Origin of the sequence: uncultured Reyranella sp. (assembly GCF_945957355.1) — a bacterium.
Classification (GTDB): domain Bacteria; phylum Pseudomonadota; class Alphaproteobacteria; order Reyranellales; family Reyranellaceae; genus Reyranella.
Genome location: NZ_CAMFKM010000026.1, coordinates 1 through 43,733 on the forward strand (window position 1 = coordinate 1; position 43,733 = coordinate 43,733).

The window sequence follows — 43,733 nt, forward strand, 5'->3', positions numbered from 1 at the left end:
AGACCGGCTCGATCCGGCGCGCGGCGACGCGGCTCAACCTCTCGCCCTCGGCGGTGAACCGGCAGATCCTGAACCTCGAGGCCGAGTACGGCGCGGCACTGTTCGAGCGCCTGCCGCGCGGCATGCGGCTCACGCCCGCCGGCCAGATGGTGGTGGCGGAAGTCCAGCGCTGGCAGCACGACCATGCGCAGCTCGTGCAGCATATCGGCCAGCTGCGCAGCATGGTGCGCGGCCACGCCTCGCTCGGCCTCATGGAAAGCTTCTCGCGCACCGTCGTATCGCGATTGATGAGCCATATGCGCGAACGCCAGTCGCTGGTCTCGCTCGAGGTGCTGATGGGCGGCACGGCAGAGATCGTCGACCGGCTGGTCGCCGGGAAGCTCGACCTCGCCATCTGCTACGCCGTGCCGAAGCTCCCGGAGATCCGCGTGCTGGCGTCGATCCAGCCCAGCTCGGGAATCGTCGTGGCGCGGGACCACCCCTTGGCTGGCCGCAAGTCGATCCGGCTCGCGGAGTGCGCCAACTACAGTTTCGTCTTTCCCGATTCTTCGCTCACCTCGCGCCGCATCCTGGAAACCGCCCTGGAGCGCGCCAAGGTCCATTTCGCCGGCGTGGTCACGACCAATTCCGTCGAAGTGATGAAGATGCTGGTGCGCGAGCATCGCCAGATCGCGCTGCTCAGCCTGCCCGACATCGGAGCGGACTTCGCCGACCGCGACCTCGTGCACATCCCGCTGGCAGACCGCCATGTCCGCGGCTCGCACCTGTCGCTGATCGCACCGCGCCACGCCAAGCCCTCTCCGGTCGCTTCCATGCTGGCGGAATTCCTGCGCGAAGAATTGCAGGGCCTGCCGGCGCGCCGCGCCTGGACCGGCAGCCTGCGGGAAGTCGGCAGGACAAAGGCGGGGCGCGCTCGCGCCTGATGCGGGCCCGGCCCGACCGTACGAAAAAACCGCACACTCCGTCCCGAATCTAGCGCTTTTCAGCACCGCGGGGCGGCCTTCATGCTGATGGGCCGAAACGGGACCGCGTGCGTGGCATGACGCGTGCACCGCCGGCTTCCCAATCGAGGAACCTGTTGATGACCCAATTCCGCTTCTGGTCGCTGGCCGCGCTCGCCGCCTCCACCTTTCTCGCCGCCCTGCCCGCGCAGGCGCAGACACAGGCCCAGACACTGGCCACGACCCTCAAAGTGGCCCCCGAGACGCTGAGCCGCGTCCTCGACCCGCATTTCACGACGTCGTTCACGACGCGCGACCTCGGCTACCTGATCTACGACACGCTGTTCGCGGTCGACGACAAGTTCGAGCCCAAGCCGCAGATGGTCGAGCGCTACACGATCAGCCCCGACAAGCTCACCTACACCTTCGTGCTGCGGCCCGGCCTGAAGTGGCATGACGGCCAGCCGGTCACCGCGGCAGACTGCGTCGCCTCGATCCAGCGCTGGGGCTCGCGCGACAGCATGGGCCAGACCCTGGCGAAGTTCACGGCTGCGCTGGAGGCGGTCGACGCCAATACGATCAAGCTGGTGCTGAAGGAGCCCTACGGGCTGGTGCTCGACAGCCTGGCCAAGATTGGCGCGCCCGTGCCCTTCATGATGCCGGAGCGCATCGCCAAGACCCCCGGCAGCGAGCAGGTGAAGGAGATCGTCGGCTCCGGTCCCTACAAATTCCGCGCCGACCTGCATGAGCCCGGGGTCAAGATCGTCCTCGACAAGTTCACGGACTACAAGCCGCGCAGCGAGCCGCCCAACTGGGCCTCCGGCGCCAAGATCGCGAAGATGGACAGGGTCGAGATGCTGGGCATGCCGGATGCGCAGACCCAGGTGAGCGCCTTGATCCGCGGCGAGGTCGACTATCTCGAGAGGGTCCCCGCCGACCTGCTGCCGCTGTTCGACGCGAAATCCGGGGCGAAGGCGGAGGTCGTGAGCAAGTACGGCTTCCAGGCCATCATGCGCATGAACCACCTGCAGCCGCCGTTCGACAATCTCAAGGTAAGGCAGGCGATCGCCCGCGCCGTCGACCGGTCGATGTACGCCGCCGTCGTGGCCGGCGATCCCAAGTTTGCGACCGACTGCGCCGCGATCTTCGGCTGCGGCATGCCCTACGAGAGCAAGGCCGGTATACCCTCGTTCGACATCGCGGCCGCCAAGGCGATGCTGAAGGAAGCCAACGTCGACATGTCCAAGCCGCTGGTGATGCTGCATGTCGCCAACGCGCCGGGCATCGCGGCGCTGGGCAACGTCACGCGCCAGGTGCTGGTCGATCTCGGTTTCAAGGTCGACATGGTGTCGATGGACTTCCAGACCTTCGCCACCCGCCGGCTCAACACCGGCCCGGTCGACAAGGGCGGCTGGAACCTCGCCCACACGACGAACTCGGTGCCCGACCAGGGCAATCCGCTCAGCAACCCGTTCCTCGTCGCCTCGGGCCCGCCCGCGTCCGCCTGGGGCTGGCCGAAGGACGAGAAGACCGAGGAGCTGCGGCTCAAGTTCGCCACGGCCCCTGACGAGGCCGCGCGCAAGACGATCGCGACCGAGATCCAGGCCCGCGCCTACGAGCAGGTGCTCTATCTGCCGCTGGCGCAGTTCACGACCCCTTCGGCCTGGCGCAACAACCTCGAAGGCGTGCTGAAGTCGCCGGTCATGCTGCTCTACAACATCGAGAAGAAGTGAGGATCGCCCCGATGGCGAAAGCGGTAGCCGACGATTACCTGCGGCGCATTCCCAAAGCCGAGCTGCACTGCCATCTCGCCGGTACCCTGCGCGCGACGACCGTGGCGGAGCTGGCGAAGAAATACGGCCTGCCGCTGCCGCGGCCGGCCGAGCAGCTCTACCAATGGCCGAACTTCGACGGGTTCCTCGAGATCCTGCGCCTCTCCGCGCTGGTGCTGCGCACGCCGGAGGATTTCAGCCGCGCGGTCTACGAATACTGCGAGGATGCCGCGCGCGACGGCAACCTGCGGCACGTCGAGTTCTTCTTCAATCCCGACTACTTCTACCCGAACGGCATCGACTATCCGTCGATGGTGGGCGGCATGGCCGATGGAATCGAGCGCGTCGGACGCGACTTCGGCATCTCCGCCCGGCTCATCTGCTGCATCGACCGCTCGATCAACTCGCCCGCGCAGGCCGTCGAGATCGTGGAGACGGCGCTCGCCCATCGCCATGAGCTGGTGATCGGCATCGGGCTGGACGGCAATGAGAGCGTCGGCCCGCCCGCGATCTTCGCCGAAGCCTATGCATTGGCGCGCAAGGGCGGGCTGCGTTGCACCGCGCATTGCTGCGAGGATTATCTCACGCCGCTGGAAGCGCCGCCGACCAACTACCTGATCTGCCGCGACGTGCTGCGCTGCGACCGCATCGACCACGGCTACAACATGCTGGCGTCGAACTTCGTGATGAGCGAGGCGCGCAAGGACGGGCTCTACTTCACGCCCTGCGCCTGGACCAGCCTGCTGCACAACCGCCCGCACCGGCCGCAGCGCATCCGCCGCATGGTCGAGGCCGGATTGAACGTCACCATCAACACCGACGATCCGGCGATGTTCGGCACCAATCTCGGCCACGGCTTCACGACCCTGTTCGAGACGATCGGCTGGGGGCCCGACAAGGCCCGCCTGTTCAGCCTGAATTCGCTCGAAGGCTCGTGGCTGGACGAGAGCGACAAGGCGCGGATGCGCATCGACTTCCGCCGCCAGATCGCCGCCCTGGACAAGGAGTTCGGCTACGAGAACAAGGCGATGCCGGTTTAGCCGTCCCGCGTTGAAGGCCCTCTCCGCGCGCGCCAGCGTGGCGGAGAGGAGCTATGATGCCGCCGCGACGCCCAGCCCGATGGGGCACGACACGCCGGTGCCGCCCAGGCCGCAATAGCCGCCGGGGTTCTTGGCGAGATACTGCTGGTGATAGTCCTCGGCGTAGAAGAACGCCGGGGCCTCGACGATCTCGGTCGTGATCGCGCCGTAGCCCTTCCGCGCGAGTTCCTTCTGGAAGATCGCGCGCGACGCCTGGGCCTGCGTCTTCTGCGCCTCCGAAAAGGTGTAGAGGCCCGAGCGATACTGCGTGCCGACATCGTTGCCCTGGCGCATGCCCTGGGTCGGGTCGTGGCTCTCCCAGAACAGACGCAGCAGCGCCTCGTAGGATGTCTTCGCCGGGTCGAACCACACCATCACCACCTCGTTGTGGCCGGTATAGCCGGAGCAGACTTCCTCGTAGGTCGGGTGGGGCGTGAGGCCCGCGGCATAGCCGACGGCGGTCGCGTAGACGCCCGGCGCCTCCCAGAACACGCGCTCGGCGCCCCAGAAGCAGCCCAGGCCGAACATCGCCTGCTCGAGGCCTTCGGGAAAAGGTGGCTGGATGCGGTTGCCGTTGACGTAGTGCATGACGGGAATCTCGAAGTCCGGCGACGGGCGGCCCGGCAGGGCCCGGTCGGCGGTCGGGATCTCGGTCTTCCGGCGCAAAATCCGCCACATGGCGCGGCTCCTCTCGCTATCGGTCGCTGGCTTCGGGTCAATATGATCATAGAATGCCGCCAAATCGAGGGGAGGCCGCCAATGCCCGTCTTTTACGTCTGCGCCGGGCTGCTGGGCCTGCTGGCGGCTGCTCTGACCGTGCATGTCGGCCTGATGCGCGGCCGCAAGCGGATCAACCTGGGGGACGGCGGCGACGCCGAAATGCAGGCGGCGGTGCGGGCGCACGGCAACCTGATGGAGTTCGCGCCTCTCACTTTGCTGACGATCTATATGGCGAGCGACTTCTACGGCTTCCGCATGGTCGCGGCCCTGTCGGTGGCGCTGCTGGTCGCGCGCGTCCTGCATGCCGGCGGGATGCTGGGCCTGGTCCCGAAGGGCCGCCTGATGGGGACGGTGGCCTCCTGCATCGTCCTGGGCATCGCCTCGATCCTGCTGGCGATCGCCGGCCTCGGTCTCAAGCAGTACTGACGGGGATCCGCGGGAAGAAGGACATGGGCGAGCCCGTCACCCTCCCGCTCTGGCTGTTCGTCGCCATCGCAGCCTTCGCGCTGTGGTCGCTGCTCGACCGGCTGCTGATCCCGAGCGGCCGCTGGTTCCTGCGGCGACGACTCAACCGGCTGATCGACAGGGTCAACCGCCGCCTCGCCGTCGAGATCAAGCCGTTCCAGCTCACCAAGCGGCAGGTCCTGATCGACCGCCTGATCTACGACCCGCAGGTCGTGGCCGCCGCCAACGAACATGCGCGCACCCACGACGTGCCGCGCGAGGTGGCGATGACGGAAGTCCATCGCTACGCGCGCGAGATCGTGCCGACCTTCAACGCCTACGTCTATTTCCGGGTCGGCTATTCGATCGCCCGCACCGTCGCGCGGTTTCTCTATCGCGTGCGCCTGGGCTATGCCGACGAGCGCACCCTGGCCGGCGTGTCGCCCGACACGACCGTGGTGTTCGTGATGAACCACCGCAGCAACATGGACTACGTGCTGGTGGCGTTCCTCGCGGCCGAGCGCACCGCGCTGTCCTACGCCGTCGGCGAGTGGGCGCGGATCTGGCCGCTGCAGCAGCTCATCCGGTCGATGGGCGCCTACTTCGTGCGCCGCAATTCCGACAGCCCGATCTACCGGCGGGTGCTCGAGCGCTACGTCCACATGGCGACAGAAGCCGGTGTCGCCCAGGCGATGTATCCCGAAGGCGGCCTGTCACGCGACGGCCGCCTGCGTGAGCCCAAGCTCGGCCTGTTCGATTACATGCTGAAATCCTTCGATCCCAGGGGCACGCACGACATCGTCTTCGTGCCGGTGGCACTGAACTACGACCGCGTGCTGGAGGACCGGACCCTGCTGCGCTCGCTCGACCGCGAGGCGGGCCGGCGCAGCGCCTGGTTCGCCATGCGCACGGCGCTGATCTTCTGGGCGAGCCAGCTCGGGCTGATGCTGCGGGGGCAATGGCACCGCTTCGGCTATGCCTGCGTGAATTTCGGCGGGCCCATCTCGGCACGCGACTGGCTGGCCGCCCATGGGGGGCCGAATGGCGGCGACCTGCGCCCGCTCGGCAAGGAGCAGCGCTTCGAGGTGATCGGCCGGCTGGCAAACGACGTGATGGGCGAGATCGCCCGCCTCGTCCCCGTCCTGCCCGTGTCGCTGATGGCGACGATCCTGCTCGAAGCCGAGGGTCCGCTCGACGAACTGGAACTCAAGGTCCGGGCCTCCGACCTGATCGTGCATTTCGAGGCGCGCGGGGCGAAGCTCTACCTGCCGCGGGGCGACCGCGACTATGCCTTCCATGTCGGCCTGCGCATGCTGTCGCTGCGCCGTCTGGTAGAAGAGAGCGGCGCGGGACTGTTCTCGGTCGTGGCAACCGAACGGCCGGTCCTCGCGTATTATGCCAACGCCATCGCCCATCTGCGCTGACCCATGATCCAAACGCTCTGGCGTATCGCCTACGAGGCCGGCTACGGCTACTTCGCGAACCGGCTCTCCACCTCGGCCGCGGCGATGGCGTTCTATACGATGTTCGCGCTGGGCCCGATCATGATCTTCACGATCGCCATCGCCGAGCCGTTCGTCGGCAGGTTCATGGCGCAGGAGGCGATCTTCGATGCGCTCGGCACCGTCGTGGCGCAGGACCATTTGCGCACCATCCGCCGCTTCGCCTCGGAGGACCTGTTCCGCGGCGGCGGCATCGCCGCCCTCGCCGGTGCGGCCGTGCTACTCTACACCGGCACCCGCGTCTTCGTGGAACTGGACGACGGAATCGACGCGATCTGGCGCGACAGCAAGGGCCCGACGGTCCATCCGGTCCTGGCCAGCCTGAAGTCGCGACTGCTCGCCGTGCTGCTGATGATCGTGCTGGGCGTCCTGTTGATCGTCGTGATCCTGTCGAGCGTGCTGATTTCAGCCTATGCCGGCGTGCTCGAACGGTTTCCCATCCTGGGCGTCTGGATCGGCCCGGCGATCTCGACCTCGGTGCACTACGGCCTGCTCTCGGGCTTCTTCACGCTGATCTACAAGTGGCTGCCGACGGGCCGCGTGCCCTGGCGCTACGCGCTGATCGGCGGCCTGGTGAACGCCCTGCTCTTCGCGGCCGGCAACCGCGCCCTGGTCTTCTATTTCGAGGTGACCCAGCTCACCTCGGCGTTCGGCGCCACCGCGGGCTTCGCCGCCATCATGGTCTGGATGTACTGGACCTCGCTCACCATCCTGATCGGCGCCCAGGTCGGACGCGCGACGCGCGACGTGCTGATCGACAATCGCGCGCGCGAGATGGTGGAGGGGGATTTATAGCGCATTCATATGCGCTGGCGGGCGGCAGCGCGTGTGAACGCGCTAGAACATGGTGGCAAGCACCCGGTCCGGCGGCTTGTGGCCGTCGGCGAAGGTCTTGATGTTGATCAGGACCTTCTCGCCCATCTCGATGCGGCCCTCGAGCGTGGCCGAGCCCATGTGCGGCAGCAGGACCACGCGATCCATTTCGAGCAGCTTCGGGTTCACCTGCGGCTCGTTCTCGTAGACGTCGAGTCCGGCGCTGGCCATTTCGCCCGCCTTCAGCATGCGCACCATCGCGTTCTCGTCGATCACCTCGCCGCGCGCGGTGTTCACGAGGATCGATGTCGGCTTCATCAGCTTGAGACGGCGGGCCGAGAGAAGGTGGAACGTCGCGGGCGTGTGCGGGCAGTTCACCGACACGATATCCATGCGCGCCAGCATCTGGTCGAGGCTTTCCCAATAGGTCGCCTCGAGCTCGCGCTCGAGCTCGCCGTGGACGCGCTTGCGGTTGTGATAGTGGATGGCGAGGCCGAAGCCGCGCGCGCGGCGCGCCAGCGCCTGGCCGATGCGGCCCATGCCGACGATGCCCAGGCGCTTGCCCTGCAGGCGGGCGCCCAGCATCGAGGTCGGGCTCCAGCCGGACCACTTGCCGCTGCGCACCAGCCGCTCGCCTTCACCCACGCGACGCGCCGTGGCCAGGACCAGCGCCATGGCCATGTCGGCCGTATCTTCGGTCAGCACGCCCGGCGTGTTGGTGACGGTGATGCCGCGCTGGCGGGCAGTGTCGAGATCGATGTGGTCGACGCCGGTGCCGAACGAGGCGATCAGCTTCAGCCGGGGCCCCGCCTGCGACAGCACGCGGGCGTCGATGCGGTCGGTCACCGTGGGCACCAGCACGTCGGCCGTCTTCACGGCGTCGATGAGCTGCGGGCCGGTCATCGGCTTGTCGTCGGCGTTGAGGCGCGTATCGAACAGCTCCATCAGACGCGTCTCGATGGCGTCGGGAAGCTTTCGGGTGACGATCACCAGCGGCTTGTTCTTGGGAGTGGACGGCATGTGAAATTGGGACCGGCGCTGGCTCGAGACAGGGACTAAGCCCGATTAGCAAGTCCGCGCGCATTTTGTCCAGCAAACCGCCCCATCCGATCACATGCCGGAAAGTCGCGCCTTTTCAGCTACTTGTCGCTCCATTTGAAGAATTCAGGTATATAGGGGCCAATGGGAATTCGATCGTCGGCCCTGCTTTGCGCCTTCTCCGTAGCTCTGGCGGCGGTTTCCCTGCCCCAGGCCGGCGGCAATGCAGCCCTCGCCGCCCCCGACAAACCGACCAGCACCCAGCGCAAGGGCTCCGGCCTCCCCATTCCGCGCTTCGCTTCCCTGCGCTCCGACGAGGTCAACGTCCGCACCGGACCGGGCTCGCGCTATCCGATCGACTGGATGTTCAAGCGCAAGGCCATGCCGGTCGAGATCGTCGCCGAGTACGAAAACTGGCGCAAGATTCGCGACTGGCAGGGGGCGAGCGGTTGGGTCCACCAGAGCCTGCTGACCGGCAAGCGCAGCTTCATCGTCGCCGCGAAGACCGCCAGCCTCCACAAGACGCCGGCGGCGTCGGCCGAGGTCGTGGCGAAGCTCGAGCCCGAGGTGATGGGCGAGATCCGCTCCTGCGCCGGCGACTGGTGCCGGGTCAGGGTTTCGGGCGTCAGCGGCTGGATCGAGCGGAGCGGCATGTGGGGCGTCTACAAATCCGAGCCGATCAACTAGCGGCCCGCCCGGCCGCCCCGTAGAACGGGGTCACCGTGACCCACGACGTCAGTCTCACCTACTCCCGCTTCGAGCACATGCCACCGTCCGCCGTGGCGCTGGCAGTGCTTCTGCATGTCGGTGTCGGACTGGCCCTGTTCTGGATCTCGCCACTGCGGCCGGTCGACCGCTTCGAGGACGCCATCGAGATCACGATGGACGCGCCCGAGGCGCCGCCCGCGGTCGCCGAGCAGAAGACCGAGCCGACGCCGCAGCCCGCCGTCACGCCCGCTCCACCACCGCCACCGCCCGCACCCGTGGCCAGCGCGCCGACGCCCACCCCGCAGCCTGCACCGCCCATGCGTCTCGGTCTGCCGCCGCCTGCCGCCGAGCGCAGCACGAACCCGCGCGACGTCGCCGGTGCCGAAAAACCCTCCCCACGCGCGACGGACATGCCCACGCCCGACAAGGTGCAGGAGGCAGGGCCGAAGGAGGAATCCAAGCCCGCGGAGGCCAAGCCGCAGGAAGCAAAGGAGGAGCCCCGGCAGGAGCCACCCGAACCGCAGCAACAGCAGCAGCAGCAGGCACTCGCCCAGCCGGTCCCGCCGCCGCAACCGCAGCAACAGGCGCTGGCCAAACCCGAGCCGCCGCCACCTCCCCCTCCGCCGTCGCTCGAACAGGCCCTGCCCCCTCTCGATGCGCCGCCGCCGCCCGTGACCGAGCGGGACGTACCGAAGCCTCTGCCGGTTCCCCGCCCGGCACCGCCGGCGCCCCCGCAACAACAGGCGGCGCGGCCGGCGCCGCCGCCTCCGGCACCCGCCCCGGCCCATCGGCCCCCGCCCCCTGCGCCGCCCCAGCAGCAGCCCCGGCCGTCCCCCCTGACGGCTCAGCCGCAGAGACCAGCGCCTCGGGGTTCCGATTCGCAGGCAGCCGCCCAGCCCTCCGCCGTCTTTCGCAATCCCGCGGACGATTACGGGCAAAAGCGCGCGCAGGAGCAGTATCTCTGGCAGGTGATGCGCAGGATCGCGCAATTCCCCTACGTTCCGAAGAACACCAACACGATCCGCGAGGAAGGCACGGTGCTGACGCGCGTGACGATCGCGCGCGACGGACAGCTGCTCAACGTGGTCATCGAGAAATCGAGCGGTCTGCCCTCGCTCGATGCCGGCGTGATGGAGACGATCCGCCGCGCCAGCCCCTACCCGCCGCTGCCCGCCGACATCCGGGGCGACCGGCACACGTTCCAGCTTCCCGTCAGCTTCCGTTACAACGAGCAGCGCTGAGACTGCCGGCTCCGCCGCCGATCCGGCTGGCCGAGGGTGCCGGGCGGACGTAGAACGTGCAGTGCCGTGACACACGACAGCCTCATCCGGGCGCAATCGGGGCGCATGTCGCCGGCGGCGCTTGCCCTGGCGATCGGCCTGCACGGGGCCGTTGCGGCGGCCCTGTGGTGGGCCGTGCCGACACGCCGCTTCGATCATGCGGAAACGCCGATCATGGTCTCGATCGAGCCCCAGCCCGCGTCGGCCGGCACTGCGGCGGCACCCACGTCTCCCATGTCGGTCGCGTCGCCTGCGGCCGAAGCCATTCCGACCGAATCCGCGCAAACCGAGGCGAAGCGCGTCGAACCGGCTCCGCCCGAGGCCGAAACGACGCCCGAGCCGCCGCAGCAGGCCGCCCTCGCGCCTGTCGCTCCCGAACCTGCCGTTCCCAGGCCTGTCGAGCCCACACCGGCTCCGCCGCCGTCCCGCAGGGTCGAGCCTTCGCCGGCTCCCGCTCCCGTTCCAACTCCCGCGCCGCCCAGCGAACAGGTCGCGGAGCCGGCGCCCGCACCGGCCGAGACGGCCACCGCTGCTCCTGAACCTCCCACCGCAGCGGAGGCAGAGGCCGCCTGGCAGACCGATGCCTCGTCGTGGAAACCGCAGGTGACGCTGGAGCGATCGCCGGCGCCGCCGCCCCGTCCGGTCCGCCCGCCGACGCGCCCGCCGACCGCGCCGCGCACGGCCCAGGCGCCGGGCACGCGGCTTCAGGACTATCCGCCGCAGACCTCGAGTCTCGGAGGGCCCTCGACCAGTTCCTTCGACTCCGCGATGGGCGATGGCGGCGCCCGCAACGACTATCTGTCGCGCGTGTACCGCCACATCGATCCCTATCGCGACTATCCCGCCGCCGCCCGCGCCGCCCGGCAGCATGGCCGGGTCGTCACCCGGGTTACCATCAGCCGGGCCGGCGAACTGCTCGACATCAGGCTCGATCGTTCGAGCGGCTGGCCGCTGATCGACAATGCGGAGATGGCGGCGATCCGCCGGGCCATGCCCCTGCCGCCAGTGCCCGACGGCATGCGCGGCGACCCGATCGTCCTCGTCCTGCCGATGAATTACTGACGAAGGCTGCCGCCGCTCAGGCGAAATCCGCCGAAAGCGCCTGGCGCACGGGAGCCGGCATCACGGCCATGTGGCCGTAGTTGGCGTGATCGAAGCCGACGACGACATCGCCGCTGCCGCTCCTGAAGGCCTCGACCTGCGCCGGCGTGAAGGGAAAGCGGATGAACTGCACCGACGACGCCTTGCCGTCCTCGCGCGAACGCTCCTGGTCGTCCTCCGGCACGCCGCGGATCGTCTCGCCGCCGACCCGGATGAAGGCCTTGTGCTCGACGCCGCCCAAGGTGCCGAGCACGCGCGCGCGCCGCAGCGGATCGTCGATCTCGAACATCACGGTCGCGACCAGCTCGTTGCCGGTGGGAATCAGCGGATTGTAGGCTGCGAGCTCGTCGGGGAGCTGCTCGGCGCCGCCCTTCTCGATGAAGAGCATCTCGTGCACCTGGTGCAGCATCGTGTCGAAGGACTCGAAGTAGAACGTCGCGAACGGTCCGACTTCGAGCCGGCGGTTCTTCTTGATCTCGGAAACCTGCTTGCGGCGTTCGGCGCGCAGCTTGGCGTACTCCGCGATCGGGATGATGTCGGAGGCGTCGATCTTGCGCGGCATCACTTGTCCGTCCCGGCAAGCCCGTAGGCCTGCGCCAGAAGTTCGATCGGATGGCTGGCGCGCGAGGGCTTGGGCGCCGTGTCGCCCGCCGTCATCTCCATCACCTGCATCAGGTGATCGGCGGCCAGCGGGCACTCCGAGGCGACGAAGCTGGTGTCGTTCTTGAGCGCGGCCTGCGCGGCGGGCTTGCCGACCTTCACCGCCGTCTCGAAGTTCTCGGTCCGCGCGCCCCAGATGCCGCCATGGCCGCTGCAGCGCTCGATCACCGCGACACGCGTCTTCGGCACCAGGCGCAGCATCTCGGCCGCCTTGGCGCCCATGTTCTGTGCCCGCGCATGACAGGCGAGATGGACGCTGACCCCGCCTTCCAGGGGTTCCAGGCCCGGCGCAAGCCCGTGCTTCTTGGCGATGTCGACGACATATTCGGACAGGTCGAAGGTGGCGTTCGACAGCCGCTCGATCGCCGGATCCTTTGGACAGATCAGGGGCCATTCGAACTTGAGCATCAGGGCGCAGGACGGCGTCAGCGCGATGATGTCGTAGCCCTTGTCGACCCACGGCAGCAGGGCCGCCGAGACCTCCCTCGCCGCGTTGGCCACCGATTCGATGTCGCCGAGCTCGAGCTTGGGCATGCCGCAGCAGGCCGGATGCACGACCTCGGTCTCGACGCCGTTCTTGGCCAGCACGGCCCGCGCGGCGGAGCCGATGTCGGTGTTGTTGAAGTTCACGAAGCAGGTCGCGTAGAGGACGGCCTTGCGCTTGCCGAAGGCGGGCGCCGCCTCGTTCAGCACCACGCCTTCGCGACGGGCGCGGATCTCGAAGGTCTCGCCGGCGTAGCGCGGCAGCCGGGCGCCGTGATGAATGCCGGTCCAGCGCTCCATGCTGTGGCGCGTCACCGTATTGTGCTCGTCGGTCGCCCAGTTCACGGCCGAGGCGAGGAACGTGCCCAGGCGGCCGCTGCGATCGGTGTCGGCCAGCTGTTTATCGACGAAGTCGACGCCCTTCTTGCGCGCCTGCACCGCACGGTGGCGCAGCATCAGGTGCGGGAAATCCAGCGCCCATTCGTGCGGCGGCACGTAGGGACACTTGGTCATGAAGCACATGTCGCAGAGCGTGCAGGCTTCCTCGACCTGCGCGTAGTCTTCCTTCTTCACGCCATCGAGTTCGCCGGTCGGGCCGTTGTCGATCAGATCGAAGAGACGCGGAAAGGAGTCGCACAGGTTGAAGCAGCGGCGACAGCCGTGACAGATGTCGAAGACGCGCTCCATCTCCTTCTCGAGGGCCTTTTCGTCCCAGAACCAGGGATTCTGCCAGTCGAGATCGTGGCGGATCGGTGCTTCGAGGCTGCCTTCGCGCATGGTCGCTCGCTTCGTGACGGGGAGCGGGAAGAAAAAGGGGACCCGCGCGGGGTCCCCTTCGGAACGAGCCCGGGGGCTCAGCTCATCGAGTCGAGGGCCTTCTGGAAGCGGCCGGCGTGGCTCTTCTCGGCCTTGGCGAGGGTCTCGAACCAGTCGGCGACCTCGGCGAAGCCTTCTTCGCGCGCGGTGCGCGCCATGCCCGGGTACATGTCGGTGTACTCGTGCGTCTCGCCGGCGATCGCGGCCTTGAGGTTGCTGTCGGTCGGACCGATCGGCAGGCCGGTGGCCGGGTCGCCGCTCACCTCGAGGAACTCGAGATGGCCGTGGGCATGGCCGGTCTCGCCCTCGGCGGTCGAACGGAAGACGACGGCGACGTCGTTGTAGCCTTCCACGTCGGCCTTCTGGGCGAAATACAGGTAGCGGCGATTGGCCTGGCTTTCGCCAGCGAAAGCGGCCTTCAGATTGTCTTCGGTCTTGGATCCCTTGAGGTTCGCCATGGTCCTTCTCCCTTTGTGATCGGCCCATCCGCCAATCTCACGGGAGGGATTTAGGAGGCCCTGCCCGAAAGCGTCAAGCAGTTTAGAAACATTCTAAACAATTGCAAACGCTTCGCAGTCGCCGCTAGCGGCGGACTCGAACGATCACGTCGACGCGGGAGAGGCTGGTGCCCTTGGGCGGGGCCGGCAGGCCGTCGACGGTGACGCTGTCGGACGGGAAATCGTGCAGTTCGCCGTCGGTCTCGACGTAGAAGTGGTGATGGTGACCGGTATTGGTGTCGAAATAGGATCGCCCGGGCGCCACGACGACCTCGCGCAGCAGGCCGGCATCGCGAAACTGGTTCAAGGTATTGTAGACCGTGGCCAGCGAAACCGGCATGCGGCCGGCCTTCACTTCTGCATGCAGGCTCTCCGCCGTGACGTGACGGTGGCCGCCTTCGAACAGCACGCGCGCGAGCGCCACACGCTGGCGGGTTGGCCGCAGGCCTGCCGCGCGAAGGCTGACGGTGAAATCGGGGCTATTGCCAGACATGGTGACAGTCTTATGTAAGCAGGAGAAGAAGACAAGAAAAGGGCTACACCGGCCGGATGAGCCGGTTTGCGCCGGGCGTCCGGCATCCTTATTCTGGCCCTGAAGCCCTCCGGGCGGCCTGTGGGACGGTGAATGTGAGCGAGCACGAGCAGAAGAACAGTTACACTTTCGAAGACTTGATCGAATGCGCCAAGGGCAACCTTTTCGGTCCCGGGAACGCCCAGCTGCCGCTGCCGCCGATGCTGATGTTCGACCGTATCGTCAAGATCGACGCCGCCGGAGGCAAATACGGGAAGGGCGAGATCGTGGCCGAGCTCGACGTGAAGCCGGACCTCTGGTTCTTCGCCTGCCACTTCAAGGGCGACCCGGTGATGCCGGGCTGCCTGGGCCTCGATGCGCTCTGGCAGATGCTGGGGTTCTTCCTGGGCTGGATGAAGGCCCCCGGCCGCGGCCGGGCGATCGGCGTGGGCGAGGTCAAGCTGACCGGCATGATCGTGCCGACCGTGAAGAAGCTGACCTATCACGTGCATCCCAAGCGCCTGATCCTGCGTCGCCTGGTCATGGGCGTCGGCGACGGCTTCGTGACCGCCGATGGCAATCCGGTCTACGAGGCGATCGACATGAAGGTCGGCTTGGTCAAGGACGGCCCGGTGCCGGCCGGAGCGGCAGTCTGATGAAGCGTGTCGTCGTCACGGGCCTGGGCATCGTCTCGCCGATCGGCAACAACGCTGCCGAGGTCACGCAGTCCCTGAAGGAAGGCAAGTCCGGCATCGAGTTCATGCCGCAGTACAAGGAGCTCGGCTTCCGCAGCCAGGTCGCCGGCACGCTCAAGCTCAATGTCGAGGAGCTGGTCGACCGCCGCCTCATGCGCTTCATGGGCAACGGCAGCGCCTACGCCTATCTCGCAATGAAGGAAGCGATCGCCGACGCCGGTCTCGGCGAAGCCGAGATTTCCAACGAGCGCACCGGCCTGATCGCCGGCTCTGGCGGGCCGACGACCGGCGCCATCGTGCAGTCGGCGATCGTTGCCAAGGAGAAGGGCCCCAAGCGCGTCGGTCCCTTCCAGGTGCCGCGCGCCATGTGCAGCACCGTCTCGGCGAACCTCGCCACGGCCTTCAAGATCAAGGGGCTCAGCTATTCGATCAGCTCGGCCTGCTCGACCTCGGCGCACTGCATCGGCAACGCCGTCGAGACCATCCAGCTCGGCAAGGCCGACCGCATGTTCGCGGGCGGCGGCGAGGAGCTGGAATGGACGCTGTCGGTTCTGTTCGACGCCATGGGTGCCATGTCGTCCAAGTTCAACGACACGCCGCAGCGCGCGAGCCGTGCCTACGACAAGGATCGAGACGGCTTCGTGATCGCGGGCGGCGGCGGCATCGTGGTGCTCGAGGAGCTCGAGACCGCCAAAGCGCGCGGCGCCAGGATCTACGCCGAGGTGACCGGCTATGGCGCCACGTCCGACGGGGCCGACATGGTGGCACCGTCCGGCGAAGGCGCCCTCCGCTGCATGAGGCTCGCCCTTGCAGGCTTCCCCGGCACGCCGCTGCGCAACGCGCCCGTCGACTACATCAACACCCACGGCACGGCGACGCCGGTCGGCGACATCACCGAACTCGACGCGATCCGCGCGGTGTTCGGCGAGCGGCAGCCCGACAAACTGCCGACCGTGAGCTCGACCAAGTCGCTGACCGGCCACAGCCAGGGCGCGACCGGTGCGCACGAGGCGATCTACTCGCTTCTGATGATGAAGCACGACTTCATCGCGGCCTCGGCCAACATCGAGAACCTCGACCCCGGCGCCGAGGGCTATCCCATCGCCCGCGAGCGGATCGACAAGGCCGGCCTCCAGACCGTGATGTCGAACAGCTTCGGCTTCGGCGGCACCAACGCCTGCCTCCTGCTCTCCCGCTACGATCACTGAGGCGGATTCAAATGCCCAACGATCCTGTCGCCAGGTCTCTGCCTGACGTGCCCAAACTCATGGCCGGCAAACGCGGCCTGATCATGGGCGTAGCCAACAGTCACTCGATCGCCTGGGGCATCACCCAGGCGCTGCATGCCGCCGGCGCCGAGATGGCCTTCACCTACCAGGGAGCTGCCTTCGGCAAGCGCGTGCTGCCGATGGTGCAGAAGCTCGGCTCTAAAGTGGTGGTCGAGGCCGATGTCGAGGACGAGGCCAGCCTCGACCGGCTGTTCGAGACGCTGAAGAAAGAGTGGGGCCGCCTCGATTTCGTGGTCCATGCCATCGCCTTCTCCGACAAGGAGGAGCTGAAGGGGCGCTACGTCGACACGAGCAAGGCCAACTTCCAGCGCAGCCTCACCATCTCCTGCTACTCCTTCACCGAGATCGCGCGCCGCGCGCTGCCGCTGATGACCGAGGGCGGCAGCATGATCACGCTGACCTACGAAGGCTCGACGCGGGTGATGCCGTCCTACAACGTGATGGGCGTGGCCAAGGCCGCGCTCGAGGCCAGCGTACGCTACCTCGCGGCCGATCTCGGCCCGCAGGGCGTGAGGGTGAACGCGATCTCGCCCGGCCCGATGCGCACCCTGGCCGGCGCCGTGATCGGCGGCGCGCGCTACGTCTATCGCGTGTCGCGCGACGCGGCGCCGCTCCGCCGCAACGTCGAGCTGACGGATGTCGGCGGTGCCGCGCTCTACTACCTGTCGGATCTCAGCGCCGGCGTCACCGGCACCGTCCACTTCGTCGATTCCGGCTATCACGCGATCGGCCTGCCGCACGACGGCAGCGCCGCGCCGAGCGCCAGCGGCGAGCAGTAGGCCGCCGCCTCAGGCGATCACGATGTCCATCGTGGTCGCCACCGCCCCGGGCTCCAGGCCCGGTGCCGGCTCCAGCTTCATCTCGATCCGCTCGCGCTGGCCGGGGACACGAACGGCGTTCCTGAAGATTCCGTCGCGCTCGTTCTGCGGATCGCCCGCGACATAGAACTGGCTGGTCAGCATCCGACCGTCGGCGGTCGCCACCTTGAGATGGATGTGCGGCGTGCGGCCGGGATAGGCGACGGGCTTCAGGGTGCGGAAGCCGTAGCGGCCCCCGGCATCGACCAGCATCCGGCCGTAGCCCTGGAACGCCGCATCGCGCCGGTCGCGGCCGGGTTGGCGCGGATGGTCATAGAGGCCCTGCGCATCGCACTGCCAGATCTCGATCATCGCACCGCCGCGCGCGCCGCCGCCCAGGTCGATCACCTTTCCCTGCAGGTGGAGCACCTGCCCCATCGCCTGCGCCGCCTGGCCACGCACCTGCACGAGGTCGTTGTCGATGTCGGCCGGAAAGCCCGCCGGATAGAACGGCCCCTCGGTCTGCGCGGGCGTCGGCACGAGGCCGGCGGCGAGCGCCGGCAGGCCCGGCACCAGGCCGAGCCCAGCACCGGCCAGCAGGGTACGGCGGGAAAGAATCGGATGCTTCGTCATACCGGGAGATACGCAAACAAAAACGGCGGCCCGAAGGCCGCCGTTTCCGTTACCGATAGGGGGATGTTTACTCGCCGCCGGCGGGAGAGGCTTCGACCGGCTTGTTCGAGATGTCCTCGCCGGTCTCCTGGTCCACCACCTTCATCGAGAGGCGGACCTTGCCGCGGTCGTCGACGCCCAGGACCTTGACCTTGACCTGGTCGCCTTCCTTGATGACGTCCGTCACCTTGGCGACGCGGCGCGGCGCCAGTTCCGAGATGTGCACGAGGCCGTCGCGCGCACCGAGGAAGTTCACGAAGGCGCCGAACTCGACGGTCTTCACGACCTTGCCGGTGTAGATCACGCCGACTTCCGGCTCGGCCACGATGCCCTTGATCCAGTCGATGGCGCGCTGGCCGGCCTTGGCGTCGACCGCCGCGACCTTGATCGTGCCGTCGTCCTCGATGTCGATCTTGGTGCCGGTCTGCTCGGTGATCTCGCGGATCACCTTGCCGCCCGTGCCGATCACTTCGCGGATCTTGTCCTTGGGGATCGTGAACTGCGTGATGCGCGGCGCCGTCGAGGCGACGCCCTCACGCGCGCCGCCCAGACCCTTGGCCATCTCGCCCAGGATGTGGATGCGGCCGTCCTTCGCCTGACCCAGAGCGACCTTCATGATCTCCTCGGTGATCGAGGTGATCTTGATGTCCATCTGCAGCGAGGTGATGCCCTTCTCCGTGCCGGCAACCTTGAAGTCCATGTCGCCGAGGTGATCCTCGTCGCCCAGGATGTCCGACAGGACGGCGTAGCGGTCGCCTTCCTTGATCAGGCCCATGGCGATGCCCGCCACCGGACGCTCCATCGGCACGCCGGCATCCATCAGCGCCAGCGAACCGCCGCAGACCGAGGCCATCGAGGAGGAGCCGTTCGACTCGGTGATCTCAGAGACGATGCGGATCGTGTACGGGAACTTGTCCTTCGACGGCAGCATCGGACGCAGCGCGCGCCACGCGAGCTTGCCGTGGCCGATCTCGCGACGGCCGGGCGAGCCCATGCGGCGGACTTCACCCACCGAGTAGGGAGGGAAGTTGTAGTGCAGCATGAAGTGCTCGCGGTACTCGCCCTCGAGCGCGTCGATGATCTGCTCGTCCTGGCCGGTGCCGAGCGTGGTCACGACCAGCGCCTGGGTCTCGCCGCGGGTGAACAGCGAGGAGCCGTGGGCGCGCGGCAGGATGCCGACCTCGGCCACGATCGGACGAACGGTCTTGGTGTCGCGGCCGTCGATGCGCTTGCCGGTGTCGAGGATGGCGTTGCGCACGACGTCGGCCTCGAGGTTGCCGAACTGCTCGCCGAACGCGGCCAGCGCGGCCTCGTCACCCTCGAACAGCTTCTTGGCCTCGGCCTTCACTTCGCCGATCTTGGCCTGGCGGGCCTGCTTCTGGGTCTCGGCGAACGCCTCGACCAGCTTGGTCCGCATCTCGGCCTTGAGCTTCTCCGACACGGTCTTCGACGCTTCCGACGGATCGGTGAGCGGCAGCGGCTCCTTGGCGCAGTGTTCGGCCAGCTGGATGATCGCGTCGATCACCGGCTGGAACGAGCGATGGGCTTCCATGACGGCGCCCAGCATAACGTCCTCGGAAAGCTCCTTGGCTTCCGACTCGACCATCAGCACGCCTTCCTTGGTGCCGGCGACGACGAGGTCGAGCACGCTGCCTTCCATCTGCGCCCGGGTCGGGTTCACGATGTAGTTGCCGTCGGCATAGCCGACGCGCGCCGCGCCGATCGGGCCCATGAAGGGCACGCCCGAGATCGTGAGCGCGGCCGACGTGGCGACCATCGCCAGGATGTCGGGATCGTTCTCGAGATCGTGGGCCAGCGTCGTGACGACGACCAGCGTCTCGTTGCGATAGCTCTCGTGGAACAGCGGGCGGATCGGGCGATCGATCAGGCGCGAGGTCAGGATCTCCTTCTCGCTGGGACGGCCCTCACGCTTGAAGAAGCCGCCCGGGATCTTGCCTGCCGCGAAGGCCTTCTCCTGGTAGTTCACGGTCAGCGGGAAGAAGTCGAGGCCGGGCTTCGGCTTCTTCTCGAACACGACGGCGGCCAGCACCGTGGTGCCGCCGTAGGTCGCCATGACGGCGCCGTCGGCCTGGCGCGCGATCTTGCCGGTCTCCAGCACGAGCTTGCGCCCGGCCCACTCGACTTCCTTGCGAAAAACTTCAAACATCTCATTCATCCTTTCCGTCACGGTCGCCTGCCCCCGTTTGGCTGCGACCGCCCATCGGCGCCCTTGCGCCGACAGGACCGGGCCAGGCGTTTGCTCTCGCCCCTGCCTTCCCGGTTACTGCGATGTCGCGTCAGACGGCCGAACTCACGGGGACCGACGACGCGACGCGAAAAGGCCCCGTCCCTCAGTTTCGACTGGGAGGACGGGGCCGTTGGATCAGCGACGCAGACCCAGACGCTCGATCAAGGTCTCGTAACGCTTGCTGTCACGCGACTTGAGGTAGTCGAGCAGCCGGCGGCGCTGGCCGACGAGCTTCAGCAGACCACGACGCGAATGATGGTCCTTCGCGTGGCCCTTGAAGTGCTCGGTGAGGTTGGAAATACGCTCGCTGAGGATCGCGACCTGGACTTCCGGCGAACCCGTGTCGCCTTCGGCCTGGGCATACGACTTGATCAGCTCCGCCTTGCGGTCGGCTGTAATCGACATCGGTCATCTCCTGAAAACTAAAGGTTGAACACGCGCACCGGCTGGAGAGCGGCGCCGTCCGAACGGACCAGTGCCACGAGCCTGCTGCCGACTTCGGCGCGAACAAGGGCGCCGGACGGCGGTGCGTCCCGGGTCAAGAACACCGGCTGGCCGTGGCGCAACCGATCCGCTTGGGCTTCCGTCATGGCCAGCGCCGGGATGTCGTCCAGCGCGGTCGCAACGGGAGCCAGGGCCCCGAAGAGCGCGGGAATATGCCCGAGGGCCTCAAGTTTGGAAAGCGAAATGGACCCTTCTTCGCGGAAGGGTCCCACAACCGTCCGGCGCAGGGCCGACAGGTGTCCGACGGTCCCGAGAGCGATCGCCAGGTCGCGCCCGAGGGACCGGATATAGGTGCCCTTGCCGCACTGGACCACGAAATCCGCGTGGTCCCTGTCGGGCCGGCCGACCATCTCCAGCCGCTCGATCAGGACCCGGCGCGACTTCAGTTCGACTGATTCGCCAGCCCGGGCGAGATCATAGGCCCGCTGCCCGTCGATTTTCAGCGCCGAGAAGGCCGGCGGGATCTGCTCGATTTCGCCCAGGAAAGCTGGCAGCGCGGCGCCGATGGTCGAGTCGCCCGGCCGGACATCGCTGGTCGCGGTGACCTCGCCCTCGGCATCCTCGGTCGAGCGGGCTTCACCGAACCGCAGGGTGAACCGGTACTCCTTGCGGGCATCCATGATGAAGGGAACGGTCTTGGTCGCCTCGCCGAGCGCGATCGGCAGGATCCCGCTGGCCAGCGGATCGAGCGTGCCGCCATGCCCCGCCTTTTGCGCGCCGAACAGCCGGCGCACGCGGCTGACCGCCGGGGTCGAGCCCAGCCCGACCGGCTTGTCGAGCACGATCCACCCGTCGACCTTTTCGCCTTTTTTCCTGCGCGCCACCCGTTACCTCGGCCGGTAAACCCACGCATGACGGCGGACGGGCTTCTTTCCGCGCGACGAGCGCGATCTCAATCGTCGTCCTTGATGTCGCGCGCGACGTCGGGCCGGCGCAGCAGCGCGCCGATCTTGTCGGCCTCGTCGAAGGTGCGGTCGATCTCGAAACGGATCTCCGGGGCGCTGCGCAGTCCCGCCTTCTCGCTGACCCGGCCGCGGAACCACGGCGCCGCGCGCCGAAGGGCGGCGAGCAGCCGCTCCTGGTCCTCGCCGCCCAGCGGCATGACGAAGGCCGTGGCGTTGCGCAGGTCGGGACTGATGTCGACCGACGTCACGGTGATCGAGGCGTCGCGCAGATCGGGATCGCGCATGTTGCCGCGCTCCAGCAGCTCGGCCAGCAGATGACGAATCTCCTCGCCGACACGCAGCTGACGCTGGCCGGGAGCGCGATGTTCCTTGTCGGATGAGCGACGCCGCGACATGGCGTTACCTCTTATCTCTCTCCTCCCCGCTCAAACGGGGAGGTGACCATGCGTCCTCCCCCGAAAACGGGGGAGGCAATCACTACAACGTCGGCTGGACCTGCTCGACGTCGAAGCATTCGACGATGTCGCCGACCTTCATGTCTTCGTAGTTCTCGAAGGCCATGCCGCATTCGAAGCCATGCTGCACTTCCTTCACTTCGTCCTTGAAGCGGCGCAGGCTCTTCAGCGTGCCCTCGTGGATCACGATATTGTCGCGCAACAGGCGAACCTTGTTGCCACGCGTGACCTTGCCGTCGGTGACCATGCAACCGGCGACATTGCCGGACTTGGTGACCTTGAAGACTTCGCGGATCTGCGCATTGCCGACCAGCGTCTCCTTGTAGGTCGGGTCGAGAAGGCCGACCATCAGGGCCTGCATGTCCTCGGTCACCTTGTAGATGATCGAGTAGTAGCGGATGTCGACCTTGTCGCGCTTGGCGATCTCGCGCGCCTGCGGGTTCGCACGCACGTTGAAGCCGATGATCAGCGCACCCGATGCCTTGGCCAGCGTCATGTCGGCTTCACTGATGCCGCCGACGCCGCTGTAGACGACACGGGTGATGACCTTCTCCGTGCCGAGGCGCCCCAGCGCTCCGGCCAGCGCTTCGGCCGAGCCCTGCACGTCCGCCTTGATCAGCACCGGCAGTTCCTTGGCCGTGCCCTCGCGGATGCCCTTGATCATCTCCTCGAGGGTGCCGCGGCCGCCCGCGGCACGCGCCAGCTCGAGCTGGCGATCGCGACGGGCGCGGAAGTCGGAGATCTCGCGCGCACGGGCTTCGCTCTCGACGACGTGGAATTCGTCGCCCGCCTGCGGCGTGCCGGCAAGACCCAGCACTTCGACCGGGAAGGCCGGACCCGCATGCTCCACGGCCTGGCCGTGATCGTCGACGAGACGGCGCACGCGGCCCCAGACGGAGCCAGCCACCAGGATGTCGCCGACCTTCAGCGTGCCGCGCTGCACCAGCACCGTGGCAACCGAGCCGCGGCCCGGATCGAGCTTGGCTTCGATCACCACGCCGTCGGCGGCGCGGTCGGGATTGGCCCTCAGTTCGAGCACTTCGGCCTGCAGCAGGATGGCTTCCTCGAGCTTGTCGAGGTTCATCCGCTTGGTCGCCGAGACCTCGATCGACTGGACGTCGCCGCCCAGCGCCTCGACCTGGATCTCCTCGCGCAGCAGCTCGTTATGGACGCGGCTCGCATCCGCGCCCGGCTTGTCCATCTTGTTGACGGCCACGATGATCGGCACGCCCGCCGCCTTGGCGTGGGCGATCGCCTCCTTGGTCTGCGGCATGACGCCGTCGTCGCCGGCCACGACCAGCACGACGATGTCCGTCACCTTGGCGCCGCGGGCGCGCATGGCGGTGAACGCCTCGTGGCCCGGCGTGTCGAGGAAGGTGATCTTCTGACCCGAAGGCAGGGTCACCTGATAGGCGCCGATATGCTGCGTGATGCCGCCGGCTTCGTGTGCCGCCACGTCGGTGGCGCGCAGCGCGTCGAGCAGCGAGGTCTTGCCGTGATCGACATGGCCCATGATCGTGACGACCGGCGGACGCGGAGCCAGCGCCTCGTCGGCGTCGGGAACATCGGCCAGGCCGGTCTCGACGTCGCCTTCGGTGACGCGCTTGGAACGGTGGCCCATCTCCGTCACGACCAGCTCGGCCGTGTCGGCGTCGATCGCCTGGTTGATGGTCGCCATCACGCCCATGCGCATCAGCGTCTTGATGACGTCCGCGCCGCGCTCGGACATGCGCGAGGCGAGGTCCTGGACGGTGATCGTCTCGGGAATCGTGACTTCGCGATAGACCTTCTGCTGCGGCTCGCTGCCGAACTGCTGGCGACGCTCGCGCTCCAGGCGGCGGCGCTGCTGCGCCACCGACCGGCTGCGGAAATCGTTCTCGCCCGCAACCGCGCGGCCGACGTCGACCTTGTCGTTGCGGCGCTTGGGTGCCTCGCGACGAGCGCCCGTCGGCTGTGCCGGACGCTTGATGACCACTGGCATCCGCGGCGGCGGACGGCTTGCCGGGGACGGGGCCGGCCGGCGAATCGGCGTGGCCGGGGCCGCGGGTGCGGGAGCCATGGGCGGCGGTGCCGGACGGGCGGTGATCTCCTGCGCCTGACGGGCGATCGGCGTTTCCGGCGCCGCCGTCGAAGCCTGGTCGAGGCGCTTCTGCACGAGCGCGTCGGCCTTGCGCTTGGCGTCTTCCTCGGACTTCTTGCGCGCTTCTTCCTCGGCGAGGCGCTTGCGATGCTCCTCCTCGGCCTTCTGGCGCGCCTCTTCCTCGATCGCGCGACGGCTCGCCTCCTCGGCGGCGCGCTTGCGCGCGATCTCGGCGTCGCGGTTGGCGTCGACCAGGGCGCGGGCGCGCGCTTCCTTCTCTTCCTCGGTCAGGGTGCGCAGCACGATGCCGCGACCGCCGGGCCGCACGGGCCCCGGGGCACGGCCAGATCCGGATCCGCCGGGCGGGCTGCCGCCACCGCTTCGCAGGTTCAGGGTGCGGCCGGTCGGTGCGGCGGGAGCGGCCGCAGGCTTCGGCGGCGTGGGCGCCGGAGCGGGTGCCGGCGCGGGCGCAGCCGCGGCGGGCGCAGCCGGCGTGGCGGGCGTCGTCCCCGCGCGCTTCACCGGCTTCTTGACCTCGACCGTCACCGCGCGCGTACGCCCGTGCGAAAACTTCTGGCGCACCTGCGTCGCGTCTGCCTTCGACGCCGCGCCGGTGCGCGTGGTCGAGAGGGTCAGCGGCTTGGTCGTCTTGTTCTGTTCGTTCTGTTCCGTCATGTCGGCTGTTGTCCTTGGTCCGCTCCGGCCCGTCAACCGGCGCCGTTCAGCCGGAAGCCACGCCAGCGCGCCGCTCCGACAGAAATTCGTTCAATGAAGGCCCCGCCCGCATCATCGCGCGCGATCGCCACGTAGACCGCCTGTTCGCGGCCGAAGATTCCGCCCAGCGCGGCCGCATCGCCCAGCCGCTCGAGCGGCAGGCCAGTCGCCCGCAGCTTCTGCAGCCCATCACCTTCGGCCTCGTCTGCAACGACGATAAGCCCTGCCTGTCCGCGGCCGATCATCTGCTCGACCTTCACGAAGCCCGCAACCGCACGCCCGGCGCGGCGCGCCCGGCCGAGATCGGCCAAGGCTCTTTCGAGCAGCAGCCGCTCGACCCGGTCCACGAGCTCCGCCGACGCCTTGACCGGCGCCCGCGCAGCCCTCGAGAACAGCTTCTTCTCGACTGCTCGTTCGAGCGCCGCACGCTCGGCCCGCACCCACATGCCGCGTCCCGGAAGCTGCCGCGCCAGATCGGGCACGACCTCACCCTCCGGACCGACGACGAACCGGATCATCTTCTCCGGCGCACCCGCCTCGCCCGTCGCGATGCAGGTGCGCACCGGGGCGGGAGGGGGAGCCGGGAGATGGGGTTCCGTCATGTCGAAGGCAAGGTCCAAGGGCGTCTTCTCCGTCAGGCCTTCGCCGCTTCGTCGGCCGGAGCGGCCTCGTCGGCGAACCAGTGCTCGCGCGCCTTCATGATGATGGCGTTGGCAGCGTCGTTATCCATGGCGCTTTCGCCCACGATCTCGCGCAGCTCGTCGGAGGCCAGGTCGGCCAGGTCGTCGAGCGTCTTCACGCCCGCCTCGCCCAGCGCCACCACCATCGGCAGGGTCAGGCCCTCGGCATTGGCCACGTCCTCGGCGACGCCCAGCGACGCCAGGCGCTCGGCCAGCTCGGCGTCGCGCTTCTCGAGATATTCGCGGCCGCGCCGCTGCAGCTCGGTGGCGATCTCCTCGTCGAAGCCCTCGACCGTGGCCAGGTCCTCGACCGCGGCCTCGGAAACGTCCTCGACCGTTGCGTAGCCCTCGGCGACCAGCAGGTGGGCGATCACGTCGTCGACATCGAGCGTGGCCTTGAAGAGCTCGGTGCGCTCGCGCGTGTCCTTCTGGCGGCGCTCGCTCTCCTCGGTCTCGGTCATGATGTCGATTTCCCAGCCGGTGAGCTGGGACGCGAGCTTGACGTTCTGGCCGCGGCGGCCGATCGCCAGGCTGAGCTGGTCGTCGGGAACCACGACCTCGGTCTTGTTCTTCTCCTCGTCCATCAGCACCTTGCTGACCTCGGCGGGGGCCAGTGCGTTGACGATGAAGTTGGCCGTGTCGCTCGACCAGGGAATGATGTCGACCTTCTCGCCCTGCAGCTCCTGCACGACGGCCTGGACGCGGCTGCCGCGCATGCCGACGCAGGCGCCGATCGGGTCGATCGAGCTGTCGTGGCTCAGCACGGCGATCTTTGCGCGGCTGCCGGGATCGCGGGCGACCGCCTTGATCTCGATGATGTTGTCGTAGATCTCGGGCACTTCCTGCGTGAACAGCTTGGCCATGAACTGCGGATGGCTGCGCGACAGGAAGATCTGCGGGCCGCGCGGCTCCTCGCGAACGTCGAAGATGTAGGCGCGCACCCGGTCGTTCACGCGCAGGGATTCACGCGGGATCGTCTCGTCGCGGCGGATCACGCCTTCGGCGCGCTGCAGGTCGACGGTGATGTTGCCGTAGTCGACGCGCTTGACGACGCCCGACACGATCTCGCCGATGCGGTCCTTGAATTCCTCGTACTGGCGCTTGCGCTCGCTCTCGCGCATGCGCTGCGTGATGACCTGCTTGGCGGTCTGGGCGGCGACACGGCCGAAGTCGATCGGCGGCAGCTCGTCGGTCAGGAAGTCACCGACCTGCGCCTCCGGATTGCGACGCTGGGCGTCGGCCACCGACACCTGCGTGTTCTCGTTCTCGATCACGTCGGAGACCTGCATGTAGCGCAGCAGCTTGATCTCGCCGGTCTTGCGGTCGATCTCGGCGCGGATGTCGTGCTCCAGCCCGTACTTGGCACGGCCGGACTTCTGGATGGCCTGCTCCATCGCCTCGAGCACTTCCTCGCGCTCGATGCCCTTTTCGCGGGCGACCATGTCGGCCACCTGCAGCATTTCGAGGCGCGGGATATCGGCTGTCGTCGCCATGTCTCTTCCCTCTTCCTTAAGCTCTAGCCAGTCCGTTCAGTGGGTCTGCCCGGCCGCCCCCTCGGCGGCCAGGCGGTGTTCTTCGATCAGGCGGTCGGTCAGTTCGAGCTTGGCGCGCGTGACCGCCTCGAGCGGCACCGCGGCTTCCTTGCCGTCGTCGAGGCGCAGCCGCACCAGCCCGTCCTCGAGGCCGAGCAGCGTTCCCTTGAAGCGCCGCCGTCCCTCGACCGGCAGCGCGGTCTCGAGGCGGGCGACGTGACCCGCCCAGCGGGCATAATCCTTCGGCCGGGTGAGCGGACGGTCGATGCCGGGCGAGCTCACTTCCAGCGTGTAGGCTTCGGTGATCGGATCCTCGACGTCCAGCACGGCCGAAACCGCGCGCGACACGGTCGCGCAATCCTCGACATCCAGCGGCCTTCCGTCGGCGGGCTCGATCATGATCTGCAGGGTCCCGCCCTTGCTCATGGCGACACGAACCAGCTCGAAGCCCATGCCGACGATCGTCGGGGCAACGATGTCTTCGATTCGACGCAGCAGATCGGTCACGCGGGCGGCACTTCTCGACGATTGGGGGCGGCGGGAATGGGCCAAATGAAAAGAGCGGGTTTGCGGCCCACTCTTTTTCTTTGGTTCATCCCGTGAACCCGATGAGGATGCCGCGCATATAGGCTTCCTCCTGCCGACTGGCAAGGGATTCCAGCACCCTCTATGGGGGGACCTGACCTACCCTCTACATATAGTGGCAACGTTCCGTCAGCGACGCCGCAGCCGCAGGAAGACCGGCTTGTGGCCGGCCAGCATCTTCTGCTCGTAGCGCGTGCCGGGCCAGTCGGCGGGGCGCGCGCGCCAGTCGGCGGGACCTTCGGCCAGCCATTCGAAGTCGTCATGGCGGCAGGCGTGCTCGACCATCCAGGGCAGGTAGCTCGGATCGTCGGTGGCCAGGCGCAGCTCGGCGCCTTGCCTCATCAGGCGCGCCAGCACGTCGAGGTTGGAACGCTGCACGAAGCGGCGCTTGTGGTGGCGCGTCTTGGGCCACGGATCGGGAAACAGCACGAAGGCGCGCGACAGCGACCGCGGCGACAGCGCCTGCATCACGAAGCGGGCGTCGTCGGTGAACAGGCGGACGTTCGACACGCCCGTCCGCTCGATGTGCGCCAGGCACTTGGCCACGCCGTTGATGTAGGGCTCGCAGCCGATCAGGCCGACGTTCGGATGCTGTTCGGCCTGCCAGACGAGATGCTCGCCGGCGCCGAAGCCGACCTCCAGCCAGACGCCGTCCGGCGGCAGCGCCCCGCCGAAAAGGCGCGCGAGATCGAGCTTCGCGGCGCTTTCGGCGACCTCGTTGTCGGGTGTGACGATGGGTTCGGCCGGCAGGGCGACTTCGAGGCGAGGCAGCAGCGTGTCGAGCAGCGACTGCTGCCCGGCCCGCAGTTTCTTGCCCCGTCGACGGCCATGCAGCGTGCGTCGGCGGGCTTCTTCCATGATGCTTCCCGGGAGATCCCTACATGATCACGTCGATGAGGTACGGACCCTTGTGCGCCATGGCGTAGGTGAGCTGCTTGGTGAGCTCATCCAGGTTGGTCGCCTTGCCGCTGGCCACGCCCATGCCCTTCGCCAGGTCGGTGAACTGCAGGGTCGGACGGTCGAGGGTCAGCATGTCGATGGCGCGCGGGCCGGGGTTGGCGGCGCCGACATCGGCCAGCTGGCTGTACAGGATGTTGTAGGAGCGGTTCGAGAAGATCATCACGCAGACGTCGAGATTCTCGCGCGCCATCGTCCACAGCGACTGGATCGTGTACATCGCCGAGCCGTCGCCGATCATGCAGATGACCTTGCGGTCAGGGCATGCGACGGCCGCGCCGACCGCGACGGGACCGCCGAAGCCGATCGAGCCGCCCATGTTGTTCAGCCAGTCGTGCGGCGGGGCGCCGGCGCTGAACGGGAAGAAGCCGCGGCCCGTGGTGACCGACTCGTCGACCACGATGGCGCCTTCCGGCATCGTCGCGCCCAGCGCCTGGCCGAGGCCGTCGAGCGTGAACTTGCCGGTCGGACGCTCCGGGCGGCTCGGCTGGGCGATGCCCTCCGGCTTCACGTTCATCGCATCGAGTTCCATCGCCAGCGCCTCGAGCGAGCCGATCGGATCGCCCTCGACCGGGCAGAGCGTGGAGATCTCGCAATCGTCCGGCGACAGGACCGACGGCTTGCCGGGATAGGCGAAGAAGGCGAACGGGGCCTTGGCGCCGCACAGCACCATCTGCTTGGTGCCCTTGAGCTGGGCCAGCGCATTCTCGACCACGAAATGCAGGCGCAGCACCGGAATGCGGCCGGCGCCGCGCTCGATGCGCGCGGTGCCGCCGGCGCCCTGCACCTTGCAGCCGGTCTTGGCGGCGATCTTGCCGGCCAGTTCGAGGCCGCGGGCGCGCAGCGCCCGGCCGCCGATGAACAGCATGGCGCCCGGCATCTTCAGTGCCTTGGCCGCGGCCACGACCGTCTCCTGGGAGGGCTTGGCCGGCGCCGGCGCCGCCGGCGTCTCGGCCACGCCATCGGCTTCGCCCCAGGCGGTGTCGGCCGGCAGGATCAGGGTCGCGATCTGGCCCGGCGCGACATTCGCGGCCTGGATCGCCAGAGCGCCATCGGCCGCCACCGTCTTGGAGGTCGGCGAGGTCTTCACCCAGTGCGAGAACGGGCGCGCGATGCCTTCGATGTCGGCGGTGAGCGGCGTGTCGTACTTGATGTGGTAGAGCGCGTGCTCGCCCACGATGTTGACCACGCCCGAGCCCGCCTTCTTGGCGTTGTGCAGGTTGGCCGCCGCGTTGGCGAGGCCGGGTCCGAGATGCAGCAGGGTCGAGGCCGGCTTGTCCGTCATGCGGTAGTAGCCGTCGGCCGCACCGGAGCAGACGCCTTCGAACAGGCCGAGCACGCAGCGCATGCCCTCGACCCGGTCGAGCGCGCCGACGAAGTGCATTTCCGAGGTGCCAGGATTGGCGAAACAGACCTCGACGCCGCCCTTGACCAAGGTGCGGACCAGACTTTCAGCTCCGTTCATCGATTTCCCCAAACGCGAATGATTCAAAATCCGCGGCACCCTAGGCCACTCGCGCCGTTAACCCAAGGCTCTGCAATCGCCGCAGAATTCCGTGTTTCGATTGTTCTCTCTTTATTCTCAAGAGCTTGTTTGCTACATTTGAAGCATTATTTGAATTCTTAAGTACGAAAGACTTTTCCATGAGCCATTCGGATGCCTCCGACAGCTCGGCCGACCCGCTTTTCGTCGTCGGCGCCGACCTCGTCGAATTCGACCGCAGCGACCTGCCGATCTACGCCACCCCCGCCTCGCGCTGGGCGGACGCCGGCGTGGACGCCGTATCCTACGGGGCGCCCCTCGACCGGTTGTTTGGCGAGCCCGGCGAGATCTTCGTCGACGGTGTCCCGGGTGCTGCTGCCGGTTCGCTTCCCCTGATGAGCGAGGACACGCTGGTGGTCCTCAGCGATCTGTCCGACGGCGTGATGCTGCCTGCGGCGGACCAGTCCCCCGCGATGCACGAGAGTGCGGCGATCTACGATTTCGCCGCCGACGCCCATGTCGTCCTGCACGTCCAGAACGGCATGACCTGGGACCAGACCGATGCCGGGTGGTCTTTCGACCACCACGGCTGATCCGGACTAGGCAGCGTCGCCCAGCTCGAGCTGGACGAGGTTCATCCAGTAGGCCGCGCCGGTCGTCAGGATCTGGTCGTTGAAGTCGTACAGCGGCGAATGCACGTTCTGGCAGCCGCCTTCGCCGGCGCCGCCATTGCCGATCATGATGTAGGCGCCCGGCTTCTTCTCCAGCATGAAGGCGAAGTCCTCCGCGCCCGCGAGCGGTGACGTGTTCGCCTCGACATGATCGCGGCCGACCGTCAGCGCCGCGGCCTCGACGGCGACCGCGGTCTGCTCGGCGGCATTGACCAGCGCCGGATAGCGGCGGTGGTACTTGGAGATCGCCTCGCAGCCGCCCGCCTGGGCAATGCCCGCCGCGACCTCGGCCAGCCGCCGCTCCAGCAGGTTGCGTACGTCGGCCGAGAAGCTGCGGGCGGTGCCGCGGATCAGCACTTCAGACGGGATCACGTTGGGCGAACCGGGCGTGCCGGCCGCGATGTGGCCGACGCTCAGCACCGCGGCCTGGCTCGACGGCACGTTGCGGCCGACGATGCCCTGAACCGCGACGACGAATTGCGCCGCCACGAAAGTCGGGTCGGTGCCGCGATCGGGCATGGCGCCGTGGCCGCCGGTGCCCTTGAACACGACTTCCCAGCTGTCGGACGAGGCCAGCATCGCGCCGGTGCGGATGGCGAAGTGGCCGACCGGGAAGCCCGGCATGTTGTGCATGCCGTAGACCACGTCGCAGGGGAACTTCTCGAACAGCCCTTCCTCGATCATCACGCGCGCGCCGCCGAGACCTTCCTCGGCGGGCTGGAAGATGAAGTGAACCGTCCCGGCGAAGTCCGGTGCCGCCGCGAGCCGGCGGGCCGCGCCCAGCAGCATCGTCGTGTGCCCGTCATGGCCGCAGGCATGCATCTTGTTCGGAATCGACGACGCGTAGTCGAAGGCGTTCTTCTCCTGCAGGTGCAGCGCATCCATGTCGGCACGCAGCCCGATCGTCTTCTGGCCCGGGCGGTTGCCCTTCAGGGTGCCGACGACACCGGTCGTGGCCAGGCCACGATGGACCTTGAGGCCCCACGAGGTGAGCTTGTCGGCCACGATCTGCGCGGTCCGCTCCTCCTCGAACGCGGTTTCGGGATGGCGATGGATGTCGCGGCGGATGGCGGTGAGATCGGCCAGGTCGCCGGCGAGAAGATCGGGTGTGTAACGGGTCATGACCGGAGACTAGCGTCGGCGGTCGCAAAAGAAAATGCGACGCCGGTTGCGCCAAGCGGGCTTGCCGCGCGGTTGTGCGCGCGGCCGACGTCCTGCACAGTTCGCTCCTTCATCCCGGGTGAATGGTCATGACAGAGTCCGCCACGCTCTCCGGAGCAAGACCCCGCCTCTATCAGACGCCATCCTCCTACTATTCGATGATCGCGCGGCTGGCGCTCGCCGAAGGTGGCATCGCGTACGAACGGGTCTTCGTCGACATCCATTTCAGGATGAGCCAGCAGCAGCCGGACTACGTGCGACTCAATCCGGGCATGACCGTGCCGACGCTGGTGCTGGCCGACCGGGTCCTGGTCGAGAGCCGCGACATCGCAGAGTTTGCGCTCGGCGCCGCGACCGACGCCGAGACGAAGGCCTGGGTCGACCTCCACTATGGCTATCCGATCGAGGAACTGACGTTCGGCGGCATCCTCGCCCGCAATCCGCTGGCGCGGATCATGATCCCGAAACGGCTGGACGCGGCTCGCCGGCAGCTGCTCGCCCACGCCGCGCGAAATCCCGATCTCGCGTCCATCTACGAAGCGCGCGCCAAGGTGTTCGCTGGGCGGATCAAGGCGTTCGAACCGGACGCCGTCGTGGCGCTTTCGCAGCGGCGCCGCGCTGAAGCGATCGGGTTCATGGACCGGCTCGAGCAAACGCTGCGTGACGGCCGCCCGGTGCTGGCCCCGCCAGTCTATGGCGTCGCCGACGTCGTCTGGACGGTGTTCCTGGGACGCATGGAGTTTGCCGGTCTCGGTGACGAGATCCCACGGCGCCCGGCGCTCGCGCGCTACTGGACCGCCATGCAGTCGCGCCCCAGCTTTGCCGCGGCCGATATCTGGACGAAGTTCCACATTGGCCGCCTGATCGGCGGCATCCTGGGTATCGGCAGGGGCTGAGCACGCGGATCGCCCCGCGCGGGTCGATCGGGGGGTGGCGCCTGCGGGCGCAACGCGCTAAAGCCGCGCCGCCATGATCCTGTTCCCCGCGATCGACCTCAAGGACGGCAAGTGCGTGCGCCTTCTCCGCGGCGACATGCAGCGCGCCACGGTGTTCAACGACAGCCCGGCCGCCCAGGCCAAGGTTTTCGCCAATGCGGGCTGCGAGTGGCTGCACCTGGTCGACCTCAACGGTGCTGTCGAGGGCCATCCCGTCAACCGGGCGGCGGTCGAGAGCATCCTGAAGGACGTCGAGGTCCCGACCCAGCTGGGCGGCGGAATCCGCACCATCGAGAGCATCTCGCAGTGGTTCGATGCCGGCGTGCAGCGGATCATCCTGGGCACCATCGCCGTCAAGGAACCGGGCCTGGTGAAGGCCGCCTGCAAGCAGTGGCCGGGCCGCATCGCGGTCGGCATCGACGCCCGCGACGGAATGGTCGCCGTCGATGGCTGGACGAAGCAGAGCACGGTGCGCGCGCTCGACCTCGCGCTGCGCTTCGAGGATGCCGGCGTCTCGGCCATCATCTACACCGACATCGACCGCGACGGCGCCATGGGCGGCGTCAATGTCGACGCCACGGTCACCCTCGCCCAGCATCTCACGACACCGGTCATCGCCTCGGGCGGCGTCAGCTCGCTCGACGATCTGCGAGAGCTCAAGCCGACCGAGGAATTCGGCATCGTCGGGGCCATCGTCGGCCGCGCGCTTTATGACGGCCGCGTGACGGTGCCGGATGCGATCCGCATCCTGAAAGGCGAGTAGCGGCCCCATGCTGAAGATCCGCATCATCCCCTGCCTCGACGTGAAGGACGGGAGGGTCGTGAAAGGCGTGCAGTTCGTCGGCCTGCGCGACGCCGGCGACCCGGTCGAGCAGGCGCGCATCTACGATGCCGCCGGCGCCGACGAGCTCACCTTCCTCGACATCACGGCCAGCCACGAGAACCGCGACACCATCCTGGACGTCGTCGGCCGCACCGCCGAGCAGTGTTTCATGCCGCTCACCGTGGGCGGTGGCGTGCGCCAGGTCGAGGATATCCGCCGCCTGCTGCTGGCCGGCGCCGACAAGGTCTCGATCAACTCGGCCGCCGTGGCACGGCCCGAGTTCGTGCGCGAGGCCGCCGAAAAATACGGTGACCAGTGCATCGTCGTCGCGATCGACGCACGCAACACCGGCCCCGGCAAATGGGAAGTCTTCACCCATGGCGGCCGCAAGGGCACCGGCCTCGACGCCATCGAGTGGGCACGCCGCATGGCGGAGTCGGGGGCGGGCGAGATCCTGCTCACCTCGATGGACCGCGACGGTACGAAGTCGGGTTTCGATCTCGAGCTGACTCGCGCGGTTTCGGATGCCGTGCCGGTACCGGTCGTAGCCTCGGGTGGCGTCGGCACGCTCGATCACCTGGTCGATGGCGTCACGAAGGGCGGCGCCTCGGCGGTGCTCGCCGCCTCGATCTTCCACTTCGGCGAATTCACCATCGCGCAGGCGAAGGAACATCTCGCACGCGCCGGCGTTCCGGTACGACAAATCTCGCGCGCGGCATGATTTTGGCGTAAAATCATCACGGCGCCCGTCCAAGAGGCGTAGTGAAGTTTTCGATCGCCCGCCTGAAGGGCGGCGACGGAGTTCCCCTCGGATGGCGAAGAAGAAGAAAGCCAAGAAGGCACAGCGGCCAGGCATCGTCACGATCGACGAGCACGTGCTGGATCGCCTGTATCTCGTGATCGACAGCCGCAAGGGCGCCGACCCGGAGACCTCCTACACCGCCCGCCTGTTCAGCCGCGGCCGCCAGCAGATCGCCAAGAAGCTGGGCGAGGAAGCGGTCGAGGCGCTGATCGAGGGCATCCAGGGCGACAAGCCCAAGCTGATCGCCGAAAGCGCCGACATGCTCTACCACCTCCTCACCCTGTGGGCCGCCGTCGGCGTGAAGCCCAAGTCGGTGTGGGACGAACTCGCCCGCCGCGAAGGCCTGTCCGGCATCGCCGAGAAGGCCAGCCGCAAGCGGACCTGAGCCATCGCCTTCGGCCGCACCGCGTCAATGCGGCGGCATCGGGATGAAGAGCGGCGGCGTGCGCGTCGACTTGCTGCGCGCCTTGATCTCCTCGTCGTTGGCGCCGTGCGGCTTCAGGTACACGTAATAAGGCGTACGCCGCTCCACCACGTCGTTGCCCGGCTGGGCCTTCTCGCTGACCAGCAGGTCGGACTGGATGCGGACATGCATGTAGCCCGGGATCAGCTCCGCCCAGTTCTGGACGTCGGGCGTGAAGATGACGTCGAACGAGTAGCCGTCCACGACCTTCACGACACCCCAGCTCACGCCCTCGGCCGGGCGTGACGGCACCTGCTGCCAGGCCATGCCAGCCTGCACGTAGACCGCCACGGCATTCAGCATGACGTAGAGCGGACCCTTCGGGCTGACGTTCTGCAGAAAAAGGGTCATCCGGTAGGACTTGCCGTCGGGCTCGTAGGAAATCCCCTTGAGCTCGACATAGAGCGAGCGCGTCGCGGTGTTCTCGAGCAGCAGCCGCGCCTGACGCGCCTCCCGGAGCGCCCGCGCCTGGTACAGGCCCACGCCGGCATCGACCGCGAACCCCGTCAGCAGAAGCATGACGATCCCCACCAGCACCGGCGACCGCCAGAGATCGAACCGGCGCCCGAGCTTCACGGCGACGCTGGCCTGAACATCGCGCTTGCGCGGCGCGGCCTCGCGAAGCTCGTTGAGCAGGCCGCCCTGCGCCTGTGGCGCCTCGACCGGTGCTGCGGCTCCCAGGCGGCGGCGCAGCACGCGCACTTCGGACTGGGCGGCACCGAGCTGGCGGCGCAGATCGGCGATCAGCGCATCCTTGTCCTGCCCGGGCGCCCCGGGATCGGTGGGAGCACCGCTCATGCGACGATCGTGCCGTGGGCGATATGCACGATCTGCTGGGCCTGCTCCGCCAGCGCCAGATTGTGCGTGACCAGGATCAGCGTCGTGCCGCGCTCGCGGTTGACCGCCAGCAGCTCGTCCATGATCTCGATCTCGGTCTGCTCGTCGAGGTCCGAGGTCGGCTCGTCGGCCAGGATGAGCGCCGGCTCGTTGATCAGCGCGCGCGCGATCACCGCCCGTCGCTGCTCGCCGGCCGAAACCTCCGACGGATAGGCGTCGAGATGGTCGCCCAGTCCCATCTGGCCGAGCAGCGAAGCTGCCCGGGCATAGGTCGCGGACGATTTGCCGCCGCCGCCCAGCATCGCCGGCAGGGCGACGTTGTCGACCAGGCGCAGGGTCGGCAGCAGGCTCGCGAACTGGAAGACGTAGCCGATGCGCCTGTTGCGAAACGCCGCCAGCTGGTTCTCCGAAAGGTTCCAGATGTCGGTGCCGTCCACTGTCACCTGGCCCCGCGACGGCCGGCTGAGACCGCCGATCATCGCCATCAGCGACGACTTGCCGGACCCCGATCGCCCGATGATGGCGGCATACCGCCCGGCCGCGATCTCGAGGTCGATGCCAGCGACAGCCGCCACCTCGCCGCGTTCGGTGACATAGTCCTTGCGCAGGCCGCGGCAGCTGAGCATCGCTAGCCGTCCTCCCGCACGAGATCGTAGGGATCGCGACGGCTGGCGCGCCAGGCGGGATAGAGCGAGCCGAGGGCACCGATGATCGAGGCCATCACGACCGCCGCCACCGCGACGGCCACGATGCGCGGCCCGTCGAGCCAGACGAAGGGCACGCCGATATTCTCCAAGTAATAGACCAGCGAGCGCTCGTAGAGACGCATCACGAGCACGCCCAGCGCCACCCCCAGTACGCCACCGGCGCCGGTGGCGATGACGGCTTCGATGACCATCATGCCGACGAGCTGGCCGCGCCGCGCGCCGATCGCCTTGAGAAGACCGAGCTCGCCGCGCCGTTCGGTAACGATCGCCGAGAAGAGGACGCTCACCATCAGCGCGGTGCTGGCGAACATCAGCACCATCAGCGCGAGGATGCCGTTCAGCAGCGCGGCCAGCCCCTGGCGGATGCCGCTCATGGTCGAATCGCCGGTCACGACCTTGACGCCCTTGAGGGTCGAGAGGATGGCGAAGCGCGCCTGCAGTGGCGTGGCGCCCGGCGCCAGTTCGACGAGGAAGCCGCTTACCTTGCCCTTCTGCAGGACGGCGGGCGGGCCGCCGCCATGGCCGTGCCCATGACCATGAATTGAGCCGGCCAAGGCTTCGAGCGTGTCGAAGGTCATGAAGACGCCACGCTCGTGCGTGCCGACGCCCGTCTTGCCCAGCCGGCCGTAAACCGTGTGCGCCTTGCCGAAAATCAGCAGCTCCGAACCCAGCGCCGCATCGCGCGCGGCGCCCAGGATGACGTCGCCGGGCCTCATGTCCCGGTTGATCTTCTCGACGAGCCAGGGGCGCACCGTGAAGTCCAGCGCCGGATCGAAGCCGATGAGATCGACCGAATCGTGATGGCTGCCGATGCCCGAATGTTCGACGCGCGCGATCTTCTGGGGGGCGGCGCGGCCGACGCTGGCGATGCCGGCTTTGGCAAACAGGTCCTGGTCGAGCACCAGATCGGTCGGCTCGACGGTGAGCAGCGCCGCGGTGATGTTGGTGAGCGCGCCCTCGGGCACCACCATCATGTCGGCGCCCAGTCGCGTGAAACCCACCGCCATGCTGCTGTCGATGCTGCGCATCAGGGTCGCGCCGGTGAACACGACCCCGCTGGCCACGGCGACCGCCATGATCAGCAGGAGGCTGCGCGCCTTGCGGCGTCCGAGATTCTGCAGCGCCAGGCTGGCCAGCAGCCTCAAAGCGTGCCCACTCAGAGCGTACAGGAGCGCGTGTGCTTCATGTGCTCCAGCCTGGTCGGGATGATCACGCAGTCATGATGTCCGCCGTTGCTCGGCAGGATGCCGATCAGGGTGTCGGTGGAGGTGTCGATGACCGAGATGCCGCTCGACTGCCGCTGGAAGCCGCTGAACGGCGTCAGCACGTACTTGCCATCGTAGGTGATGGCCGGCGTCTGCAGGTCGGGTCCGATGCCCTGGATCTCCTTCTGGATGGTCCATGTCCTGGTGTCGATCACCATGATGCCGCTGTAGGCCGGCGAGGGATGCAGGATGGACAGGTAGAGCTTCGAACTGTCCATCGAGAAGACCATGTGGAACGGGTTCGGATACTTGCCGCGCCACAGCGGATCCTCGACATGCGCGATCTTGCGCCACTTGGTCGGATCGGGATCCTCGCAGGAAAAGATCGAGCAGTTGTTTTCCCGCAGGTTGTTCATCATGACGAGGAACCTGCCGTCGGGCGAGAAGCCGATCTCGTGTCCCGGCGAGTGGATCTTGTCGAACACGACCTGCCACGTATCCTTGTCGATCTGCTCGACCTTGTACTGGTCCTGCGAATCCTTGTTGAACTGCAGGAAGGCCGCCGGCTCGAAGTTCTTCTCAGGGTCCAGGATGCAGATGCCGCCGCACAGGCGCACGACCGTCGCGGCCCAGCGGCCCTCGGGATGCCAGACCGTGCCGTCGGCGCCGGTGAGCGTCAGCGGCGCCTCGCCGGGCAGCGAGCCCTCCTCGACGAACAGCTCGCCCATCGGCACCATTTCCCAGTCGATCTTGTTGCCCTTGGTGCCGCGGTAATTGTAGAGGCCCGTCTTCTCGTCGGGGTAGATTTTCTTGATCGTGAGCGTGCCGCCCTTGATCCAGGCCTCGCGCAACTCCGGCACGTTGGGCGTCCAGTCGAACTTGAGAGCGGCCTTGACGTTCGAGGTGGTGCGATCGAAGCAGGCGGCGATGTCCTTTTGCCCGTCGGTCACGAAATAGGACTGGGCGTCCTTGGGATTGACGGTGACATGCACGCCGAGGCCGAGCCCGGTCGTCTCCGACACGTTCTCGATCATCTGCATCTGCGTGCCGTCGTAGCGCACACGATAGATGTTGGTGCCGCCCGGCACGTTCTCCGCCGTCACGTTGGTGGGAATGCCGTAGATCAGCGAGTTCTGGCCGCCCTGCGTCGAGTTCACGAACTCGAAGCCATGCGTGGGATCCGAACTCGGGAAGGCGCAGAGGTGATGGCTGATCGGATTGTAGTCGCCGTAGTTCCAGTACCAGATCGAACCCAGCACGCGATTGGAGTTGAGGTCGATCGCATAGGTGCCGCCGCCCATCTTGGTCGGTAGCAGCGCCACCCAGTTGCCGAGGCTCTGGCCCCTGATGTCGGCGCGCGAGTCGACGACTTCGCGGGTGATCGGCGATTGCTGCGGGCCGTTGCCGGCCGCTCGGATGATGCCGCTGTCGGAGGAGGAGCCGCCGTTCATCGCGCTGTAGCCCAGCACGGCCACCTCGGCGGCAGCGGCAGTCCCGACGGCGACGTTCAACATCGCGCGCCGGCTCACCTTCGTCTTGACCTTGGGCAGGGCCGCCTGCTCGCGGGCCTTGCGCGTCGCCTGTTCGTGCTTGGCGACGAGATAGGCCTGGAACTCCTCACGGTCCTTCGCGAGGACTTCCTCGTTGCGCTTCAGGAATTCGTCGATCGGATTCCCGGCGACCGGAAGGTTCGCTTCCGTACCTTCTTCGAGCGGGGGGATGAGCGGCGGGACGCTTGCGTCAGGAGAAACCTTGACGGTCGGTATCTCTCGGGTGGGCTCAGTCATCGGCTGCACTCCCCTTTTTTGATGCGCGGAGTCTAAGCACGACTTTCTCGAAAACGCATTCGCAATTTGCAGTCGAGGTCGCTGATTTCGTCCCGCATTGCGAGTAGGCTTCTCCCGAAGGAGTTCGTTGATGGATTACGCCGTCATCATCAGCGCCATCGTGCTCGGCCTCTCCGTGCTCGCCACCGTGGCGAAGTTCCTCGACTGGTTCCTCCATTCCGATCCCAAGACCATGGTGCGGACGCTGCGATGGATGGCGCTGCTGCTCGTGATCGTGGCGATCCCGCTTCTCGTGATGATGATCGTGCGAGAGCAGTATGCCGGCGCGATGCTGCTGGGCGCGGCGATGATCCTCGTGCCGACCTTCCTGAAGTGGCGCGCGATTCTCATCCCGCTTCGCGCCGCCTTCGCACAGCTTCGACCGAAGCCCGCACCTTTTGAGATGCCGCCGGTCTGGCAGGAGCCGGCCCCTGCCGATCCGCGGGCGGTGGAGCATGCGGCTGCCCTTCTGGAAGCCTATTTGAAGCACGCCACGCCGATTCCTTCAGCGCAACGGCACATACCTGCCGCCATAGATGCAAACGACGAAGACGGCATGACGCTGAAGGAGGCGCTCGACGTTCTCGGTCTTCCCGAGGGCGCCAATCTCGGGACCATCCATGCCGCACATCGCCGTCTGATGCGCGGCGCCGACCCTGACGCCGGCGGCTCGCCCTACCTGGCGGCCAGGATCGACGAAGCGCGCGATGTACTCGTGTACGCCCTGCGCTCGCGAGCCCGGTCTGCAGATGCGCCCGCGCCAGGCCGGCCAAGGCTGCTCAAGGGTTGAACGCCGGCCCAAGGGCCTGCGTCCTTTGGGGTTCCGCCGCGGCGAGAAGCTTACCTATATACGAAGCGTCATTGCCCTTCCCGGAGCCCGCCATGTCCGTCGATGCCCCCATGACCGTCGCCTACGATCGCAGCAACGTCTTCGCCCGCATCCTGCGCGGCGAACTGCCCTGCAAGAAGGTCCATGAGGACGAATTCTCGCTGGCCTTCCACGACATCGCGCCGCTGGCGCCGGTGCATGTGCTGGTGATCCCGAAGGGCGAATACGTCAGCCAGGCCGATTTCGGCGCCAAGGCGCCGCCCGAGATGATCGTCGGCTTCTGGCGCGCCGTGTCGAAGGTGGCGCATGATCTCGGCCTCGATCCCGAAGGCTACCGCATCGTTGCCAACCATGGACCCAACGGCGGCCAGCTCGTGTTTCATTTCCATGTCCATATCTTCGGCGGGCGCACGATGAGCCATGCGATGGGCAGCATGCCCAAGCCGGACGACGCCGGTTGATCCGGCGCCGCGCCCTGCTGGCCGCCGGCCTTCTCACGCCCGGCGCGGCCTGGGCGCAAAAGCAGACGCCGCGGCCGCCGGCGGACGGCGGCTGGTACGCCAGGGGCAAGACCAAGGAACAGCCGGTGCGCTTCGCGGGCAAGGGCGGCGTCACGCTGGCCGGCACACTATTGATGCCGCTGTTCAGCGAGATCCAGTACGTGCCGGGCATCGTGCTGGTCGCAGGTAGCGGCCCCACCGACCGCAACGGCAACAATCCGCTGGCGCCCGATCGCATCGACCTGCTGAAGGACATCGCCGAGCTGCTGGCGCGCAACGGCATCGCCTCGCTGCGCTACGACAAGCGCGGCATCGGCCAGTCGACGCCGCGGCCGCGCGGCTCGCTCGAGGAGCAGGAAGCCTTCTTCGCCTGGGACAATTTTGTGGGCGACGTCGAGGCCGCGCATGCCGAGCTGCTGCGCCACGACGAGATCAAACCCTATGCGACCGCCTTGCTGGGTCACAGCGAGGGCGGATTGCTGGCGCTGGCGGCAAGCAAGGCCTTGGCGGCGAAGAAGCTGCATGCGCTGGTGCTGGCCGCCACGCCAGGCCGCCGGCTCGACGAGATCCTGCGGGCGCAGATCGCACGCGATGCGCCGCCGGCGTTGCGCCTGCCGACCGATCGCGCGATCGCCACCATTCTGGAAACCGGCCGCGTGCCCACCAACCTGCCGCCCGAACTGCAACTGCTGTTCCCGCTCTATGCCGGCCCGTTCCTGCAGAAGCTCCTGACCTTCGATCCGGCCGTCTTGCTCGCGGAAAGCCGCATGCCCTGCCTGCTCGTGCAGGGCGGCGCCGACCGGCAGGTCGTCCCGATGGAGGACGTCCAGCCGCTGATCGACGCGCTGCGGACCCGCGGCGTGTCGGGTGAGGCCGTGGTCATTCCCCAGGTCAGTCACAATCTGAAGGCCGTGACCGGTCCGCTCGATCCGGGATTCGCCGGGCCGCTCTCGCCGGCCGTTGCTGCGGCCCTGCTGAAGTGGCTGGTGCCGGCGCTCGGTGCTTGATCGCATTCCGCGGCCGGCCGATCATTGCGGCAAGGATGGAGAGCAACATGGCCGTTACAGTGCGCCCGGTGACCGATGCCGTCGGAGCGGAGATTCTTGGCGTCGACCTTCGCAAGTTCAGCGACGAGGAATTCGCCGCGATCGAGCGCGCCTGGTACGCGCATTCGATGATCCTGCTGCGCGGCCAGCAGCTCAGCGACGAGCATCTGCTGGCCTTCAGCCGCCGCTTCGGCGAACTCGACCCGCCGCCCAACCAGGAGCGCGGGCGCATCAGCCCGCCGGGCTATCCCGACATCTATGTCGTGTCGAACGTGCTCGACCCCAAGGGCGATCCGATCGGCGCGCTGGGCGACGGCGAGGCGGTCTGGCACACCGACATGAGCTATCTCGACGTGCCGCCCGACGCCTCGATGCTCTATTCGCTGGAGATCCCGCCGACCGGCGGCAACACCTGGTTCACCAGCATGCAGGCGGCCTGCGACGCCCTGCCCGCCGACCTGCGGGCGAAGATCGAAGGCCGCCGGGTGAAGCACGACGGCACCTACAATTCCGGCGGCTTCCTGAGGAAGGGCGTGACGCCGACCGACGATCCGATGGTCGCGCCCGGCGCCTGGCATCCGGCGATCCTGCGCCATCCGGTCAACGGCCGGGCCACGCTCTATCTCGGCCGCCGCCGCAACTCCTACGTCGAGGGCTACACGAAGGCCGAATCAGACGCGCTGCTGGAGGAGCTGTGGGCGCATGTCACGCAGCCGCGCTTCATCTACCAGCACGTCTGGAAGGTCGGTGACCTGGTGATGTGGGACAATCGCTCGACCATGCACCGCCGCGATCCGTTCGACAAAGCGGCGCGTCGCATCATGCATCGCACACAGATCAAAGGGACGACGAAGCCGATCGCCTTCGCCGCCTGAAAATGAAGAAACGATCGGAGGAAACATGCGGCGGCAGAAGAAGTTCTATGCCTGGGGTTACGCCGACGAGGACCTGACACCCGACGAAATCAGGCCGTGGGAGGCCGAGATCGCCCAGCGCTACGGCCTCTCCGGTTTCGAGGTGAAGCCGCCGCCCAGGGCCGACGAGATCACCCTGCGCAAGAGCCGGGTCGAGGTGCCGTCGGCGCTGCAGGCCATGGTGCGCACCGATCACCTGACGCGGCTCGAGCACAGCTACGGCAAGGCGGGCTTCGACACGCTGCGCATGTTCATGCGCTCGGTGCCCAACCCGCCCGACGCGGTGGCCTTCCCCGAAAACGAAGAAGATATCGTCAAGGTCCTCGACTGGTGCGACCGCATCGGCGCCAAGGCGATCCCCTATGGCGGCGGCTCGTCGGTGGTGAAGGGCATCGAGCCCTCGGCCGCCTTCGACAAGGTCGTGACGATCTCGACACGCCACATGGACAAGGTGCTGGAGGTCGATGCGGTGAGCCAGGCCGCGCGCATCCAGGGCGGCATCTACGGACCCGCGATCGAGGATGCGCTGCGCGACACGCCCTTCACCATGCGCCACTACATGCAGGCCTATCGCTGCTCGACCCTGGGCGGCTGGATCGCCACCCGCTCGGGCGGCCACTACGCCACGCTCTACACCCACATCGACGATTTCGTGGAAAGCACGCGGGTCGTGACGCCCGCCGGCACCCTGGAGACGCGCCGTCTGCCGGGCTCCGGCGCCGGCCCCAGCCCGGACCGGATGTTCATCGGCTCCGAAGGAATTCTCGGCATCATCACCGAGGCCTGGGTACGCCTGCGCAAGAAGCCGACCTTCCGCGCCTCCGCCAGCGTGCGTTTCCGTGACTTTTACGCCGGTGCCGATGCGGTGCGCGACATCACCCAGGCGGGTCTCTATCCCGCCAACTGCCGCCTGCTGGAGGCGCGCGAGGCGCTGCCCGGCATCCCATGGAGCAACGAGGAGGCCGTGCTGGTGCTGGCCTTCGAATCGCCCGATCATCCGCTCGACGCCTGGATGAAGCGCGCGCTGGAGATCTGCGCCGCCCATGGCGGCGT

General features: G+C 67.6%; 44 protein-coding genes. 22 read left to right on the top strand and 22 right to left on the bottom strand.

Annotated elements, in window-relative coordinates:
- The 3 genes from Q0Q48_RS26000 to add all read left to right on the top strand — a co-directional run.
- The coding region (locus tag Q0Q48_RS26000) for a LysR family transcriptional regulator (RefSeq protein ID WP_295144781.1) at positions 1-923 on the top strand (923 nt) is incomplete at its 5' end.
- Between the two features lie 158 nt (positions 924-1,081).
- Positions 1,082-2,674 (top strand): ABC transporter substrate-binding protein, encoded by a 1,593-nt coding sequence (locus tag Q0Q48_RS26005; protein WP_295144784.1) that lies wholly within the window; start codon positions 1,082-1,084, stop codon positions 2,672-2,674.
- 11 nt (positions 2,675-2,685) lie between these two features.
- Positions 2,686-3,753 carry an adenosine deaminase gene (gene add, locus Q0Q48_RS26010; protein ID WP_295144787.1) on the top strand — a complete coding sequence of 356 codons (1,068 nt, stop codon included), beginning with the start codon at positions 2,686-2,688 and terminating at the stop codon, positions 3,751-3,753.
- Between the two features lie 51 nt (positions 3,754-3,804).
- Here the strand turns inward: add and msrA are convergent, their stop codons facing one another.
- Positions 3,805-4,470: a peptide-methionine (S)-S-oxide reductase MsrA gene (msrA, locus tag Q0Q48_RS26015; RefSeq protein WP_295144789.1), complete on the bottom strand. Its 666-nt coding sequence runs from the start codon at positions 4,468-4,470 to the stop codon at positions 3,805-3,807.
- Positions 4,471-4,551: 81 nt separating this feature from the next.
- Between msrA and Q0Q48_RS26020 the strand changes: the two genes are divergently transcribed.
- The 3 genes from Q0Q48_RS26020 to Q0Q48_RS26030 are packed head-to-tail and all read left to right on the top strand — an operon-like array spanning position 4,552 to position 7,253.
- Entirely contained in the window at positions 4,552-4,938 is a 387-nt protein-coding gene (locus Q0Q48_RS26020; protein ID WP_295144792.1) for an MAPEG family protein, read from the top strand.
- Positions 4,939-4,961: 23 nt separating this feature from the next.
- Positions 4,962-6,380, top strand: coding sequence for a 1-acyl-sn-glycerol-3-phosphate acyltransferase (locus tag Q0Q48_RS26025; RefSeq protein ID WP_295144795.1), 1,419 nt, complete (start codon positions 4,962-4,964; stop codon positions 6,378-6,380).
- A gap of 3 nt (positions 6,381-6,383) precedes the next feature.
- On the top strand, positions 6,384-7,253 hold the full coding sequence (locus Q0Q48_RS26030) for a YihY/virulence factor BrkB family protein (RefSeq protein ID WP_295144798.1): 870 nt from the start codon (positions 6,384-6,386) through the stop codon (positions 7,251-7,253).
- Positions 7,254-7,295: 42 nt separating this feature from the next.
- On the opposite strand, the gene Q0Q48_RS26035 is transcribed toward Q0Q48_RS26030, so the two are convergent.
- Positions 7,296-8,291 (bottom strand): D-glycerate dehydrogenase, encoded by a 996-nt coding sequence (locus tag Q0Q48_RS26035; protein WP_295144802.1) that lies wholly within the window; start codon positions 8,289-8,291, stop codon positions 7,296-7,298.
- Positions 8,292-8,453: 162 nt separating this feature from the next.
- Between Q0Q48_RS26035 and Q0Q48_RS26040 the strand changes: the two genes are divergently transcribed.
- From Q0Q48_RS26040 to Q0Q48_RS26050, 3 genes are all read left to right on the top strand, one after another.
- Entirely contained in the window at positions 8,454-8,996 is a 543-nt protein-coding gene (locus Q0Q48_RS26040; RefSeq protein WP_295144806.1) for an SH3 domain-containing protein, read from the top strand.
- Between the two features lie 35 nt (positions 8,997-9,031).
- Positions 9,032-10,258, top strand: coding sequence for a cell envelope integrity protein TolA (locus Q0Q48_RS26045; protein WP_295144809.1), 1,227 nt, complete (start codon positions 9,032-9,034; stop codon positions 10,256-10,258).
- Between the two features lie 66 nt (positions 10,259-10,324).
- Positions 10,325-11,359, top strand: a complete 1,035-nt coding sequence (locus Q0Q48_RS26050; RefSeq protein ID WP_295144812.1) for an energy transducer TonB — start codon at positions 10,325-10,327, stop codon at positions 11,357-11,359.
- Positions 11,360-11,375: 16 nt separating this feature from the next.
- Here the strand turns inward: Q0Q48_RS26050 and Q0Q48_RS26055 are convergent, their stop codons facing one another.
- The 4 genes from Q0Q48_RS26055 to irrA all read right to left on the bottom strand — a co-directional run bounded on the left by Q0Q48_RS26055 (position 11,376) and on the right by irrA (position 14,347).
- Entirely contained in the window at positions 11,376-11,960 is a 585-nt protein-coding gene (locus Q0Q48_RS26055; RefSeq protein ID WP_295144815.1) for a DUF3501 family protein, read from the bottom strand.
- Entirely contained in the window at positions 11,960-13,318 is a 1,359-nt protein-coding gene (locus tag Q0Q48_RS26060; RefSeq protein WP_295144818.1) for a heterodisulfide reductase-related iron-sulfur binding cluster, read from the bottom strand. Before Q0Q48_RS26060 ends, Q0Q48_RS26055 begins: the two co-directional genes overlap by 1 nt.
- Positions 13,319-13,395: 77 nt before the next feature.
- A complete protein-coding gene (locus Q0Q48_RS26065; protein ID WP_295144821.1) occupies positions 13,396-13,815 on the bottom strand; it encodes a rubrerythrin family protein in 420 nt (139 codons plus the stop codon).
- A 124-nt stretch (positions 13,816-13,939) separates the two neighbouring features.
- Entirely contained in the window at positions 13,940-14,347 is a 408-nt protein-coding gene (gene irrA / locus Q0Q48_RS26070; RefSeq protein ID WP_295144824.1) for an iron response transcriptional regulator IrrA, read from the bottom strand.
- 134 nt (positions 14,348-14,481) lie between these two features.
- On the opposite strand from irrA, the gene fabA reads away from it, so the two are divergent.
- Genes fabA through Q0Q48_RS26085 form a run of 3 tightly spaced genes read left to right on the top strand, consistent with a single transcriptional unit; the run spans position 14,482 to position 17,128 of the window.
- Positions 14,482-15,021 (top strand): 3-hydroxyacyl-[acyl-carrier-protein] dehydratase FabA, encoded by a 540-nt coding sequence (gene fabA / locus Q0Q48_RS26075; RefSeq protein ID WP_295144826.1) that lies wholly within the window; start codon positions 14,482-14,484, stop codon positions 15,019-15,021.
- The gene (fabB, locus tag Q0Q48_RS26080) at positions 15,021-16,268 is read left to right on the top strand and encodes a beta-ketoacyl-ACP synthase I (RefSeq protein WP_295144829.1); all 1,248 of its coding nucleotides are present in this window, start codon (positions 15,021-15,023) and stop codon (positions 16,266-16,268) included. Before fabA ends, fabB begins: the two co-directional genes overlap by 1 nt.
- Before the next feature lie 11 nt (positions 16,269-16,279).
- On the top strand, positions 16,280-17,128 hold the full coding sequence (locus tag Q0Q48_RS26085) for an SDR family oxidoreductase (RefSeq protein ID WP_295144831.1): 849 nt from the start codon (positions 16,280-16,282) through the stop codon (positions 17,126-17,128).
- A gap of 9 nt (positions 17,129-17,137) precedes the next feature.
- Here the strand turns inward: Q0Q48_RS26085 and Q0Q48_RS26090 are convergent, their stop codons facing one another.
- The 11 genes from Q0Q48_RS26090 to Q0Q48_RS26140 all read right to left on the bottom strand — a co-directional run bounded on the left by Q0Q48_RS26090 (position 17,138) and on the right by Q0Q48_RS26140 (position 29,943).
- Positions 17,138-17,779 (bottom strand): protocatechuate 3,4-dioxygenase, encoded by a 642-nt coding sequence (locus tag Q0Q48_RS26090; protein ID WP_295144834.1) that lies wholly within the window; start codon positions 17,777-17,779, stop codon positions 17,138-17,140.
- A 67-nt stretch (positions 17,780-17,846) separates the two neighbouring features.
- The gene (gene pnp, locus Q0Q48_RS26095; protein WP_295144838.1) at positions 17,847-19,985 is read right to left on the bottom strand and encodes a polyribonucleotide nucleotidyltransferase; all 2,139 of its coding nucleotides are present in this window, start codon (positions 19,983-19,985) and stop codon (positions 17,847-17,849) included.
- Positions 19,986-20,201: 216 nt separating this feature from the next.
- On the bottom strand, positions 20,202-20,471 hold the full coding sequence (rpsO, locus tag Q0Q48_RS26100) for a 30S ribosomal protein S15 (RefSeq protein ID WP_295144842.1): 270 nt from the start codon (positions 20,469-20,471) through the stop codon (positions 20,202-20,204).
- A gap of 17 nt (positions 20,472-20,488) precedes the next feature.
- Complete coding sequence (gene truB / locus Q0Q48_RS26105) at positions 20,489-21,394, bottom strand: tRNA pseudouridine(55) synthase TruB (RefSeq protein ID WP_295144845.1); 906 nt, start codon at positions 21,392-21,394, stop codon at positions 20,489-20,491.
- Between the two features lie 68 nt (positions 21,395-21,462).
- Entirely contained in the window at positions 21,463-21,870 is a 408-nt protein-coding gene (rbfA, locus tag Q0Q48_RS26110; RefSeq protein WP_295144848.1) for a 30S ribosome-binding factor RbfA, read from the bottom strand.
- Between the two features lie 82 nt (positions 21,871-21,952).
- On the bottom strand, positions 21,953-24,685 hold the full coding sequence (gene infB, locus Q0Q48_RS26115) for a translation initiation factor IF-2 (RefSeq protein ID WP_295144851.1): 2,733 nt from the start codon (positions 24,683-24,685) through the stop codon (positions 21,953-21,955).
- Between the two features lie 32 nt (positions 24,686-24,717).
- Positions 24,718-25,326 (bottom strand): RNA-binding protein, encoded by a 609-nt coding sequence (locus Q0Q48_RS26120; RefSeq protein ID WP_295144854.1) that lies wholly within the window; start codon positions 25,324-25,326, stop codon positions 24,718-24,720.
- 32 nt (positions 25,327-25,358) lie between these two features.
- On the bottom strand, positions 25,359-26,897 hold the full coding sequence (gene nusA / locus Q0Q48_RS26125; RefSeq protein WP_295144856.1) for a transcription termination factor NusA: 1,539 nt from the start codon (positions 26,895-26,897) through the stop codon (positions 25,359-25,361).
- Positions 26,898-26,933: 36 nt separating this feature from the next.
- Positions 26,934-27,443, bottom strand: coding sequence for a ribosome maturation factor RimP (gene rimP, locus Q0Q48_RS26130; RefSeq protein ID WP_295144859.1), 510 nt, complete (start codon positions 27,441-27,443; stop codon positions 26,934-26,936).
- Positions 27,444-27,650: 207 nt separating this feature from the next.
- The gene (gene trmB / locus Q0Q48_RS26135) at positions 27,651-28,379 is read right to left on the bottom strand and encodes a tRNA (guanosine(46)-N7)-methyltransferase TrmB (RefSeq protein WP_295144861.1); all 729 of its coding nucleotides are present in this window, start codon (positions 28,377-28,379) and stop codon (positions 27,651-27,653) included.
- 19 nt (positions 28,380-28,398) lie between these two features.
- On the bottom strand, positions 28,399-29,943 hold the full coding sequence (locus tag Q0Q48_RS26140; RefSeq protein ID WP_295144864.1) for an acetolactate synthase large subunit: 1,545 nt from the start codon (positions 29,941-29,943) through the stop codon (positions 28,399-28,401).
- Positions 29,944-30,122: 179 nt separating this feature from the next.
- On the opposite strand from Q0Q48_RS26140, the gene Q0Q48_RS26145 reads away from it, so the two are divergent.
- Positions 30,123-30,554, top strand: coding sequence for a hypothetical protein (locus Q0Q48_RS26145; RefSeq protein ID WP_295144867.1), 432 nt, complete (start codon positions 30,123-30,125; stop codon positions 30,552-30,554).
- Positions 30,555-30,560: 6 nt separating this feature from the next.
- Here Q0Q48_RS26145 and Q0Q48_RS26150 read toward each other — a convergent pair whose 3' ends face one another.
- On the bottom strand, positions 30,561-31,754 hold the full coding sequence (locus Q0Q48_RS26150) for a M20 aminoacylase family protein (protein WP_295144870.1): 1,194 nt from the start codon (positions 31,752-31,754) through the stop codon (positions 30,561-30,563).
- Positions 31,755-31,882: 128 nt separating this feature from the next.
- Between Q0Q48_RS26150 and Q0Q48_RS26155 the strand changes: the two genes are divergently transcribed.
- From Q0Q48_RS26155 to Q0Q48_RS26170, 4 genes are all read left to right on the top strand, one after another.
- Positions 31,883-32,689, top strand: a complete 807-nt coding sequence (locus Q0Q48_RS26155; RefSeq protein WP_295144873.1) for a glutathione S-transferase family protein — start codon at positions 31,883-31,885, stop codon at positions 32,687-32,689.
- 73 nt (positions 32,690-32,762) lie between these two features.
- On the top strand, positions 32,763-33,491 hold the full coding sequence (gene hisA / locus Q0Q48_RS26160) for a 1-(5-phosphoribosyl)-5-[(5-phosphoribosylamino)methylideneamino]imidazole-4-carboxamide isomerase (protein WP_295144876.1): 729 nt from the start codon (positions 32,763-32,765) through the stop codon (positions 33,489-33,491).
- Positions 33,492-33,498: 7 nt separating this feature from the next.
- Complete coding sequence (gene hisF / locus Q0Q48_RS26165; protein WP_295144879.1) at positions 33,499-34,272, top strand: imidazole glycerol phosphate synthase subunit HisF; 774 nt, start codon at positions 33,499-33,501, stop codon at positions 34,270-34,272.
- Between the two features lie 91 nt (positions 34,273-34,363).
- Positions 34,364-34,738: a phosphoribosyl-ATP diphosphatase gene (locus Q0Q48_RS26170; RefSeq protein WP_295144881.1), complete on the top strand. Its 375-nt coding sequence runs from the start codon at positions 34,364-34,366 to the stop codon at positions 34,736-34,738.
- A gap of 24 nt (positions 34,739-34,762) precedes the next feature.
- On the opposite strand, the gene Q0Q48_RS26175 is transcribed toward Q0Q48_RS26170, so the two are convergent.
- The 4 genes from Q0Q48_RS26175 to Q0Q48_RS26190 are packed head-to-tail and all read right to left on the bottom strand — an operon-like array spanning position 34,763 to position 39,352.
- The gene (locus tag Q0Q48_RS26175; protein WP_295144883.1) at positions 34,763-35,614 is read right to left on the bottom strand and encodes a hypothetical protein; all 852 of its coding nucleotides are present in this window, start codon (positions 35,612-35,614) and stop codon (positions 34,763-34,765) included.
- Entirely contained in the window at positions 35,611-36,279 is a 669-nt protein-coding gene (locus Q0Q48_RS26180) for an ABC transporter ATP-binding protein (RefSeq protein WP_295144886.1), read from the bottom strand. Before Q0Q48_RS26180 ends, Q0Q48_RS26175 begins: the two co-directional genes overlap by 4 nt.
- Before the next feature lie 2 nt (positions 36,280-36,281).
- A complete protein-coding gene (locus Q0Q48_RS26185) occupies positions 36,282-37,505 on the bottom strand; it encodes an ABC transporter permease (protein ID WP_295144888.1) in 1,224 nt (407 codons plus the stop codon).
- Positions 37,506-37,516: 11 nt separating this feature from the next.
- Positions 37,517-39,352 (bottom strand): hypothetical protein, encoded by a 1,836-nt coding sequence (locus Q0Q48_RS26190; RefSeq protein WP_295144891.1) that lies wholly within the window; start codon positions 39,350-39,352, stop codon positions 37,517-37,519.
- Positions 39,353-39,482: 130 nt separating this feature from the next.
- Here Q0Q48_RS26190 and Q0Q48_RS26195 point away from each other — a divergent pair, with 130 nt between their 5' ends.
- The 5 genes from Q0Q48_RS26195 to Q0Q48_RS26215 form a co-directional block, all read left to right on the top strand.
- A complete protein-coding gene (locus tag Q0Q48_RS26195) occupies positions 39,483-40,181 on the top strand; it encodes a hypothetical protein (RefSeq protein ID WP_295144894.1) in 699 nt (232 codons plus the stop codon).
- Positions 40,182-40,273: 92 nt separating this feature from the next.
- On the top strand, positions 40,274-40,681 hold the full coding sequence (locus Q0Q48_RS26200) for a histidine triad nucleotide-binding protein (protein WP_295144896.1): 408 nt from the start codon (positions 40,274-40,276) through the stop codon (positions 40,679-40,681).
- Positions 40,678-41,727 (top strand): alpha/beta fold hydrolase, encoded by a 1,050-nt coding sequence (locus Q0Q48_RS26205; RefSeq protein ID WP_295144899.1) that lies wholly within the window; start codon positions 40,678-40,680, stop codon positions 41,725-41,727. Before Q0Q48_RS26200 ends, Q0Q48_RS26205 begins: the two co-directional genes overlap by 4 nt.
- A gap of 47 nt (positions 41,728-41,774) precedes the next feature.
- Positions 41,775-42,641: a TauD/TfdA family dioxygenase gene (locus Q0Q48_RS26210; RefSeq protein ID WP_295144900.1), complete on the top strand. Its 867-nt coding sequence runs from the start codon at positions 41,775-41,777 to the stop codon at positions 42,639-42,641.
- A 25-nt stretch (positions 42,642-42,666) separates the two neighbouring features.
- The coding region (locus Q0Q48_RS26215) for an FAD-binding oxidoreductase (RefSeq protein WP_295144902.1) at positions 42,667-43,733 on the top strand (1,067 nt) is incomplete at its 3' end.

Bases quoted from the DNA above. Each gene is read 5' to 3' on its own strand.
- Q0Q48_RS26005 (WP_295144784.1), top strand. From the start codon at position 1,082: ATGACCCAATTCCGCTTCTGGTCGCTGGCCGCGCTCGCCGCCTCCACC.
- add (WP_295144787.1), top strand. From the start codon at position 2,686: ATGGCGAAAGCGGTAGCCGACGATTACCTGCGGCGCATTCCCAAAGCC.
- msrA (WP_295144789.1), bottom strand. From the start codon at position 4,470: ATGTGGCGGATTTTGCGCCGGAAGACCGAGATCCCGACCGCCGACCGG.
- Q0Q48_RS26020 (WP_295144792.1), top strand. From the start codon at position 4,552: ATGCCCGTCTTTTACGTCTGCGCCGGGCTGCTGGGCCTGCTGGCGGCT.
- Q0Q48_RS26025 (WP_295144795.1), top strand. From the start codon at position 4,962: ATGGGCGAGCCCGTCACCCTCCCGCTCTGGCTGTTCGTCGCCATCGCA.
- Q0Q48_RS26030 (WP_295144798.1), top strand. From the start codon at position 6,384: ATGATCCAAACGCTCTGGCGTATCGCCTACGAGGCCGGCTACGGCTAC.
- Q0Q48_RS26035 (WP_295144802.1), bottom strand. From the start codon at position 8,291: ATGCCGTCCACTCCCAAGAACAAGCCGCTGGTGATCGTCACCCGAAAG.
- Q0Q48_RS26040 (WP_295144806.1), top strand. From the start codon at position 8,454: ATGGGAATTCGATCGTCGGCCCTGCTTTGCGCCTTCTCCGTAGCTCTG.
- Q0Q48_RS26055 (WP_295144815.1), bottom strand. From the start codon at position 11,960: ATGCCGCGCAAGATCGACGCCTCCGACATCATCCCGATCGCGGAGTAC.
- Q0Q48_RS26060 (WP_295144818.1), bottom strand. From the start codon at position 13,318: ATGCGCGAAGGCAGCCTCGAAGCACCGATCCGCCACGATCTCGACTGG.
- Q0Q48_RS26065 (WP_295144821.1), bottom strand. From the start codon at position 13,815: ATGGCGAACCTCAAGGGATCCAAGACCGAAGACAATCTGAAGGCCGCT.
- irrA (WP_295144824.1), bottom strand. From the start codon at position 14,347: ATGTCTGGCAATAGCCCCGATTTCACCGTCAGCCTTCGCGCGGCAGGC.
- fabB (WP_295144829.1), top strand. From the start codon at position 15,021: ATGAAGCGTGTCGTCGTCACGGGCCTGGGCATCGTCTCGCCGATCGGC.
- Q0Q48_RS26085 (WP_295144831.1), top strand. From the start codon at position 16,280: ATGCCCAACGATCCTGTCGCCAGGTCTCTGCCTGACGTGCCCAAACTC.
- Q0Q48_RS26090 (WP_295144834.1), bottom strand. From the start codon at position 17,779: ATGACGAAGCATCCGATTCTTTCCCGCCGTACCCTGCTGGCCGGTGCT.
- pnp (WP_295144838.1), bottom strand. From the start codon at position 19,985: ATGTTTGAAGTTTTTCGCAAGGAAGTCGAGTGGGCCGGGCGCAAGCTC.
- rpsO (WP_295144842.1), bottom strand. From the start codon at position 20,471: ATGTCGATTACAGCCGACCGCAAGGCGGAGCTGATCAAGTCGTATGCC.
- rbfA (WP_295144848.1), bottom strand. From the start codon at position 21,870: ATGTCGCGGCGTCGCTCATCCGACAAGGAACATCGCGCTCCCGGCCAG.
- infB (WP_295144851.1), bottom strand. From the start codon at position 24,685: ATGACGGAACAGAACGAACAGAACAAGACGACCAAGCCGCTGACCCTC.
- Q0Q48_RS26120 (WP_295144854.1), bottom strand. From the start codon at position 25,326: ATGACGGAACCCCATCTCCCGGCTCCCCCTCCCGCCCCGGTGCGCACC.
- nusA (WP_295144856.1), bottom strand. From the start codon at position 26,897: ATGGCGACGACAGCCGATATCCCGCGCCTCGAAATGCTGCAGGTGGCC.
- trmB (WP_295144861.1), bottom strand. From the start codon at position 28,379: ATGGAAGAAGCCCGCCGACGCACGCTGCATGGCCGTCGACGGGGCAAG.
- Q0Q48_RS26140 (WP_295144864.1), bottom strand. From the start codon at position 29,943: ATGAACGGAGCTGAAAGTCTGGTCCGCACCTTGGTCAAGGGCGGCGTC.
- Q0Q48_RS26145 (WP_295144867.1), top strand. From the start codon at position 30,123: ATGAGCCATTCGGATGCCTCCGACAGCTCGGCCGACCCGCTTTTCGTC.
- Q0Q48_RS26150 (WP_295144870.1), bottom strand. From the start codon at position 31,754: ATGACCCGTTACACACCCGATCTTCTCGCCGGCGACCTGGCCGATCTC.
- Q0Q48_RS26155 (WP_295144873.1), top strand. From the start codon at position 31,883: ATGACAGAGTCCGCCACGCTCTCCGGAGCAAGACCCCGCCTCTATCAG.
- hisA (WP_295144876.1), top strand. From the start codon at position 32,763: ATGATCCTGTTCCCCGCGATCGACCTCAAGGACGGCAAGTGCGTGCGC.
- hisF (WP_295144879.1), top strand. From the start codon at position 33,499: ATGCTGAAGATCCGCATCATCCCCTGCCTCGACGTGAAGGACGGGAGG.
- Q0Q48_RS26170 (WP_295144881.1), top strand. From the start codon at position 34,364: ATGGCGAAGAAGAAGAAAGCCAAGAAGGCACAGCGGCCAGGCATCGTC.
- Q0Q48_RS26175 (WP_295144883.1), bottom strand. From the start codon at position 35,614: ATGAGCGGTGCTCCCACCGATCCCGGGGCGCCCGGGCAGGACAAGGAT.
- Q0Q48_RS26180 (WP_295144886.1), bottom strand. From the start codon at position 36,279: ATGCTCAGCTGCCGCGGCCTGCGCAAGGACTATGTCACCGAACGCGGC.
- Q0Q48_RS26190 (WP_295144891.1), bottom strand. From the start codon at position 39,352: ATGACTGAGCCCACCCGAGAGATACCGACCGTCAAGGTTTCTCCTGAC.
- Q0Q48_RS26195 (WP_295144894.1), top strand. From the start codon at position 39,483: ATGGATTACGCCGTCATCATCAGCGCCATCGTGCTCGGCCTCTCCGTG.
- Q0Q48_RS26200 (WP_295144896.1), top strand. From the start codon at position 40,274: ATGTCCGTCGATGCCCCCATGACCGTCGCCTACGATCGCAGCAACGTC.
- Q0Q48_RS26210 (WP_295144900.1), top strand. From the start codon at position 41,775: ATGGCCGTTACAGTGCGCCCGGTGACCGATGCCGTCGGAGCGGAGATT.